Genomic DNA, 50,710 nt, shown 5'->3' on the forward strand with positions numbered 1-50,710 from the left:
AAATAACGCTTTCAATAATGAATAAGTTAAAAACATTGATCAAGAAGTATCTCCTAAAGTAAATGATTTATCAAAAAAACTAATAGGTATATATTAAACCCTGTATTCCTCCAACCATGCTCCCATGCATGGGAATTTCCATGCATCTTCTTCATTTAGAAGAATTTATCCATTACCAGGTCATATTCTAAAGTTTTCAAAAGGAAACTCTTATGAAAAGATTTCTATTACGTCACGACCCCAAACAATAGACGCTGCAAGGATTTCTTACTTTACCTGAGAAAATTAGAGCTCCAAAGAATTAATTAAAAAACAGTTTTTTCATGATCATGTAACGAACATAAAGGTAGATTAGTAAATGTAATTTCTTGCTTGCGGTGGAACCGTGACCAGTTTTATCACTGCAGCACATCCTGAAAATACTAGTCTCACTCATGACACTAATAGGCTCAGGTTAATCAGTGGGACATCTAATACAGCATTAGCCAAAGAGATTGCCACATATATGGGGATAACAAATGTCCCTCTGGTTTCAAAAAGATTTGCGGATGGTGAGCTCTATGTCCAAATCCAGCAATCAATTAGAGGATGCGATGTCTTTCTAATACAACCAACTTGTGCTCCTGTAAATGACAGTTTAATGGAGCTGATGATCATGGTTGATGCTTGCAAAAGAGCTTCTGCAAGACAAATTACAGCCGTAATACCATACTTTGGTTATGCCAGAGCAGACAGAAAAACCGCAGGAAGGGAGTCAATAACCGCAAAACTCACAGCAAATATTCTTGTCAAATCAGGCGTTGATAGAGTACTTGCGATGGATTTACATTCAGCTCAAATACAAGGTTATTTTGATATCCCCTGTGATCACATATATGGTTCACCAGTTTTAGTGGATTATTTATCAACTATGCAGCTTGAAGAAATCGTAGTCGTCTCTCCTGACGTAGGAGGCGTGGCCAGAGCAAGAGCTTTTGCAAAACAAATGAAAGATTCACCCCTCGCGATTATTGATAAAAGGCGCTCAGGTCATAATGTGGCTGAAAGCCTTACAGTTATTGGAGAAGTTTCTGGGAAAACAGCCATATTAATTGATGATATGATTGACACTGGTGGAACTATTTGTGCAGGAGCTGAATTATTAAGAAAAGAAGGTGCAAACAAAGTTATTGCATGTGCATCTCATGCTGTATTCTCTCCACCTGCTTATGACAGACTTTCAAAAAAGGATCTTTTTGAACAAGTTATTGTAACTAACAGTATTCCAGTCCCAAATAATCAACATTTCACACAATTAAAAGTTTTATCAGTTGCAAATATGCTTGGAGAAGCTATATGGAGAATTCACGAAGAAAGTTCTGTAAGTTCTATGTTTAGATAATTTACTAAATTACTTCAACATAAGTTCGACTACCTCCTTAGTATTCGATGATATATTTGCTTGATTTATTTTTATAATTGCTTTATACATCTCTTCCTTATTTTTATCTTTATAAGATTTCCATTTACTATAAACTTTGACTATTCTTGAAGCCGTTATTGGATTAATTTTATCTAATTCTATTAATTTCTCTGCCATAAACAAATAGCCTTTTCCATCTAAAGAATGAAATAATTCAATGTTTTTACTAAATCCTCCTAAAACAGCACGAATTGAATTAGGAGCCTTCCAATCAAATTTAGGATGAGAAAGTAAATTCTCAATAATATCAATTCCTTGTTTATTAGGCCTGGAGGCCTCATAAGAGAACCATGAGTCCAAAACCACCGGATTATCACTCCAAGCTTCATAAAATAAATTAGAAGCTTCCTTTGTTTCAGGGCAATCAAGTGACTTTAATGCATTAAGAGCTGCCCTTGAAATAGTCATTGAAGAATTAGCGATTGAGTCAACACAAATTCTTTTTACTTTCATATCCCCTGCAAGTGCTAAATAAGTCCATATTGTTCCTAATATTTTTCTCTCGCCTTTCCCCATGGGCCACACCTGGTTAATATTTACTAATACTTGTTCAGATAATATTCTTAAATCCTCAAGAATATTATTACCAATTGCGACTTCAAAGTTTACAGACTCTTTATAAATAGAAATAGGGTCTACTTTTTTAAACATAGATTCCAACTCAGAAAAGCCAGGTATTGTTAAAAGCTTTGCTAAGAAAAAAGGATCATTTATTCCTAAAGATTTGATTGACTGTTTAATAGCATTATAAAAACTATCTTCTAATGAATAATTTGTTGTATTTTCAATCCTAGATTTAATTATCTTACGCATCAAAAACTGACCAGAATCCCACCTTGTAAAATAATCATTATCATTTAAAAAAAGGAAAAGATAGTCATCTATTGATAAATCAGATTCCCAAAGAACTGGAGAAGAGAATCGTCTAAATATAGATAAAATAGGAGTTTTCTTCTCATCAGATAAAATATTAATTTGTAGATTCTTTTTATGTTTATCTAATACAAATAAATTATCCTTTGCAAAAGTCTTGCCTTCTTTTTCACTGCTATAACAAGAATAAAGAATTGGGATAACCATTTCAACATTATCATTAGCCATACCATGATCTATTACTTGTTCAAATGAAACATTTAAAATTGAATTATTTGAATCCCAAGATTGACTTATATAAACCTTTGGTGTCCCTGACTTGTAATACCAATTCTTAAATTTTTCAACATCAAAATTACAATTTTCTTCTTCAACATAAGCACCTTTTATTATTGAAGAAATGAAATCCTCTGTAGTAGCTGCACAACCATCGAAAGTATCAATATAATTTTTAAAACCTTTCATGAATTTTTCAGATCCAATTAAAAGTTCAATCATTCTTATTAACTCAGCACCTTTTTCATATATTGTCGTTGTATAAAAATTATCTATAGCAACATATTCTTTAGGCTTCACAGCATGTGATGTGGGTCCCTTATCTTCCGCAAACTGAAAGTTTCGAAGAAAGGAAACATCCTCGATTCTTTTTATACCAGAATTATGAAGATCAGAAGTAAAAGATTGGTCTCTGAATACTGTCAATCCCTCCTTTAAAGATAGCTGAAACCAATCTCGACATGTAATCCTATTACCAGTCCAATTATGAAAATACTCATGGGCAATTACACTTTCTATCCTCTCTAATTCATCATCGGTTGCAGTTTTTGAATCAGCCAATACCAATTTAGAATTAAAAATATTTAATCCCTTATTTTCCATTGCTCCCATATTAAAATGTCTTACGGCAACAATCTTATATTCATCTAAATCATACTCAAGGCCATATTTATCTTCATCCCATTTCATTGCTTTTTTTAGTGAGCTTATAGCGTGTTGTGTATATTTTTCATCTCCACGCTCAACATATATTTTAATAGAAATTAGTCTTCCAGTATTTGTTATATATTTATCAGATACTTTGTTTAAATCACCAGCCACTAAAGCAAATAAATAGCAAGGTTTAGGGAAAGGATCTTCCCAAATAATTTCATGTCTATTATTATTTAAATCATCAGAATATTTCATATTCCCATTTGACAATAATACAGGATAAGAGAGTTTATCGGCTTCTATCCTTACTGTATATTTGCTTAAAACATCAGGTCTATCAGGATGAAAACATATATTTCTAAAGCCTTCAGCTTCGCATTGGGTAGTAAGCATTCCAGAACTTAAATACAAGCCTTCTAATGAGGTATTATTGAAAGGATCAATTTTAGATTTTATTTTTAATTCAAATTCAGATAGTGGAGGATTATGAATAACCAAAAGATTATCCGAAAGAATATATTCTGCCCGAGCCAATTCATCATCATTAATTGATATAGATAATAATTTAATTTGATTACCTTGAAGAATAAGATTTGAAGTTTGTTTTGCCTTTGGTTTGATTATCATCGAAACTTGGACAAAAACATATTCCTTACAAATATTAAAGTCTAAATTTATAGTTGGTATTAAGAATGGATATTCAATATAATCTGATAATTTAATTGATTTTTGAGTTAACATTATTAAATAATTTTTTGAATATAAAAAATAAATTTAATTATTTTGATTTAATTTCTCTACAGCTTCTAGAAATTTTTCCTTATCCTCTTCAGGGACTTGATCCGGGCAAAGCTGTATAGCTCCTTCAATCACTTGCAAATAAGATCCTTGATAAATTTGTTCATTAGTCAACTTTTTATCACCTATCTCTTCTATAAGACCTCCATGTTTTTTAGAAACTAATAAAGCAAAGTTATTAGAAGCAATTGAAATTGACTTTGAAAATTGAACTTCTGCTTGCCTTGCAAGACAGAAATAACTAATGCCAATTTGCCTATATAAATTCATGTCTTCACGACTCGCAGGACTAAAATTAATATTATTTTTGTTAGAATTGTTATTAGTTGGATTAGACTCTGACTTTATGGAAGAATTACAACTTGATAAAAGTATTGAAGCAAAAAAAATAGATATAGCCAAGATCCTTTTTCTTGGTGAGTTTTTCATTTTTCTCAAGTGATTTTAATTCGTAAAGATCTTATGCAGCAAAGAATTAATCAAAAATTCTTCACTTGCAAATCAAAAACATAATATTGTATGAAGGTCTGTGCAAATAGATTTAATCAACTACTCAGTTGGGATTCTTAATCCTTAATTCATGATGGTTTTCAACTATCGTCAACTTATCTTTAAACCAACTATAAATAGTTCTTGATCTAAATTTGTCCTGATCTATCAAGCGTGTATGTTCTAATACATGCCAATTATCATAATTAGACTCAAAGATCAATTCATGCTCATCAACTTGTCTTATGTTTGATATCCCTGGAGAATTAGACAAATAAGAACTATCACGAATTAGTTGATGACCTTGAAGTCGGACTGTGATTTCACCTTCACTCTTATATGTGGGTTTTTTAATAAAAAAATCTTTTTTGTCTTCGCACCACCAGGTAAACCGATAGCTTTCAAATGTTGCATCGCTTTGTATTAATTTTTCAACATTAATGTACATTTCCAAATTAATAGCCTTCTCTTCGTCAAAAAAATATTGCCTCTTTGAATGCCATAATCCAATATTTCTGCCAAACCATCTTCTCAAACTACTATCAAAATCAATTCGAAGTCTATCAATACCTACTGATGAGTTTTTTGTTTTCCCGATACCAGATGAATAAGAAATAGCCATTTATCTGGGATGGAGAAATTAAAAAAGTATTCACTTAATTATTAGCTAATACCTAAAATGAGTCTCATTACCTTAAGGTATACGTAATTATTTAGATTGCTCGACACTGTGAATAGTGCCGAAGCTACCGATAGACGACAGTTAAAACTGTTGCTTGTGGCATCACGTCACCATCTCTCAACGGGAGATATTCGCTCGTTAATTGAATTTTTAGAAGGGGAAGATTGTGGTTTCAACGTAACTCTTGAATTGTCAGATCCAACTGAGAACCCTGAATTACTTGAGTTTTACAGATTAGTCGCTATTCCTGCACTAATAAAATTAGAGCCTACACCAAAACAAATTTTTGCTGGTAGTTCAATTTTTGAGCAACTTAAAACTTGGCTACCTAGATGGCAACACGAAGGAATAATTAAGGGGATCGGAGTAAGTCTCAGGCCTAAAACAATTGAATCAAATCAAACACAAAAAGAACTTTTACTTGAGGATGATCTTTTAGTTCTTCGGCAGGAGAACGAAACGCTCACTAACAAAATACATTCTCAAGAAAGTCTACTTAGAATGGTTGCTCATGAATTAAGAACACCATTAACCGCAGCAGGTTTAGCACTTCAAAGCCAAAAATTAGGGCAAATCAGCATGAATAAATTTCAAGAAGTCCTAAAAAGAAGGCTAGAAGAAATTGAATTGCTTTCGAAGGACTTATTGGAAGTTGGCAGTACTCGTTGGGAAACTTTGTTTAATCCTCAAAAAGTTGATCTTGCAAATATTTCTGCTGAAGCAATTCTTGAGCTTGAAAAACTTTGGCTTAATCGCAAGATAAAAATAAATACAGATATTCCCGCTGATCTACCCTCTGTTTTCGCAGATCAGAGGAGAATGATGCAGGTTTTATTGAACCTAATAGAAAATGCTTTGAAATTTTCTGAGGACGAAGGTGAAATTTTTATAACAATGCTTCACAGAACAAATCAATGGGTTGAGGTCATTGTTCGAGATAACGGACCTGGTATCCCCCCAGAAGAACAACAGAGAATATTTGTTGATCGAGTAAGACTTCCTCAGACTTCTCAAGAGACTATCGGCTTTGGCATTGGTCTTTCAGTTTGTAGAAGAATTGTTGAAGTGCATGGAGGAAAGATCTGGGTAGTTTCCAAACCAACTGAAGGTGCATGTTTCTATTTCACCGTTCCTGTATGGCGAGGACAAAAGAAGGATCAAGAAGCCTTGACGAGTGGCAAGGCGGGCCCGTAACTTTCATTTGTGATTGATTTACTTTCTAGTTTATTAGTCACTGCACTTGGCCCCATCGTCTAGAGGCCTAGGACACCTCCCTTTCACGGAGGCGACAGGGGTTCGAATCCCCTTGGGGCTATCAAATAAAATTTTTTGAATTTTCAAACCTTTTTTATTGGAAAATATCTTTAGAAAGGTAACGTTCTTATCTTTAAGGATTATTTAAAGGAAATGATCAATTTATAAATTAATTTTTTCATTACAAAATAGTTAGTATGAAAACTAATAATGGCTTACGAAAAAATTAAATCCCTTTAATCTCAGTCAAGAAAAACGATCTAAGAGCATTAACCACTTGTGACGATCTCAAAAGGTGAACTAATAAATTAGTAATATCAAGATAAAACAGCTAAAAAGTAACCTCTTCTTGGTAATCTCACGTTCTAATTTAAGTTTTTATGGCTTACTCAGAGACAAAGGTAGTTATTGGTGGTCTTGCACATATTCCTATCATCATTGGTTTTTTCTATCTAATACGCAGACAATATACATTTGGTGCAATGTTGCGAACTGGCAAGAATGCTTTAAGCGAGAAAGTCAAAGCTGCTGCTCCTGCTAAAGCTGCTGCTGCTCCTGCTAAAGCTGCTGCTCCTGCTAAAGCTGCTGCTCCTGCTAAAGCTGCTGCTCCTGCCAAGAAGCCCCATTCAGATGTACCAGTAAACACCTATAAACCTAAAGCACCTTTCACTGGAGTAGTAACTGAAAACTATTCAGCACTCAAAGAAGGAGCGATTGGGAAAGTTCAACACATAACTTTTGATTTATCTGGAGCTGATCCTGAATTCAAATATGTTGAGGGACAAAGTTGTGGAATACTTGCTGCGGGGGAAGATGCTAAAGGCAAACCACACAGACCAAGACTTTATTCAATAGCTAGTACGAGATATGGCGATAACTTTGCTGGAAATACTCTTTCCTTATGTGTTCGCCAACTGCAATATGAAAAAGATGGTGAAACAATAAATGGAGTTTGTTCTACTTATTTATGCAATCTCTCTCCAGGAGACAAAGTAAAAATTAGTGGACCAGTAGGCAAAGAAATGCTTCTTCCAGAAGAAGAAGATTCAAATATCATAATGCTTGCAACGGGTACTGGCATAGCTCCTATGAGAGCATATTTAAGAAGAATGTTTGAACCTACTGAAATTGAAAAGCATCAGTGGAATTTCAAAGGCAAAGCTTGGTTGTTTATGGGTGCACCTAAAACTTCAAACTTGCTTTACGATGATGACTTTGAGCATTACAAATCAAAATTCCCTGAGAATCTAAGATATACAAAAGCAATCAGTAGAGAACAGAAGAATACAAAAGGAGGAAGAATGTATATTCAGGACAGAGTTCTTGAACATGCAGAAGAAATATTCAATATGATTGAGAATCCCAAGACTCATATTTATTTGTGTGGATTAAAAGGAATGGAGCCCGGAATTGATGAGGCAATGACAACTGCAGCTGCTGCTAAAGGTTTAGATTGGTCTGAACTTAGACCAAAACTAAGAAAAGCAGGTAGATGGCATGCTGAGACATACTAGATAAAGAAAAAAGTCTGGAAAGCGATAATTATTCGTTACTTTTAGAATTTTTTTTATATATTTAATAAATAAAATTCAATTTTCTCTTTAAGCATTTCATCACTAAAAGGTTGAGGAATGTTTTAAAGCAATTTGGATTACATATTTATTATTTAATTGGCAAGGAAAGTATCAATGAGCATGCCAGTAACAAACCCATTGAGAATAGGTCTTCGCCAAGAGCGAGTAATACCTCCTCAATGTCTGGTTATTTTTGGGGCTTCAGGGGATTTAACACATCGAAAACTTGTTCCTGCCTTATTTGAACTCTTCAAACAAAGAAGATTACCAAGTGAATTTGCAGTTTTAGGCTGCGCAAGAAGACCGTGGACAGATGAAATATTTAAATCAAAAATGGAAGAGGCTCTCTCTTCTCAAATAAAAGAAAGTCCTAATGAATGGGAATTATTTGCTCAAAATCTTTTCTATGAACCTGTAGACCTTCAGCAACCAGAACATCTAGTAAAACTCGGGGAAAGGCTTGAAAAAATTGATAAATTAAAAGCTACTCATGGAAATCGAACTTTTTACCTTTCAGTTTCTCCCAAATTCTATGGAAGTGGATGTAGAGCTTTAGCTGCCGCAGGATTATTGAAAGATCACAAAAGAAGTCGGGTTGTTATCGAAAAACCTTTTGGAAGAGACTTTAATAGTGCGCAATCACTTAATTCTCTCGTTCAAAGCTGTGCGCAAGAAAGTCAGATATTTAGAATTGATCATTATTTAGGCAAAGAAACTGTTCAAAATATTCTAGTTCTTAGATTTGCAAACACCATTTTTGAACCTATTTGGAATAGGAATTACATATCTAGTGTTCAAATTACTAGTTCCGAAACAGTTGGAGTTGAAGATCGAGCTGGTTATTACGAATCTTCAGGAGCTCTAAGAGACATGGTTCAAAACCATCTAACTCAAATGCTTGCTCTTACAGCAATGGAACCCCCTGGACATTTTGATCCAGAAGCCATAAGAAATGAAAAGGCCAAAGTTCTTCAAGCAGCCAAACTTGCCAATGAAGAAAAACCTTGGGAATGTTGTGTTAGAGGCCAATATTCAAAGGGAGGTAGCAATGAAGAACCACTCCTTGGATATAGAGAAGAGCCAGGAGTTAATCCAAACAGCACAACTGAAACATATGTTGCTATGAAACTATTCATAGATAATTGGAGGTGGCAAGGAGTCCCTTTTTATGTAAGGACCGGTAAACGACTAGCAAAAAGGCTTAGCGAGGTAGTTCTAACTTTTAGAGAAGCCCCTGTTCATCTTTTTGATGCAGCAGGAGGTTGTCCTACTTCAAACCAATTAATTCTTAGGATTCAACCCAACGAAGGTGCCGAATTTAGTTTTGAAGTCAAATCGCCTGGTTCAGGTATGAGAAGTAGACCTGTAAATATGGAGTTTTCCTATGACGAATCCTTTGGCGAGCCTTCAGATGAAGGATATGTAAGACTTCTTGCTGATGCAATGCTAGGAGATCCCACTTTGTTTACTCGTAGTGATGAAGTAGAAGCTGCTTGGCGTTTATACACTCCTTTGCTTGAAATGATTGAAGATTCCCCTTGGGAATTACCTGTTTATCAATATGAATCAAGGACATGGGGCCCTACTGAATCAGATTTACTAATAGGTAAAGATCAACTTTTATGGAGAAGGCCCTGAAAAAATTGAAACTTAATTTTTTATTTAAACCTAATTAAATGTCTCCTCAGTTAACACTTCAAACACCTCTTCAGCTACCCCCAGCTGAAATACCAACTTATCTTGATCAACTCTGGGCTCATGAAGAAAGAGGAGATAAAGGAGCTAACACTTTTTGTTTAATAATCTGGCAACCAGCATGGATTGAACAGAAACTTGTCAAAAGTGGAAAACTATCTGGACCAATAGTTGGTAGTCAACGAGTTGATCTAATAGAAGCTGCAAGACAAATTATTTTAGATGGAGAGCTTCCTAACAGTACTTCTCCACTAGATTTTAGAGTTCAATCTTCAATCGAAAGCAAAGAATTCTTAAGAGATGTAGAGGACCTTAGAGGACAACACATTGATACCTCAATCAGCAATTTGCAGCCACGCAGATTAATAACAATTGCACCAACAATTGAAAAAGAAAATAATTTAGAAACTCTTGTAGCGGCATATTGCCCACTTCCCGAAGAAGGCGGAGGCAAATCGGCTTGCGGCGACGTTATTGTTTTAAGAGGGAATAAAACTGCAATTAATGATGGACTTGAGATAGTTGAGACACTTGTTCCAGATGAACTTCCATCCTGGTTGTGGTGGAATGGAAGAATTGACGAGGCTCCTGATTTCCTTAAGGCTCTAGCTCTGCCAAATAGAAGATTAATTATAGATACTGCATTAGGGGAGCCTGCAGACTGCTTAAGTTTGTTGCTTCAAAGGATCAAATCTGGACAAGCAGTAAACGATCTAAATTGGCTTCGGCTAAGAGGTTGGAGAGAAACATTAGCAATGGTATTTGATCCACTTCAAAGAAGAAATGTACTTAATAATTTAGAAAAAATTGATATTGATATTCAAGGCTCTCAATCAGTTCAAGGTCTTTTGTTAGCTGCATGGATAGCCGATCGTCTCAATTGGAAACTACGAAATTGTGTATCATCAAAAAAAGATCATATAAAAGTAAATTTTATCCGTCCTGATAAGGCCATAGTTGCAGTTAGCTTGACTTCTTTACCAATAGGTAAGCCAAGCATTAATCCAGGTCAAATTGTAGGTCTGAGACTCATTGCAAGAGATAACAATAAACAAAAAAATGATATATGTGTGATTCTTGCATCAGAATCTGGGGAATGCATGCGATTGGAAGCTGGTGGTATGGCAAGAATGGAACTCATAGAGCAAGTTGTTCCCATACAAAAAAGTTCTTTAGAAAATGATGTAGCTCGTTTACTATCTAGCAGCAGAGGTAATACAAGCCCACTACTTGCAAGTGCTACACCAATAGCCATTGAAATACTTAATTTAGTTAATCAATACGAATAGATTAGTAAATAAATGGCATGCGTAATTTCTGCTAGCTCTAGTAATAGTGGAAAAACACTTTTATGCCTCCTTTTGATTGCTTGGTTAAAAAGTATCAAAAAAACAGTTCAACCTTTTAAAGTTGGCCCAGATTATTTAGATCCTCAACAACTCAGTGCAGTATCAAACAAAGCTTGTAGAAATCTAGATTTAATTCTTTCTGGTGAGAAATGGGTGAAAGAAAGTTTTAATCACTTTGGAGGATTAACTGATTTTTCTATAGTTGAGGGGGTAATGGGATTATTTGATGGAATTGGAAGTAGCTCAAAAGGAAGTACAGCTGAATTAGCTAAAGTTCTAGGCCTGCCAATAGTCCTTATTGTTGATGCCAGGGGGAAAGCTGCGTCACTAGCAGCATTAATAAAAGGTTTCCAAGAACACGATAAGGAATTAAAAATTGAAGGAATTGTTTTAAATAATGTTCAAACCCCCAGACACGAAAAAATTTTATTGGAAGTCCTTTCTCAAATCAATGTAAAACCTTTAGGTTGCATTCCTAAATGTCAAGACTTATACCTTCCATCTAGGCATCTTGGCTTGGCTCCAATTCATGAGATTCAAAATTTAGATATAAAAGTTAAAAAGTGGGCATCCATAGCTAAAAATTATTTAGATGTTGAAAGTTTTAAAAAACTTTTATTACCTCATAAATCCCAAGATAAGATAATTAATTATTTACCAAAGAAAGATTCAGGATTAGTTCACCCAATTGCCATCGCTGAAGATGAGGCTTTCCATTTTAGATATCAAGAAACAAAAGAATTATTAGAAAAGAATGGGATGCCAACTATTAGATGGAAGCCTCTTGAAAACAAACAAATTCCCAACGAAGCAAAAGGATTAATAATTCCTGGTGGTTTTCCTGAGCAACATGCAGAACAATTAAGCAACTCAAAAATCAGCTTGAAGTCTATAAATATATTTGCAAAAAAATTTCCAATATATGCCGAATGTGGAGGAATGATGCTTTTAGGTAAAAGTATATTTGACTTAGAGGGGAAGGAACATTCAATGGCTGGAATATTACCTTTTAAGGCAAAAAAGGGAAACCTAAAAATCGGTTATCGAGAAGCAATAAGTAAAAATAAAAGTCCTGTTATTGATCCTGGTAATAAACTAATTGGGCATGAATTTCATCGTTGGGAAATAATTAATGAAAAACATAACTCAGAAATAAATCCCTTATGGGATATAAAGGGATGGAATATAGAATTAAAAAATGAAGGTTTTTGTAATCATTTAATTCATGCAAGCTGGATCCATCTTCATTGGGCAAGCTCTCCAGAGATTCTGAATAATTGGAAGAAAACAGTTATTAATTGTTCCAAAGAATCAGCTTAAGAAAAAGGTTTAAAACCTAATCGATTAATAATTTTTCTAAAATAGTTTGATACTTGTTGTTTTTTTTATCATCACCAACGATCCAAACTGCTTTACTTGCTCTGCTAACAGCCACATATACAAGACGTCTTCTAAATTCAAGATCTTTAGGCCAAAAGACATCAGAGGTAATGAAAACTTCGCCAAATGTACTTCCTTGACTCCTATGAATTGTAAGGACTGAAGCAGGACCTAATGAAGCGAATGAATCTCTAATAAAAAAGAAAAGTTTCCAGATCAAAGGACTATTTTTCTTCCCTTTCTCTCGCGCCTGTTTACTCAATTCATTCAAAGCAAAGTCTAAATCAATACGAGATTTAGATCCTATTTGAGGCATTAACCTCAAAGAAAATTCTTTTTGATCGCAAGTAACAACCTTAACTACCTGAGTTTCAACGATAGGCAAAGAATATTCAAAATCATTATGGATTCCTAAAGAAGCCAAGTCAAAACTATTAGGTATTACATCTTCTACAATCATCTCTCTATTTGAACTAATCAAAATATCTGGTTCTTCCCCAATCTCACTTTCATTCAATGAGGCATTTATCATTACAGCCTTACGACTAATTAAAACCTCTCCAGGCAAAACCTGATATTGATCAGCCATATCGCCATGAATAGCTCTTCTTGCATGAGGGACTAAATTATCAACAATTCGATTCGTGTAGCACAAAATTCTTGCTTGATCATAATCATCCTCTAAAGATGATTGCCTCAATGAAACCTTTGCCTTTTCGAGCCAATTTTTTCTATCTAATATTCCAACATTACCTTTTTTAGAATTAATAATTGGCAAAATTGGTGGCTGATGACAAGGGATTTCGCCATCTCTAATAATTTTTGCCAATTTCAAAACAGGTCCTTGATGACGAACAACTTCCTTGAGTTCAGTATTAACTGCTCGTTTCATCAAAAAAACTGAGCTAAAACTTTCTCCAACTGGGGGAAGTTGAGCAGGATCTCCAACAAAGACCAAACGTGTCGAATTGCATCTAGCACATTCAAGAGTGATTTCTAATAATGTGGCATCAATCATTGATGCTTCATCAATTAAAACAAGTCCTAAATTCTCCAAAGAGCTCTCGGTTTGATCTGTTCTTTCACATATTTCTATATCTGCTTGTCTTTTTAATTTAAGTCGAAGCAAACGGTGAATAGTAGAGGGAAACCATGTAGGTTGAATAGCTTCATTTCTTAAACCCTCTCTTAGTACACCGACAGCTTTATGAGTAGGTGCAACTACAGTCCAACACAAACCCAGGTCATCAACCTTTTTTAAAAATTTCATAGATAAATAGGTTTTTCCGCTGCCAGCAAAACCTTTCATTACAAAGGGTTTAAAGGAATATGGGGTCTTCAACCATTCACAAAATAATTCAAGAGATTTTTCTTGATCCTTAGTTAAAACAACTTTATCAGCATTTATTTTTATTTCTTTCACACAGAAAATAATCCAATCATTTGCAAAAGATGCAAAGGGGATCCAATAAATAAAATACCTGGCAAGGCAACACTGGGGCCCAGAAGACTTCCCACTAAAACCTCTATTTTTGTATGCCCCAAAGATTCTTTTAAAGTGGTTTCGGAGGATGATTCATTGAAATTAATTTTTGAAATCTGATTTACTTTTGCTGCAGTCAAGCCTGCCGATCTTCTTATTCCAGAAGCGTCATACATCACTATAAAAGCAATCGTTGACGCCAAAGCAAATAGAGGATCATCAAAACCGAGCTGAAGTCCAACGCCTGCAGCTGTTCCTGTTACTAAAGCCGAATGGCTTGAAGGCATACCTCCTGTTTCTATCAGCACAGATGGACGCCACCTTTGCTTGAAAATTAATTCAAATAATAATTTAGACAATTGAGCAAGACCACATGCAGCTAGACCCCATGCCAAGACTGCATTATCAAGAATAAAAACAAATTGATTTTCTAAAGCTGGATTAATATTCATCTATCTCTGTTTGTTATGTAATCAGCCAATGCAAGTAGAGGTTTTGATTTATCTGACCAAGGCTTAAGAGCATTTTTTGCTTGATCCACTAAAGAATCTGCTCTCTTTCTTGATTCATCAAGACCAAGTAATTTGGGATAAGTAGTCTTGTCTGCAATTAAATCTTTACCAGCTGTTTTACCCAATATTTCACTACTTGCTGTCACATCAAGAATGTCATCAATTATTTGAAATGCCAAACCAATACCTCTTGCATATACACGTAATGCTTCCAAAAGCTTCTCATCTGCTCCACCAATTAATGCTCCGCAAGTTACGCATGCTTTAAGCAAAGCTCCTGTTTTATGAAGATGAATATATTCTAAGGTTTCTAAATCTACTTCCTTACCCTCACAATCTAGATCAACTACTTGTCCACCAACTAGTCCAGGAGCACCTGCAACTAAAGAAAGTTCTCCGACCACTTTTAAAAGTCTTTCTGATGAAACACCCTTTGTTCGTATTGATACCATCTCAAAGGCTCTTGTCAAAAGCGCATCTCCAGCAAGTATGGCTACTGCATCCCCGTAGACTTTATGATTTGTAGGTCGCCCTCTACGAAGATCGTCATTATCCATTGAAGGTAGGTCATCATGGATAAGAGACATTGTATGAATCATTTCTAGAGCAACTGCAGTAGGGAGAGCTTTTTCAATCTCACCTCCAGCAAGTTCACAAGCAGCAAGACAAAGTATCGGCCTTAACCTTTTCCCCCCGGCCAAAAGGGAATAACGCATAGATTCTCTTAATTTTTCTGGCTTTTCAGGGCCTAGAGACGCATCTAGCGCATCTTCAACTTGAGTCCTAGATTTCTCTAGATACTCAGCGAAGTCAAAAGAAGCGATTGCTTCCTGCATGCAAAAAATCGATTCCTATCAATTCTCTCAGGACATTGTGATTCATGGAAGTAAATGACTAATAGTTAAAGGTAATCCACAATGTTTCTGCCACCTATCAACTGTATTTGCTAGAAGCATTGTTACTGTCATAGGCCCCACGCCGCCAGGGACTGGAGAATAAGCAGCTACTTTATTTTCAATTTCAAATATCTTTACATCTCCACAAAGTTTAGTTTTTTCACTTTTTTGCAAATTCTTTTTAACAGAAGGAAGTCTATGAATGCCTACATCAATAACTATGGAATTCTCTCTTATGTGTTCTTCCCCAATTAGATAGGGTTTACCAGCAGCTACAACAATTAAATCAGCTTCTCTAGTCAAAGAAGGTAAATCTTTAGTTCTTGAATGAGCAATCGTGACAGTCGCATTAGCAGCTTCAAGCATTAAAGCCATTGGCTTCCCCACAAGGATGCTTCTTCCAACTACTACTGCTCGTTTACCTTCAATTTCGATATGATTCCTTTTTAGAAGAGCCATTACTCCAGCAGGCGTACACGATCTAGGTCCTTTCTCTCCCTTTATTAATAGTCCAAGGTTCAAAGGGTGTAATCCATCAGCATCCTTATCAGGATTTATTCTGCTAAGCAAACAGGCTTCATTAAGATGAGACGGTAATGGAAGTTGCAACAAAATCCCATCAACTTTGTCTTCATCATTCAACCCTTTAATAATTTCTATTAGTTCCTCCAACGAAATATCTTCTTTTAAATGTTTAGCAAAACTCTTTACACCTATTCTTTGGCATGCTTTCTCCTTGTAATTCACATAAACTCCACTTGCAGGATCGTTACCGACCCTTATAACTGCAAGGCCTGGTGAACGTTTCGCAACTTCTAGTCCAGATTCGATAGTCTGTTGAAGTATAAGCTCAATTTCCTGAGCAAGTTTTTTTCCATCTAAAATGTTTGCCATAAATAAAACGAATACAATTTCAATTGATCAACCCATTAAACCTAGATTTGTGTTTAGGTGAAAAAGTCTGTGGCTAAGTTACCCAGTCCAAAAAAAATTTGGAGAATATGGTTAGGGAGTCAATCCCCCAGACGCCCAATACTTCGCTGGTCTTCCACTGACAAGTTAGGTCTACTAATGGTATGCCTATTAGTAGCAATAATTTCAAGTTATAAGTTACTTGCTGTTCCCGATCTCAAACCAGGAGATATCGCTCCATTCAATGAAATAGCTCCAAAAAATGCAAAAGTAATAGATACTCAAGCATTAAAAGAAAAAAGAAAAGGTTTAAACGAGAAATTTGTACAAGTTATCGATAAAAACCAATCTAATAGTTTAGAAAAATATGTTATTAGACAAATCGAAGAACTTCGATTACTGAAAGATCCTGATTTTGAGATAGGAATTAATAAATATAGCCTATCTAATTTAGAAAGAAACTGGCTAATTAAAGTTTCTGATGGAGAATGGAAAATATGGGAAGAAGAAATAAAAAAAGCTTCGATTAAAATGCTTTCTCAAGGAATTATTAATACACTCGCTTTTGAGCAACTAAATGAAGCTTCATCACAACAATTAATAGATCTAGGATCAAAAGATTCACCAAATAGATCATTAGGTGCAAAAATTTTATCAAACTCTTTTTATCAAAAAAGTAATTTAAAGGTTGATTCTTTAAAAACAAATCTATTGCTCGACAATTTAATTAATGAAGAAAATATAAATACAATAGATGTTAAAGAAGGTGGAACAATCACAAGAAAAGGAGAGATCATTAGTTCACAACAATTTGATGTTTTAGAACATTTCAACAAAGTTAGTAGAAGCCCTAGGCCATTAAAATGGTTAATAACATTCTCTGAATCTTTGGGATGCTGCGGATTGCTTCTTATGATTATGAGAAGAGAAAAGCCTAGACTTAAGGCAAGGCATGGACTACTTTCTTTAACTTTATTATTTGTAGTCCAACTAACAAAAAATTGGCTTGTTCCAATAGCCAGTCCATTGCAGTTAATATTACCACCTACGCTACTTCTTTCTCAAGGAATAGGTACGACAACATCATTAGCTTGGATGGCGTCAGCTAGTCTAATTTGGCCAACCTCTCTTAATGAACTAAGTGAAGTTAGACTAATAATTGCTTGTATAGCTGGTTCTTTTATTGCATTTTTAGGAAGAAGGATGCGAAGTCGTGCTCAAGTTCTTCAGATAGCTGTATTTATACCTTTTGGAGCTTTATTAGGACAATGGTTTATATTTAATCAAATAATTAAAGAAGAAAATATAGAATTTAACAACCTATCTTTTGATACTAATTCTCTCTTCAATGAGACACTTATCATTAGTGCAATGCTAATGATAACAATATTAATTATTCCTATATTAGAAAATACTTTTGGTTTACTCACAAGAGCAAGATTAATGGAACTCTCTGATCAAGAAAGACCGTTACTGCGGAGATTATCTAGAGAAGCACCAGGAACATTTGAACATACTCTAACAATTTTGAGTCTTGCTGAAGAAGGAGCAAGAGTAATTGGAGCTGATGTTGACTTAATAAGAACAGGGGCTCTATATCATGATGTTGGAAAACTACATGCACCCAACTGGTTTATTGAAAATCAGCGAGATGGTATTAACCCACATGAAGAAATCAAAAACCCTTATAAAAGTGCCGAAATACTTCAAGCCCATGTAGATGAAGGGTTAAAACTTGCAAGAAGATATCGACTTCCATCACCCATTGCTGATTTCATTCCAGAACATCAAGGTACGCTTAAAATGGGATATTTCCTTCACAAAGCTAGAGAAAGTGATCCTTCTGCCTCTGAAAAAAGTTTCAGATACAAAGGACCTATTCCTCACTCCAAAGAAACTGGCATTCTTATGCTTGCAGATGGTTGCGAAGCAGCATTGAGATCACTAGACGCATCCTCTTCTGATAGTGATGCATGCAAAACAGTTAGGAAAATAATTCAATCTCGTCAGCTAGATGGCCAATTAAAAGAAAGCAGTCTGACAAGGGCAGAAATAGAGATAATACTTAGAGCCTTTGTATCAGTGTGGAGAAGAATGCGGCATAGAAGATTAAAATATCCAAGCTTTAATCCAAGATAAAAAACTAAAAATATTATTGAAATGACAGTCTAATCAGAGTCTAATGCGTCTATGGCCTCTTCTACACCAGTAAAGCAAAGCAAATAAATTAAGCAAAGCAATTAATAATGATAAGCCGCTAATACCAAAATAATCTTTTACTCTTATTAATCTGATTATTCCATATGGCAGAGTACCTGAAAGAGTCATTGACAAAGCTACTATTGATAAAATCACTCCCCATCCTCTTTGAGCGAATAAACCTGCTGATGCAACTATCCCAGTTATTGCAGCTGGCCAAGCAAGACTAATAGCAAGGGTTATATTAGCAACTTGAAGAGGAGGACCTGATCCAACAACATAAGCAATAAAAGGAATTGCGATTGTATTTGAAATCAAACCAAACCATGTAAGCGTCCAGTATCCGCGCATTCCTGAACTCATTTATAAAAAAATATTGTCTTAAATAAAATCATAAGAGTAAGACTAATAATTTATTTTAAATAAGAGCAGTTTGCAAACAATTAGATGGATAACAAACTGTTCTCCATGTGCCGTTCCCTGCAAGCACTTGAACACCAATACCTCGATCTTTAATTGTGCATCTCAACCCTTGGCCATCGCACCATGAATTTGCGGCTCGAAGTGCAGCATCAATACTTTCATAAGGAGCGTCTAGGACATGATGAGGTGCACCATCAAGCCCAGTAAGTCGATAGATGGTTCTTCTTAAAGCCATTTATGTGCGCCTTTCAAATCGTCACAACATATATTAAACATTCTTTTAAACCTTAAGGCGATTTTTCTCAAAAAATTTACTGAAAACAAATCATCTATTCGAAGGAACTGTAAAAAATAAATTTTTTTATCAAACTCCTTTTCTTTCTATTTGCGCCAAGTCATGTTGTGGATGAATAGATTTTCTTCCCTTAGCAGCGACCAATCTATTAAGAGCATTAATGTAAGCTTGTGCAGCTGCAACTACAACATCAGTATCAGCGGAATGACCTGAAAAAAGATTTCCATCCCTTCTAATTCGAATAGTTACTTCTCCTAAAGCATCTATCCCTTCCGTAACTGACTTTACAGAGAATTCAATCAACTCATTTGGTTCTTCAGTAAGAGAGTCTAAAGCTCTTACTACTGCATCAACAGGCCCTGTACCAGTAGATACAGAAGTTTTTTCCTCTCCTTCTTCGCCAATTACAGTTACTGTAGCCGTGGGTTTTAAAGATGTACCACAACTTACTTGAACCAATTTCAGTTGAAATAGAGCTTCTGGGAGTTGAACTTGTTCACTAACAATTGCCTCTAAATCTCTATCTGTTATTTCTCTTTTTCTATCAGCTAAATCCTTAAATCTAGCGAAAGCATCATTAAGATCTTCTCTATTCAAATCATATCCAAGGTCCTCTAGCCTAGCCCGAACTGCACTTCTACCGCTCAATTTACCTAAAGAAATTTTGTTGTCAGTCAAACCAACTGTTTTTGCATCGATAATTTCATAAGTAAGCCTATTTTTTAATACCCCATCTTGATGGATTCCAGATTCATGAGCAAAAGCATTTGCCCCAACAATTGCTTTATTTGGCTGAACGACCATACCAGTTAAATTTGAAACCAATCGAGAAGACTTTGTTATCTCTTCCGTTCTAACTGCTGTTAAAGGTGTTGGGCATTCAGCTTCTCGTCCAAAGAAAGGATTAAAGTATGACCTTCTAACATGAAGAGCCATAATCAATTCTTCTAATGCAGCATTACCGGCTCTTTCCCCAATTCCGTTAATAGTGCATTCAAGTTGCCTAGCACCATTCTTTACAGCTTCAAGGAAATTTGCGACGGCAAGTCCTAAGTCGTTATGCCCATGCACTGAAATAACCGCTTCATTAATATTCGGAACATTTATATTGATACTTGATATCAGATCTCCAAATTCAGAAGGGGTGGTATAACCAACTGTATCTGGAATATTTATAGTATTAGCCCCTGAAGAGATAGCTAATTCGATTACTTCATACAAAAAGTCCAAATCACTTCTAGCTGCATCTTCGCAAGAGAATTCGACATCATCTACAAAACTTTTTGCATAGCTAACCATGTCTGGGACAATTTCAAGAACTTCTTTTCTAGATTTTCTTAATTTATGTTCAAGGTGAATATCACTTGTTGCAATGAAGGTATGGATCCTTTTTTTAGGGGCTGGAGCAATTGCATCCGCACAAGCCTTGATATCAGATTTAGAGGCCCTAGAAAGTCCACAAATAATTGGACCTTCCTCACCACCAACTTGCTCAGCAATTTTCTGAACTGCGGCAAAATCACCTGCACTGGCGAAAGGGAATCCTGCCTCAATCACATCTACGCCTAATCTTGCTAATTGTTGAGCTATGGCTAACTTTTCTTCTAAATTTAAGCTAGCACCAGGGGATTGTTCTCCATCCCTTAATGTGGTGTCGAAAATCAAAACTCGGCCCGGGTCTTTGGCCATAGAATAAATATATAAAAATAATTAGACCTTTTAAGATCTGAATTAATTAATTAAATTATAGTATAAATAATTCTATTTACTAGAAAAAATATTAAGTTTCTAACTATTTTGTTTGAATTTTATATATTCTACATTTTAACTATTAGAAATATAAGATTTAATATCTATTCCAAAATTTAAAACTTAAATAATAAATATATAAATTAATTATTTTTTAGTATCTATTTTTACTAGATTTATATGATAACTTAAGATTCATCTATTCTTATGCGGTTAAAGAGTATAAGTATCTAAGAATCAAATCCAACAATCTGGAAATTTCAATGGCTAAAGGCAATCTCGCCATAGTCCTGCATGCCCATCTACCTTTCGTGAGATCAGAAGAACCTGGCTCACTTGAGGAGGATTGGTTCTTTCAAGCTCTTGTAGAATGCTATCTTCCTCTTTTAAGAACATTAGAAGAAGCCTACAATTCAAAAGAACAATTTCCAAAAATCACAATAGGTCTCTCGCCTACTTTACTTTCCTTATTGGAAGATGAAGTTTTAAAAAATCGTTTCAAAGAATGGGTAAATATAAGGTTAGAAGTACTCGAATCATTAAACACAGATAATAAAAAAGCCGCTCTTCATCTAAAAAATCACTTTAAAGACCAATTAGCGAGCTGGAATAGCTGTCAGGGAGATTTAATTGGGAGATTTGAAAAATTACAGATCTCAGAAGTTATTGACATTCTTACTTGTGCAGCCACTCACGGATATCTTCCTCTTTTAAGAGAAAACCCTGAGGCTGTGCGGGGACAATTGAAAACTGCCGTGAGGGAGCATAAGCGACTTTTCAAAAATCCGCCATTGGGTATTTGGTTGCCTGAATGTGCCTATTACGAGGGTTTAGATGAATTAATGGCTGAAGCAGGCCTTAGATATGCTGTTCTTGATGGACATGGATTGTTGAATGCATATCCAAGGCCAAGATATGGTTTATATGCCCCTATTTGCACTAGTAAAGGTGTAGCTTTTTTTGGTAGAGATAGTGAATCAACGCTTCCAGTCTGGTCTGCTAGAGATGGATATCCAGGAAATCCAAACTACAGAGAATTCCATAGAGATTTAGGGTGGGATTTATCAATCGAAAACCTAAAAAAAATAGGAATTAATGAGAAAAGACCTCTAGGCATTAAATTATTTAAAATTTCATCTAAAAACACATCTTTAGAAAAGAAACAACAATATGACCCAATAGCAGCTCAAGCAATGGTTGAGAAAGATGCCGAGAATTATTTAAAGGATCGAAAAAGACAACTTATTAAACTAGAAAAATCCATGATCATAGAACCATTATTAATAGCTCCCTTTGATGCAGAACTTTTTGGTCATTGGTGGTTTGAAGGGCCGCAGTTTCTCTCGCAATTATTTATTAAATCAAAAAAAGAAGGTATTAATTTAATTACGCTAAAAGAATCTCTTCAAATAAACAATCAACTCCAATTATGCAATCCTTCTCCATCAAGCTGGGGGCAAGGTGGCTTTCATAATTATTGGTTGAATGATTCTAATGCTTGGATTGTTCATGAGTGGAGTAAAGCGGGAAGAGAGATGGTTAATATTTGTTCAAAAGGTATACAAAAAGAATCAAATATCAAAATCATTAAGCAAGCTGCAAGAGAACTTTTATTATGTCAATCCTCAGATTGGAGTTTCATTCTAAAAGCTGGTACTACGACTGGTCTCGCCCGAGAAAGAATAAATTTACATATTAAAAGATTTTGGATGTTAATTAATGCAATTAAAAATAATAAAATTATTGAGCCTAATTTTCTCAAAACCGTAGAAAGAGAAGATTGTATATTCCCATTAATTTCTCCAATTGATTGGAAAAAGAAAATCTAAATTTTATCTTTCTTTTTTATTATTAAGCCAAGCATTCCTAATCTGACTTTTAATGGAGCAATAGAAAATAGTCTGAGCATAACAATAAAAAGTCTTGGCAAAGGAAGTGTATTAGTTAGATATCCATACCAATCTTTTCTTGGTAATTTAAAAAAAGTATCAAAAAAAGATCTTAAAAGGGATTCATTAAAACTCATTAGTCTTTGAAGCCCAAACTGATAAAGACGATGTCTTTGAACTAATTCAGGAGTCCAGAGCGTCTGCCATCCTCTTCTGGCTATCAGAGAAGTAGGCATATGAGGATCTTTTTTTATAACTCTTGCAATCTCTTTTGCTAATGAAGGTGCTCGTCTTAAAAGGGATCCGACAAGATATCCCGAGGCAGGGTGAACCATACTAGCTGAACCACCAAAAGCCAAAAGAGGTTGATCTCTATAAGGCAATGGCAAATTCATAGGAAAGAGGCAATGTTCTTCATGGATTATTTCCTCAATTTGAATTCCTTTGCTCGAAAGTCGAGAATTTAATCTTGCTTTTAATAATTCAAATGAAACTGGAGGTGCACAAGCCAAGGATGTCTCTTCAACAAAATAACTTCCATCTCCCAAGTCCATGGCATAAAGAAAAGAAGGTGGCTCTTTTAATTGTTTTGGATTTAAATGGTCGGGTCTGAAATCCATTAAAACAAAACGATTCTTTTCAACTGGGGCAGAACTAAATTTTCCAACAACTCCATATGCCGCCTGCTTCGCAATTTCATTATGCTCAGGCCGTCTAATAAAAGGAGATTTATGACCACTCGCGTCAATTACTAGCCTGGCGAAATATTTTTTTCCAGACGAGCATATAACAACTGTTTCTTTTTCGCTAAAAGTTATATTCTCCACCGTTTCAACCTGCCACGAAAGTCCATTGCATCTTTCAAGAAGAGCTTCCTGAAAATTATTTAAATTTAAAAGTCCATAATCTAAATAATGATTTGTGCAAGTATTCCCCTGATTACTTAATCCATCTCCAAAAAAACTCACAGTATCATTCCATCTGTATTTTAATAATTCCTCCATATTTAAAGACTCAAGTTCAGAGGCCCAGATACCATATGTGTTAGGCCAAGGCTCTAAAGGAGACTTAGAAGCAATTGCCTGAACATCCAATCCTTGTCGAACCAACTCTGAAGTAATACATAGAGCAGCAGGTCCTGCCCCCATAACTAAAACATCAGCACAATTAAATGATTTCAATTTTTTGAAATTGAATCAGTATTTATTGATTGATTAATTGAGGATGATTCTTTTTCCTCATCATCGATAATTTGTTCAGGAGGGACTAAAACAACCTCCGATAATTTGTCTCCATCGTCTAACTTCTGAATTCTTACCCCTGTTGCCGCTCTTGATTGTTGTGATATTTTATCCGCGCTAGTTCTAACAATTACTCCTTTTTCGCTAACTAATAATAATTCAGCTCCTTTACCTAAAACTCTTAAACCCACAAGTTCATCACCAACTTTTCTGAATTTTATTGCTCTTAATCCCATGCCTGCTCTCTTTTGCAAGCGAAATTGTGTAACGGGCACTCTTTTACCTAGTCCACTTGCTGATGCAACAAGTACCCAAGGGCCTTCTAATACTGACGAATCATCCTCAGGTGACTGTTCTTCACTTTTATCAACATGATCAGCCAACTCAGTAGATAAAACATCCATACTTACAAGAGAATCGCCGTCCTTCAAATTCATTGATCTAACCCCTCTTGCTGTCCTACCTAAAGATCGTAATTCTGAATCATTTAATCTAAAATGGATCGTCATTCCATTTTTGGAACCAATCAAAACACTATCGTCTGATTCGGCTAAACGTACCCAGGTTAAAGCATCTCCATCCTCTAGACCTATTGCAATTAATCCGTTTGCTCTGATTTTGCTAAAAGCGGAAAGAGGTGTTCTTTTAATAAAACCACCCCTTGTAAGCATTAATAAATAGTTTTCATCATCAAAAGAACTCACAGAGAGCAATGAAGTAATTGCCTCTTCTCTTGGAATTGGAAGTAATTGAACAATAGGAGTCCCTTTAGCAGTCCTACTACATTGAGGGACTCTATAAGCGGGAATAGCGTATGCAACACCTCTATCGCTAAAGAGAAGAAGGCTGTCATGATCATTGCAACTAATAAATTTTTTCACCTCTTCCTCTCCTTGGCTTCGGGTTCCTGCTTTACCCCTTGTTCCTCGACTTGTTGCTTCAAATTCATTAACAGGCATCCTTTTTAAATATCCAGTCTCAGTTAGCAAAACCACTGATCTTTCATTCGCAATCAAATCGATATCCTCAAGGCCTCCTCCTAGATCAAGAATTTTGGTTCTTCTTGGAGAATTATATTTTTCTTTTAGTTCATTTAATTCTAGTTTTGTTATTTCAAAGACTCTCTCTTTTCTATTTAAAATATCTTTTAAATCTATTATTCTCTTCACTAAGTCCTCATGTTCAAGTCTTATTTTATCGGCCTCCAAAGCGGTAAGTCGTCTTAACTGCATCTGCAAAATGGCATCAGACTGAATATCAGTTAGGCCATGAAGTTCTTGTAATTTCTTTTTAGCAGTTGCAGAATCAGATGCTGACCTAATAAGATTAATTATTTCATCTAATTGATCTAAAGCCAATAGCAATCCTAATAATATATGATCTCTATTTTCTGCCTTCTTCAATAGGTATTTTGTTCTTTTTTCAATAGTTTCTACTCTAAAATCTAAAAACACCTGCAACATCTTTCTAAGTGACAATATAACCGGCTCACCATTAACTAATGAAAGCATGTTTGCACTAAAATTTGTCTGCAAAGGAGTGAGCTTAAATAAGTTATTTAGTACAACTTGAGGATATGAATCTCTTCTTAATTCAACAACAATTCTCATTCCATCTCTATCACTTTCATCTCTTATATCTGCAATGCCTTCAAGTTTCTTATCGTTGACCATATCAGCTATTCGTTCTATTAATGCTGCTTTATTTGTTTGATATGGAAGTTCAGTAATTATCACAGCATCTCTATCTGGCCTGCCTGGATTTTCAACAGTTTCTATTTCAGCAACTCCTCGCATTGTTATTGAACCTCTACCCGAAAGATATGTTTCCTTAATTCCGCTTCGACCAAGTATCTGACCACCCGTAGGAAAGTCAGGACCTTTAATTATATTCATAAGCTCTTTTTCTTCTAAGTCAGGATTGGAAATTAAAGCCATCAATCCATCAATCAATTCAACCAAGTTGTGAGGAGGTATGTTAGTTGCCATACCTACGGCTATTCCAGAAGAACCATTTAATAACAGTTGAGGAATTCTTGCCGGCAATACAGTCGGTTCCTGCTGAGATCCATCAAAGTTATCTGCAAAATCAACTGTTTCTGATTCAATATCTTCAAGCAAGCTATCAGTCGTTAAAGATTGCAATCTGGATTCGGTATATCTCATAGCCGCAGGTGGATCGTTATCAACAGATCCAAAATTCCCATGCCCATCAATAAGAGGCATTTGCATTGAAAAGTCCTGAGCCATCCTGACTAACGCGTCATAGACAGCAGTATCACCATGCGGATGATACTTTCCTAAAACCTCTCCAACGACACGCGCGCATTTCCTGTATGGCCTATCACTAGTTAGACCTAGTTCATACATAGCGTAGAGAATTCTTCGATGAACTGGCTTAAGTCCATCTCTTGAATCAGGTAAAGCCCTGCCAACAATCACACTCATCGCGTATTCCAAGTAGGAACGCGACATTTCGTTTCTTAAATCAGTCTGGATGATCCGTTCAACGGATTCCCCGGGACCAGTGCTATTAGGTCCCAATGGATCAGCCATGTATAAGTGTTTTACCAATTATATGAACATCTGAGCATTAAGAAACCTTTTAAAGAAAATAACCATATATCTGAAAGTAAATCACCTCTAATCAAATCACCAATAACAAAATCATGAAATAAATTTTCTGGCGAGCTTGCCTAAAACATCTACTCAAACAGAAAAAATAAGCAAAATCTTGATTATCTATTCCCAACATTTGCTCAATTTGGCACTTCAGTTGGTAGTTTGACGAGAACTTATATAATTTAGGTGTGAATTTTCAACTAGGACGCACCAAAACTGTTCGAAGAGCATACGGAATCGATGAAATCGCATTGGTCCCAGGTACCAGAACAGTTGATCCCGAAATAACAAAAACAAATTGGGAAATAGGAGGGATAGGAAGAGATATTCCAATCATTGCTAGTGCGATGGATGGAGTTGTTGATGTAAATATGGCAGTTTCCTTATCAAAGATTGGAGCTCTTGGTGTTTTAAATCTTGAGGGTGTTCAAACTAGATATGAAGATCCAGAGCCTGTTTTAAATAAAATCCGATCAACTGGAAAAGAGGAATTTGTTCCTTTAATGCAAGAAATTTATAAGCAACCGATCAAAGAAGAATTAATTTTAAAAAGAATTCAAGAAATAAAAGAAGGAGGTGGAATTGCGGCTGTAAGCGGAACACCATTAGCTGCAATTAAGTTTAGAGATTTAATTAAAAAGTCTGGCGCTGATCTATTTTTTCTTCAGGCAACTGTAGTTTCAACAGAACATTTAGGCAAAGAAGGTAGTCAAAATCTTGATCTTTACGATCTTTGTAAAAACATTGGAATACCTGTGGCAGTAGGGAATTGCGTTACTTATGAGGTTTCTTTGAAACTTATGAGAGCTGGCGCAGCAGCTGTAATGGTTGGAATCGGACCAGGTGCCGCATGTACCTCAAGGGGTGTACTGGGAGTTGGTATTCCTCAAGCGACTGCTATTGCTGATTGCTCATCAGCAAGAGATGACTTTCAAAAAGAAAGTGGGAAATATGTTCCAATCATTGCTGATGGTGGGATTATCACTGGTGGAGATATTTGCAAATGTATAGCTTGTGGTGCTGATTCAGTGATGATTGGTTCTCCAATTGCAAGATCACAAGAAGCTCCTGGAAAAGGTTTTCATTGGGGTATGGCAACTCCAAGTCCAGTTCTTCCTAGAGGGACAAGAATCAGAGTTGGAACTACCGGTAGTTTAAGAAGTATTCTTTGTGGCCCCGCAATTCTTGATGATGGAACCCACAATTTATTAGGAGCACTCAAAACCTCCATGGGAACTCTAGGAGCAACAAATATCAAGGAAATGCAAAAGGTTGAAATAGTTGTTGCACCTTCTTTGTTAACAGAAGGAAAGGTTTACCAAAAAGCACAACAACTTGGAATGGGTAAATAAAGATACTGAAAGATTTCAGAATTAAATACAAAGGTTAGAATTGAGTAGTGAGAGCCTTTGCTCTCACACTCCTCACACACAAAAACGCCCGACTTGTTCGGGTTTTTCTTATTCAAAAAAAACAAAACAATATTCAAACTTCATTTAAAAATGGCAGCAAAACTTTTTATAGGCAAAATACAATTGTTATGATCTAGTTCTTAAGACCTCTAAGGTATGTCCACTGCTTCTGCTGTAACTGATTCCTCCTTCGAACAAGAAGTCCTCCAGAGTGATGTTCCTGTTTTGGTTGATTTTTGGGCACCTTGGTGTGGACCTTGCCGAATGGTTGCCCCCATTGTTGAAGAAATCTCAAAAGATTTCGAAGGCAAAATAAAAGTCTTCAAACTAAACACTGACGAGAACCCCAATGTTGCTAGTCAGTATGGAATTAGAAGCATTCCAACTTTGATGATCTTTAAAGGTGGACAAAAAGTAGACACTGTTGTTGGGGCAGTACCAAAAGCAACTCTTTCTGGCACAATCTCCAAGCATCTTTAAAGACAAATTTTTAAATTAGTTTTAATTCCACTCAAATGATTCTTTAGGTAAATCTATTGGCAAAAATTGGATTAATAGATTATGGAATGGGTAATCTTTTTTCAGTTCAACAAGCATTTAAAAGGCTTAATCAACCTTTAGAAATAGTTTCAGATATTAAAAGACTAAACCTCTGTGATGCTTTAATTCTTCCTGGAGTAGGTGCTTTTGATCCTGCAATGAAAAATTTAAGAAATACTGACTTAATACCTTCAATAATCGATTGGGTTAATAATGGTAAACCTCTTCTTGGGATATGTTTAGGCTTACAGCTGTTATTCGAAAGCAGTGATGAAGGGATTTTAAATGGTTTAGGAGTTATAAAAGGGCACATACATAAATTACCTGAAGAACAAAATGAAAGAATTCCTCATATTGGTTGGTCACCTATTAACAAAATAAATGAGTGTCCTATTTTAGAAAATTTTACTGATAGTAATTGGATGTATTTCGTACATTCATACTCAGCATGCCCTTTAGAACAAAAAAACACTGTAGCTACTACAAAATTTGGTGAAACTGACTTTTCATCAATTGTCTGGCATAAAAATACTGGCGCCTGTCAATTTCATCCTGAAAAATCTGGTATAGCAGGGCAAAAACTTATTTTAAATTGGATTAATTGGTTGAGAAAAGGTAAATATTAGTTTGAAAGGAACAATAAAACTCTTATCTGGAAAAAGAATATTAAGTCCTTTAAATCAAAAGACAAGACCTACCACTTCAAAAGTAAGAGAGGCAATAATTAATATTCTAGGGAACAAACTTGAAGAAGCTAGTTGGCTAGATCTTTGTAGTGGAAGTGGATCAATGGCATGTGAAGTCCTTCAAAAAGGTGGAAAGCGTATACTTGCAATTGAGAAACAAAGAGCAACAGCTCATATATGCAAAAAAAACCTCCTAAATGTATTGAATACCCTTAATTATAACTCTCACATTGAAGTCATATGTAAAGAGGTGATCTCATTTCTAAGAAATGGGCCAAGCAATAAAAATATTGGATTTATTAAAAATTCTCCAACTTCTGAGCAAAGATTTGATTTTGTTTTTCTTGACCCTCCATACGATTCAGAAATATACGAAATTTCTCAAGAACTTTTATTGACAATGCAATGGATTAAAAAATCATCAACATTGATATGCGAATGCTCGTCAAAATCACTGCCAAGAATACATAATGGATGGGAGTTAAATAAAGAGAAATCTTATGGAAAAACCACTCTTCTTTTTCTTACTCCCAATCAGGCATTGAACTACTTCGACGATACTGATTCCATGCACTAACAAAAAGGCCTAATAATGTAATTGGAACTAGTCCAAGAACAATCCCACATAAAAGGGGCTCAATCATTTGCTCGAGTTTTTTAAAAGTTCTACTAACAATTCTTTCATGTCAAAGAGGTTTTAGTGAATACTCCGTCATCAAAAGCATTAATAGATCAAAACCAAAAGATTAGCTCTTGGAAAATATTCCTATTATTTATTGCTACTGCTGCATTACTAATCTTTCTTTGGACATTTGAAAATTTCAAGCAAGATCCTTTCATAATTCAAACTTTATCTCTTCAAGGTGAAACCTCAACTGGAAGCAAATTATTCAAAATCAATTGTGTAGGTTGTCATGGTATTTCCGCACAAGGATTAGTGGGACCTGATCTCCACGAAGCAACCCAAGAATTGAGTGATAAAAAAATCATTAATCAAGTTATTCGAGGCTTGACCCCTCCAATGCCAAGTTTTGATATTGAACCTCAATCAATGGCAGATCTATTGGCATATATGCACTCTCTTAATTAAAAGTGATTATTAAAAAGACTGTAAAAGTAATTCTTGTTGAACCCGCAGGAACAATAAATATTGGAAGCGTTGCAAGACTATGTGAAAACTTTAATGTTAATGAATTAAGACTAGTTTCTCCAAAGTGCGATTATTTAGCTCTAGAAGCAAAAAAAATGGCTGTAAAAGGATTAAAAAAATTAGAAGAAGCAAAAATATATAATGATCTAAATTCAGCACTTTCAGACTGCTCAAGAGTTATTGCTACTTGCGGAAGAAAAGAGCATGGAGAAATTCCTCTTAATTCAAATAAAGATGCACTTTACTGGGCAATTGAATCAGAAAGAGAAGAGACAATAGCTTTAGTTTTCGGAAGAGAAGATCGAGGTTTAACGAATGAAGAACTACTAAAAGCAAATAAAGTCATTAGTCTTAATACAAGCAAAAATTATCCATCACTAAATCTTTCACATGCAGTAGCTATTGTTCTTCATCAATTCAATCTATTAAATGAATTTGATTTGTTAAAACCCAATAAAATAATAAACTATCCTTCTAATCTAATTAAGTTAGAAGATTGTATTAATGATGCAGGTAGTCTATTTTTAGATATTGGTTTCTTGATGAAACATACTTATAAAGCAAAAATGGCAAAAATAAAAAAATTACTTCTAAGAGCCGAGGTGAATGATGATGAAGTTGCACTAATTAGAGGAATAATTAGCCAAGCCAGGTGGGCAATTAAAAATAAAAATCATTAATTAAAATAAATAGCTACAATAAATGGGAAGAATATATATTATCTTGTATATAAAGTGAAAAGTTATTTCAAAGTAATTACGAATATTTTTTTAACCAGCATTAGCTTATCGGTTTTACTTGGTAGCTTATTAAGAATTATTGGTCCCATTAATCATAACAATAAAACAACTAGAACAATTAATTTAGTAGGTAAATCGAGGAGATCTATTGAAAAAGAAATTAAAAATAAAAATTCTAATTTATTATCTTTTTATAATAATAAGTTAGACAAGTTTCAAAGCCTAGAAGAACTAATTAATAAATGGGAGAATCTAATAATTAAAAATCCAGATCTATATGTTAGTTGCTTTTTTATTTCATTAGATAATAAAGTTTATGCAGAGATAAAATCTGACATAAGACTTGCAGCAGCAAGTAGTATTAAAGTTCCAATTCTAATTGTTTTACTTACAATGTTAGATAGAGGTGAAATATTATGGAATGAAAAATTAATTCTTACAGAAGATACTATTGGTAGCGGTTCAGGCTGGATGGCTTTCCAAAAAATCGGGCAAGAATTTCCAGTTTTTGAGGTGGCTTCTGAAATGATTAGAGTTAGCGATAATACAGCAACTAATTTACTAATAAAGCGATTAGGTGGGATTGATAAAGTTAATCAAAAATTCAAAGAGATTGGATTAAAAAATACGAAAATTAATAATTTTCTTCCTGATCTAAGTGGCACAAATCTTACATCCACCAAAGATCTTTCTTTAGCAATGGCTCTTGTGGATGGTGGTTATCTACTTAAGACTGACTCCAGAGATATTTATAGAGAAATTATGCAAAAATCAAAAACAAACACTTTAATACCAACTGGCATCTTAAGAGGCCTTGAGAAAAAGACTCAAGACACTGACTATCATCTTTCATTAAGGGGGTATTTGGTTCTTAACAAAACTGGTGATATTGGAATCTCATATTCAGATACTGCATTAATCCAAACACCTTACAAATCAAAGGCATTTGCAAGTTTTATAGTTAAGGGTCCGTTTAACGATCCGAGATCACCTGAGTTGATAAGAAACTTATCGGCAGAGTTAGTACCTTTTTTACAGCAAGATCAAAAACCAACAAAAACAAATTAGATTTTTACTGACTAATTTAAAAAGATTGATTTTCATTATCATTTTTTTTTTTGAACTTTATCAATCTAAAGAGACCTGCTTGTGAAACAATCTTGTTACTGGTAATAAGAAAGTGAGTTCAACTAGAAAACGCAGAGTTTTTCCTTTCACTTCAGTGATTGGGCAGGAGGAAATGAAGCTGGCTCTTCTTCTAAATGTTATTGACCCCAGAATTGGCGGAGTGATGATAATGGGAGATAGAGGCACTGGTAAGTCCACTACCATACGTGCATTAGCTGATCTTTTGCCTGCTATTGAAGTCGTTGAGGGCGATCCCTATAACAGCTCTCTTGATGATCCAGATCTTCAAAGCAATGATGTAAGAGAGAGAATGGAACAAGGAAGTGATATTCAAAAAGCTGAGAAACAAGTGCCGATGGTAGATCTACCTTTAGGAGCTACTGAGGATAGACTTTGTGGAACTATTGATATTGAAAAAGCTCTAAGTGAGGGTGTTAGAGCTTTTGAACCAGGTCTTCTAGCTAAAGCCAATAGAGGCTTACTCTATGTAGATGAAGTTAACTTATTAGATGATCATCTTGTGGACGTTCTTCTAGATTCTGCTGCCTCAGGATGGAATACAGTTGAAAGAGAAGGAATTTCTGTTCGTCATCCAGCTAGATTTGTTCTTATTGGTTCAGGTAACCCTGAAGAAGGAGAATTAAGGCCGCAGTTACTTGATCGTTTTGGAATGAGTGTAGAGGTAAGAACGGTAAGAGAAGCCAAACTTCGTGTTCAAGTTGTTGATCAACGTACCTCTTTTGATAATAATCCTGACGCCTTTAGCGATTCGGTTCAAGGGAATCAGGAAGCCCTTCAACAGAAAGTTGTTGACGCTCAAAATTTACTTAATGAGGTCAGCATCGATGAGGATCTAAGACTAAGGATCTCTGCTGTTTGTGGAGAACTTGATGTTGATGGACTTAGGGGAGATATCGTTACTAATAGGGCCGCGAGAGCTCTTGCAGCATTTGAGGGAAGGAAAGAGGTCACTGAAGAAGATATCGCTCGTGTCGTCTCAACAGCTTTAAGACATAGACTTCGAAAAGATCCACTCGAGCAAGTAGATTCTGGAGATAGAGTAATAAAAGCTTTTTGCAAAGTATTTGAGAGAAATGAAAGTAATGACGTTTCAGAATTTGAACTTGCTTCAACAAATTAAGTGAGAATCATAGGAATAGATCCAGGGCTTGCAAGAGTGGGTTATGGAATTATTGATGACATAGAAGGAAAAAAAATAATGCTCGATTGCGGGATTATAGAAACTCAATCATCACAAAAAGAAGAAAGAAGGCTTTTAGAAATATCCAAAGACTTAAGTTCAATTATTAACAAATGGGATCCAAAATATGCAGCGGTAGAAAAATTTTTTTTCTACCGCTCAAGTACGACAATAAGTGTTGTTCAAGCTCGCGGAGTAATAATGATGACATTAGGAAAGCACAATCTTTCGATTCAAGAATTCCCACCAATGCAAATCAAACTTGCTGTGACTGGTTATGGTCATTCAGATAAAAATGAGGTATTAAAATCAGTTATGTACGATCTTAATATCGATTCCCCGCCCAAACCTGATGATGCTGCAGATGCTCTAGCGATTGCACTTACTGGAATATATCTTCAATAATTAAATATAACTTAAAAATATACTTTTCTATGTCAAAAAATAAAAAAAATGAATGAATCTCTTCTATCAGAAAAAGAAATAAAAAGAAGGAAATATAATTTAATACGTTATTCTAATTCATCTATAATACATAAGAAAATAAAATCCAATGTCAAACAAGCATTACAATTACTCTTAAAGAAAAATAATTATGAAGAAAAATATATAGGGATTTATTGGCCTTTAAAGGGTGAAGTTGATATAAGATTTATAAGAGAGATTAATAATCAAAAAGTTGCTTTACCTTCGAGTTCTAAAATTAAAGGTATAAATTATCATCCATGGTCAAAAAATCAATTAGAGCTTGACTCTAATAGAATTCCAGCACCAGTTGAAGAAAGTAATCTTAGTCCTAAAGATATTTCTATTTTATTGGTACCAGCTATAGCTATTGATGAAGAGGGATACAGATTAGGTTACGGCGGTGGATATTTTGATCGTCTTCGTCAAAAAGATTTGTGGTTTTCAATACCATCATTTGTTGTTATCAGTAATAATTGCATATCTAAAGAACCCTTGCCTCGAGACGAATGGGACTTGCCATTTAACGGATGGATTAGCGAAAAAGGTCTACATCAAATTGAAGCAACTAAATAATTAATTAGGGTTTAAGATAAAACAATTATTTGATCTGACGAGGTGACTCAAATCAAAGAAAAATCTTTCATCAATACATATGGAAGTGATTCATTAGATAGTCTTATAGAACGTCTACAATCAACTTCTGACCCAAAAAGGCGCTATGAATATATTTTATGGCTTGCTAAAAGTTTGCCAATTTTAACTGAAGATCTTCATCTAGAATCTACGAAAGTAAAAGGCTGCATCTCAGAAGTTTATGTTTTTGGAATACTGATCAATGGAAAAATCCAATGGAAAGGATATTCGGACGCACTCATAACAAAAGGATTACTAGCTTTTCTTGTTAAAGGTTTAAATGATTTAACACCTTTTGAAGTACTCTCAATAGATGAAAAATTCATTGAGATGACAGGACTAAGCAAAACCTTGACTCCATCAAGATCAAATGGATTTCTCAACATATTCCTAAAAATGAAAGCTCAAGCAAAAAACCTCTCACTGACAGGCTCTAGCAAAGATAAATAGAGTTTTCAAAAACTATCACATAATAAAAACATGAAAAAAATTGGTATTGGTTTACTTGGCCTAGGCACTGTTGGGAAGGGTGTTGCAAATATAATTAGCAACCCAAACGACAGACATCCATTAGTTGGAGAACTAGAACTGATTGCAATCGCAGTAAGAAATCTCCAAAAGAGAAGAGACATATCTTTCCCAGCTTCAATACTTACTACGAACGCAATTGAAATAATAAATAATCCCAATATTCAAATAGTTGTTGAAGTAATGGGTGGAATAGAGCCAGCAAAATCATTAATTATCCAAGCTATAAGATCTGGAAAATCTGTTGTCACTGCAAATAAAGCTGTAATTGCAAGACATGGTGAAGAAATAGCAAATGAAGCAAAAGCTGCTGGAGTTTATGTACTCATAGAAGCAGCAGTAGGAGGAGGAATCCCCATAATTGAGCCATTGAAGCAATCACTTGGTGGTAATCAAATAACTAAAGTTAGCGGAATAATTAATGGAACAACTAACTACATACTCTCAAGAATGGATAAAGAAGGAGCTAATTATTCTGATGTCTTAAAAGATGCTCAAGAACTTGGTTATGCAGAGAGTGATCCTGCTGCAGATGTGGAGGGATCTGACGCAGCTGATAAGATTGCCATTTTAAGTGGACTTGCATTTGGTGGAACTATTAATCGAGCTGATATTCCAACTAAAGGAATAAATAGCCTAGAAGCAATAGATGTCAATTACGCTAGAAAATTAGGATATGGGATTAAGCTTTTGGCAATTTCCGAGAAAGGCAAAGCTCAATCAGATATCCAAGCAAGCAAGCCTCTATCTATCTGGGTTGAACCCACATTGGTACCAGAGGATAATCCATTAGCAGGCGTAAATGGAGTAAACAATGCCATTCTTGTAGAAGGAAATCCAATTGGCCAAGTTATGTTTTTTGGACCAGGTGCAGGATCAGGTCCAACTGCATCAGCCGTAGTAGCAGACATACTTAACATTGCAGGGATTCAGTCAATGAGCGAAGAAAAAAGCCTAAATTTAGATCCTCTTCTATCCGCAAAAAGTTGGAGAAGTTGCCATGTGGCTGAAGAGAAAGAAATATCAAAAAAAAATTATATAAGACTAATTGCAGAAGACGCACCTGGAGTAATCGGACAAATTGGGACAATTTTTGGACAGAAAAAAATATCTATTGAATCAATCGTCCAATTTGATGCCATTAACAATGAAGCCGAAATAGTGGTTATTACTCATAAGATAAAACTAGGTAAGCTTAAAGAGGCTCTTTCAGATATTCAAAGCTTGCCGCAAGTAAAGAGAATTGGAGCAACTATGGGTTGCCTTTAGCTAACGAAGACTAGTCAAATCCAAATTAAGTTGCTAATTATATAAATATAACAAAAGAAATTTTGATTTAAATTTCTTTTCAAACTCACATCATGAAATCATCTAAAAGCATAATAGAAAATCCCAGAAAAGAAATATCGAAAAATATTAATCAAGGAGATTGCGTTTATTTAAAGAATCAAGAAAAACTATTTCAAGTATTAGGAATAGATAATTCTTATGAAAAGTGTTGGGTTAGAGAATGGCCACTCAATCCAAATGGATCTCCAGTTTTCGAGATATCAATTAAACAAATATACCAAAACTGCTAAATGGTTATCTAAGTAACAAAAAACTTTAGAAATCTATAAAAATGTTAAAAGTAGGGAATGTAAAAAATATTTTCAAGATATTAAGTATTTTTTTGATACTTTTGCAGTTGTCTTGCGTTCAAAATAAGAGAAGAGAAAATATTATTGTTGCAAGTGCAGGAAAAGTTGAGTCACTTGATCCTGCTCAGGCAAATACTCTTAGGACTTTACAAATATTAAGTGCGCTTGGGGATACTTTATACAAAATTAATAAACAAGGAAATCTATCGCCCAACTTAGCCAAAGATTTACCAAAAGTTAGCAAGAATGGTTTGCTAATAGATATTCCACTTAAAAAAAATATTTCTTTTCACGATGGAAGTATTTTCAATGCAGAAGCAATGAAGTTTAGCCTTAATCGCTTCATGAAGATAGGAACTTTAAATTACCTATTAAATGACAAAATAGAAGATATTGAAATAAAAGATGAATTTTTACTAAGGATAAAATTAAAAAAGCCATCGAGTTCTATTAAAAGTCTTTTAACTTCAGTTAATTTAACTCCAGTATCTCCTAGTTCATATTCAAACTTCAAAGATAAATTCAATAACAAAGGTTTTATTGGGACGGGTCCATATTTTTTAAAAAGTTTTAGTGCGACTCAACAAACAATCAAACCATTCAAAAACTATTGGGGTGAAAAACCACTAAATCAAGGTATAGATTTTATTAACTATAGTAATTCTAGTACACTTTTTGGTGCAATTAAAACAAAAGAAGTTGATGTTCTAATCTCAAATTCAATAGATGATATGCAGCGTGTCACATTAAATAGAATGGTGCAGAACGATAAACTTAGATCAGGCGAAGGTAAAGCAATAGAGATTGGATTTATTACATTTAAAAGCAACAAATCACCTTTAGGAAATCAAAGAGTTAGGGAAGCCTTATCATACACTCTTGATAGACAACTAATAAGTAAACAAGTAAGTTTTGGGACTAGAGAACCTTTAAGGTCAATAGTTCCGCCTCAACTATATAAAAAAGAATTTTCACCATGGCCTATATACAAACCTAACTTAGCAAGAACTTTATTGAAGAAAGAAGGTTACTGCGAAAAAGATATTCTTAGCATTCCATTGACATTTAGATCCAACGTACCTGCAGATAAATTACTTGCTCTTACATGGAAAGATCAAATAAAAAGAGATTTATCTGATTGTATAAAAATAAGTTTAAATGGCGTTGAATCAACAACAGTTTACAAGCAACTTTCCGAAGGTGCCTTTGAAGCAGTCATATTAGATTGGACTGGTTCATACCCTGATCCAGAAGCATACTTAACTCCTTTATTAAGTTGTACCAAAATAAATAATAATACTTGCCTTAAAGGAGAAGCTGTTTTCAGTGGTAGTTTTTGGGGGAATAATAAAGTCCAAGAACTGTTGAATAAAAGTGAAGAATTAGAGGGTGAGAATAGATTAAATACTTTAGTAAAAGTTGAAGAACTTGCAGCACAAGGAAGTTCCTACTTACCAGTTTGGCTAGTAAAGCCTAAAGCTTGGTCTTTAACAGATATAACTCAACCAGAATTTTCGAATAATGGATTAATTATTCTAAAAAACTTAAAAAGAAACTAATTTTGTCAACTAAAAAAGAACTTTTCAAATATATTTTTTCCAGATTAGCTCTTTTGCCAATTATGCTTTGGCTAATTTCAAGCTTAGTTTTTATATTGCTAAGAATTGCTCCAGGTGACCCTGTAGATGCAATTCTTGGCACTAGAGCTAATGAATTCGCACGCGAGAGTCTACGCATTAAGCTTGGATTAGATAAACCCTTAATTAGTCAATATCTTGAATATTTAAATAATTTAATTCATGGAAATTTAGGTATCTCACTTAACACACAAGAACCTGTAAAAGTAATTATTTCTAAAGCTCTTCCTGCTAGCATTGAATTAGCAATATTTGCAATATTAATAGCTTCATTAGTCGGATATTTAATCGGTTTTTTAGGCGTCATTAAACCTGAAGGAAAAATAGATTTTATTGGAAGAATTTTTGGTATTGGCACATATGCTCTTCCTCCTTTTTGGGCCGCAATGCTAATCCAAATCATTTTTGCTGTACTACTAGGTTGGTTACCCATAGGGGGAAGATACCCCCCAGGTATTAGTGTTCCTCACTCAGTTACTGGTTTTCTACTTTTAGATAGTATTTTAGACAAAAACCTTGAGATGATATTTAGTTCTTTTAAACATTTGATATTGCCCTCAGTCACTTTAGGAATGTTATTAAGCGGAATATTTAGTCGGTCCTTAAGATTAAATTTAGAGGAAGTTTTAAAAAAAAATTATATTGAAGCCGCAAAAAGTAGAGGTATAAGTGAATCTAGGATATTAATTAAACATGCCTTCCCAAATACACTACTCCCAATATTAACAATTACTGGTTTAACAGTTTCTTCTTTAATTGGTGGTGCACTTTTAATTGAAATAACATTTTCATGGCCAGGAATTGCACTTGGTCTGCAAGAGGCTATTAACCAAAGAGATTATCCTGTCGTGCAAGGTATAGTGGTGACCATATCAAGTCTAGTCGTAATGGTTAGCGTTGGAATAGATATAGCTATTGCATATATTGATCCAAGAGTCAGCTACTGAACTTTGATAAGTTCTTCAATTATAGACTTATCCAAAACATGAAATTTAAGCTCACCTTTAGTTAGATTAGTTTTAGAAGGAATTGCTTTTTTTTCTTCTAGTTTTTCTAAAAAACTTATTATCTCAATAGCCAATAAGCTCTGAACAGAAAGTGGATGATAGCCCACAATTGATTCTCCCAGATTAAATAAATCCTTACCTTCAGACTGATTCATCTGTCCTTCTACTCTAATAGGTGAAAAATGACTGGCTCCTTCAATTAAAAGAACTCTACTGAATGGGCTTGAACTAACAGAGAGCAATAATCCGAGTTGTTCACTAATAGATGGAGTAACCAAATCAAAAGTTCCTCCCGTTAGAAAAAGAGGGATATTTATTTGATTATCTAAATTTCTTTGCCACAAAAAGCTCCCAAAGCTATTCATACCAACAATAGCTGAAAGATTTTCTATTTTTTCTCTATCTGGCAAACTAATATCAACCAATTGACATTGTAAAAGTGAGGATAAATTAGTAAGAGAAAGATTATCAAGTACCTTCTGGCATCTACTTTCAAGTTGATCATCTATTTCCGCACCTGAAGCTAAAACAGCAGTTAGAGCTCCTAATGAATGGCCAATCAAAACGACATTTTCTGAAGAAATATCAATTTTGCCTATCTTTTTTGCGTGAAGAACACCATCTAAATCATTCATTCGGTCAGGGATAACATCCGCTCCTGGGAGAGGAAGCCTACCTTTTACCAAAGCTTCTAATGCTAATGAGTCACTACCTGGATGAGCAAGTACAACAACAGACCAACCATTATGACTAAGACTTCTTGCAAGCCAATTAAAATGTTTACCATCTCCTCCTAGTCCTGGCATTAACAAAACCCAATTTTTCCTAGATATTTCTCTAGAGGAGGGATTCCAAACCTCTAACTTTAAAGGCTCATTTCGATGAGAAACACTTAAAGAAATCAATTCATATTCTGTTTCCTTAATCTCAAAAGCTGAACGATCCCTTTCTTCTCTTGTACTAGATATCTCATTCATTGAAACCAAATCAGATATTAGTTGTTGTTGTTGTTTTAACTCATTCCTCCAATTATTAGCGACTTCAATCCAACCATCCAAATCAATATGAATCGCTTTGACTGAAAGTGAATTAAGAAGATCAAAAGTTGTCACCTCATCTTTTTCATTTAAAAGGTTTTCCAAAGTATCTAAAACACTATTACCAGAGCTGTCTTCATCCATAAGAATTAAATCACTAACTTCATCAAGTAATTTGCGACCAGACCAACTTCTCAAAATTTGTCTCGCCATACTTTTATCTCTTACTAAAGGGGTATTTAAAAACTTAGTTAACCCCTTTCTTTCCTTAAAGCCAAGTAAATTGAGCCAGCTGGCTAATTCTGAATTTGTTTGCTCCTCACTATTGCTCCAATCAATCAATTCTTTAATAGATATCGGAATAGACATTCCATCAAAATGAATTTCAAATCTTTCTGCTGCTCTAATTTTTGGATTTATATAGAAAGGGGCTAATAAGCTTCCAGCCAACCCAAGAACAACTAATTTTTTGATGAATGGAATTGGTATCAACTTCTAGAATTAGCAATTATTGGGAAAGATTCCCATTATCCCTAAGAGTAATCATAAAAGCTCGGTTATGGACAGCAATAGGAGCAGGAGGGGTATTGTATTTAAGTCCTGTAATTTTTAACGGCTTAGGGTTTACAGCCGAACAAATCGGAAGTGGCATAGCAAGCGCAGCATTTGCAGGGATAACAACAAGGTTAGGTACAGGCTATTTAATTGACAAAAAATATTGCTACAGACAAACAATTAAAGTTGCATGCTTAATAGCAATAATATCTGATTTTATTCTGTTTAATTGCCAAAATTATTTTACTTACCTTGCTGGTCAGTTTTTCTTAGGAGCTGCAGCTGGCATTTATTGGCCATCAGCAGAAATTGCAGTTCCATCGAACTGTAATAATCAAATCAACACAAGTGAAGGTTATTCCCTTGCAAGAAGTGCTGATGCAATTGGTGTCACTTTAGGAGTTTCACTTGGGACTATTGGAACATATTTTGAAATCGCAAGAATAATATATTTCGTAGATATTATTTGCATGTTATATATATTTAATATACTAATGAAAAAACTAAAAATTTTAAAAAACAATGAACAATTAATGACTAAAATAAATAGAGAAACTGATCATAAAAAATCAAAAAAAAATATTAACATAAAGTGGATTTTCGAATTATTTCCTTTGTTATCATTAACTCTATTTGTAACAGGAGTAATGAGTCTGTTGCAGAGTATCTTACCATTAGATCTAGCAAATGGTGGAATAATAAGACCACCTTTATTAGAGCAAAGAGTTGCATCATTAATCACATTCAAACTTATTCTAATTGCAATTTTACAATGGCCAGTTGGTTATATTTTAAGGAATAAGAATTCAACTTTAAAATTTAAAAGTTGCTTAATCTCATTACTTATAGGATTTATTTTATTATCTCTTTCTAATTTCTTACTCAACGGATATTTATTAGTAATTATAGCTTTTATTCCTCTAACGATTGCTCTATGCATATTTCTTCCCTCAGCCTCAGATGCGATTATAAAGTCTTCTCCAGACAAATATCAAGGTTCAGCTATAGCTTTATATTCTCAATGCTTTGGAATCAGTGCTCTAACAATTCCATGGATGGCTGGAAGATTAATTGATAATCATGAAACAGCCTTTCAATTATGGTTAATAATCAGTCTTATGTGTATATTATTAATCCCTATATGTAAAAGGATTAAATAAATAGTATCTAATCCTTTAAAATCTTTTAAATATATTCACTCCCTATTTATTTCCTCGATTCTTAATTCCCTTAAATATAAAAAGAGAGGAGCAGAAAAAGCAAATGCAATAATGAATGTACTTAATATAACTACCCATAAATTTTTCATTTCTAATCTTTTAGATTCAGAAATTATCCAAACGAATACAGCTGTTGAACCTATAAAAAGATCTCTAGATAAAGACTGAGAAGCTGGATTATTATTAGCCATCTCTATAAACAATTGAATATCAAAAGAAGGTCCATAGATCTTTACAAATTCAATATTTGAAAGTGTAGGTAAAATGGCACCTAGTATAGCTAATACCAAATAGACCCATTTCAACCATTTAATCTGCTTTATCATAATAAATTTTTATTTAATACATGGTAATATATCAGAACTATTAGAAGATTTTTCAGATTTATGAATAAAAAAGATTATAGATTTACCAATTATTTTAACTAACTATATTAGGCATAACATCGTTAGTTAGTAATGCAAAATAACGCACCTAAAGAAATATATAGCTTACCTAAGCTTAAGTTAGCTGTAATTGGTCATATAGAATGGGTAACTTTCTTAAAAGTTGACCAGCTTCCATTGGCAGGACAAATTTCTCATGCAAAAGATTACTATGAAGAAGCAGCCGGTGGAGCAGCAGTAGCAGCTGTTCAAATGGCAAGATTAATAAATGGACCAGTTGACTTGATCACAGCATTAGGTAAAGACAATTACGGTAAAAAATGCTATGAAAGATTAACTAAGCTTGGTTTAAATTTAAAAGTAGCTTGGCGTGAAAAACCTACTAGAAAAGGCATTAGTTTGATTAGTAAAGATGGAGAGAGAGCTATTACAGTTATTGGGGAAAGATTGCAACCCATTGCATCAGATGATCTCCCTTGGAGTCATATGAAAAATTACGATGGTATTTTCGTAACTGCTACGGATGAAGAAGGAATAAGATTTGCAAGAAAAGCTAATTTTCTTGCCGCTACTCCACGAACAGGTGAAAATACTTTAAGAAATTCAAAAGTTAAAATCAATGCATTAATTGGAAGTGGTCTTGATCCTGGCGAAAAAATAAATTACGAAGAGTTTGCACCCAAACCAGAGATATATATATCAACAGAAGGAAAATCAGGTGGAACAATTTATCCTGATAAACATAAATATAATTCAATTCAACCTAGTTCAAAGGAAATAGACACCTATGGATGTGGAGACTGCTTTGCAGGAGCAGTTACTACTGCCCTTTCAGCAAAACTAAATTTAGATCAAGCAATTAAAATAGGGGCTTATTGCGGAGCTGAATGCTCAACACATTACGGTCCTTATTAAGATGAAAAACAAATCACCTCAAAGATTATCAATTAAAAAAAACGACTCGATTTCAAATAATTTTATACTCCTATTATTTTCAATAATAGCTCTTTTTTTTGAGTCAATAATAATCATCCTTAGCTTATTTAAAAAAGGTATTTTTAAAAAAGAAATACTTTCAAAAAAAACAAATCTAGGATTCGATTTGATAATTAAAAGAAAGTGAAAAGCAATGCTTAAAAAAATAATTTCTTATGATGTATCTCCTGGCTTTATTTCTCATAAGTTGCTTTAATTGTGATAGATAATAATTATCCATAGTGAGATTAATCCCAATATTTCTAATCACAATATTTTTATACCTCTACATAAAATTTAAAAGAAGAAAAGGTTTTTCTAATCGAAAGAATCTAATGGAGAGATTTAAGCAAAGATTCAAAAATATAAATGTTCGAAGAAAAAGAATATCTGAGGAATTTACGAACTCACTTTTACTTGATCCTTCCAAGAATATCCCCTTAGGAACATGGTATTCAGAGGATGAACTAAGAGAAAAAGCAGATATTCATCGAACTAGGCTAAGCAAATTTGGCAAATCAAAAATAAATGGAGAAATGTTATTCGTGGGTCCAAAAGGGGGAATATACAAAATAAGTGATGATGGCAAAAAAAAATATGTATAAATCTTAAAGATTAAAATTAAATTATATCTCATTATTGCTAAAATATATATGAAAAATGTCTTTAACTAAAGTTGAATATTTACCTAACAGTTTCATTTGGAGAGTTAGAACTCTCTAACATAACATTTTGGAGTCTAGTAAGTATTACTTTATTATTTGTCATTTCATTTATTTTATCAACAATCCCCCTTACTAAAAACATACAGAACTCAAAGAATATTTCTTCAAAAAATAAATTTTAAGCAACATTTCGGTATTCAGAAAAATCTCTATTTGCCCAATGTCCTCTCTTCGTAGGAAGAGAAGCTAATGATATTTTTTTGTTATCTTCTTTGATAGGTATAAAATTACTATCATCTGATTTTTGATTTGAACTTATATTAGTAGATACTCTAGAAATCTTTTCACGATATTTACGAGCAAGGTTTTCAATTGAAAAACCTTCTGCATCTAAACGACGAGGCCAAAATTTCTTCACAATACTTTTAATTTCTTCTTTAAAGAAAACCAAAAAAAACAAAATTGCAAGAAGTTACTATTTTTTTATAACAATTCTTTGTATAATTTTACTAATTCTAAGCAGCTGGCATAGCAGGTTTGTATGAATCTTTTTCGCCTACGCATTCAAGACTCTCTCTAGTTGAAACACCTGTTGTTGGGTTAACTCCATCAGCAATTTTACAAAGATTTCTTTGATCTTCACTGTCCAAAATTGCAAAAGTAAAATCAGCTCCATCAATTTTAGCTCCCGCAAAACTGCTCCCAGAAGCAATCATATTTATCAAAACAGCATTTCTAAGATCAGTTTTCTGAAAATTAACTCTATCTGAAAGAGTATCAGTAAGATCGATTCCATTTAGATTAGAACCTTTAAGATCAGACAAAGTTAATGTTGTTCCATGAAGATCAACATTGCTGAAGTCAGCATCCCTAGCTACTGCACCAGCTATAGAAGATAGATGTAAGTCTTCACCATGAAAATCAAATCCAGTTATGTCAGAACGTACATAACTGGGCACTTCATCACCTTCTCCTTTAGTTGCTACATTTGCTCCTGCAAAAACTGGGTTCACACCAAATAATATGATTAATAAACTCAAAGCTGATTTGATTATTTTTGAGATAAGTCGATCAAAATTCATGAGTAAAGATGAATGTCCATCTGAATAATCTAATTATCTCTCTTATTTAAGAAATATATGAGCATTGATAAGACAATTTAATGTATTAGGAATTATCAGAAGATTTCACAAAAGAGGTCTTCCAGAGATAAATTCATGCATTTCTGGGTTCATCCAATACATTCCAACAAACAGCATTACAAAAAGATTAAAAAAGAGTAATGCTCCTCCAAATAAAAAGGTTTGGTCAGTTGAAGAATTATCTTTGGTTGCTTCTTGTACTAAAGCTTGAAAATTCTGATTCATTGTTTGAAATACATCAAATCTAAATTACTAGAAAACAAGGATTAACGAGGCTCTAACAGTTAAATCAATAGGATCTTTCTATTTACTTAAGATTTTAAAAAAATCTTGATTAATTGCAAATCCCATAAATAGATCAATTCTCCTTAAAAACATTGAAAGTTTAATATCCGATCAAAGTATTAATATTCTCTCAAAGACTCATTCACTCATGCCATTTATTCAAATCAACACGTCCTCGAAAAGTTTAGTGGACAATGATGATTTACTCCAACAAGATATTTCAAAAATGGTTGCTGATCTTACTGGGAAGCCTGAAAATTATGTAATGACTATGCTCCAAAAAGATAGGCTGATGACATTTGCCGGCTCCGATGAACCTTGTTGTTTTATCAAGTTTAAATCAATTGGCTCACTAACCCCCTCCTCGATGAGCAAGGCTTTGTGTGAGTTAATTTCATCTAAAACAAATATAAAAACGAATAGGATTTATATTGAATTTATAGATGTAAAAGCCTCAAATTGGGGATTCAATAGTTCGACATTTGGATAGTGAATTGATTCTTTTTAGAAATATTGCAGAAAAATATTTTCATTAAATAAATTAACTATTTATTTAATGAAAAGAGTTCACAACCCCTTTCATCGTATAGTTTCTCTAAAGAAGGTTGAAAGGTTATTTTTAATCTGTATTTTGCCCATAATCCATATATAAACTCTATAAATTTTTCCAAAAAAGGCAATTTTGTTGGAGCATAAATCCAAGCCAAGCCAAGCCAATCAATTTATAAGCCTCTTGAAAAACCTTAATATCCTTAATTAATGAGCCATCACTTTTAAAAGCGTGGATTCTCTCCATAGCTTGTTTGTAAGTAATTCCGTATTAAGAATCTAGGAGAAAGTCCGAACTATTGATATCAATAAAATTTAAATATCCCTTATTATTTCTTGATTGCAAGAAATCAACCTCCCTTTTACAAAAGGGGCATTCTCCATCAAAAAAAATAGTTAGTTTGACTGTATTCATAAGAAAATTCAAAAACTCACAAGTATCTTTAAATTAAGAAGGAAATACTATCTTCGTTGTTCAATGTAAATAAAGACTTGATAGCTTGAGAATAAAGAGGGATCTTAATGATATCTAACTGATAAAACTAATGGGTGCCCTATTTATTTTCATATTAATCTCTGTAGCTGTTGTTTCCGCATTACTTTTCTTCAACAAAGGAGAGAAAGCTCAAGAGATAAAAAGTATCCTTAAAGATATATTTGAGAATTTTATAGAACTCTTCTCAAATCTAAAAAAACTTTTTCTGATAGTTAAAGAAATAATTCAAACAAAATTAGATCAAGATCCAACTCAACTTAAAGATGAATCAACCGAGTCGAAACCCGAAGTAACGACTGAGCCTGAAGTAACGACTGAGCCTGAAATAACGACTGAGCCTGAAGTAACGACTGAGCCTGAAGTAACGACTGAGCCTGAAGTAACGACTGAGCCTGAAATAACGACTGAGCCTGAAGTAACGACTGAGCCTGAAGTAACGACTGAGCCTGAAGTAACGACTGAGACTGAGGTAACGACTGAGCCTGAAGTAACGACTGAGCCTGAGGTAACGACTGAGCCTGAAGTAACGACTGAGCCTGATATCAACCCAACTAGCGAATTAGAAACTCCTTCTCAGGATTCATTTAATGACGACAATACTGATATAAAAAGGGAATAAATTTTAATTAGAAATTTTTCCAATAAAAAAGCCTCATCAAATTTGATGAGGCTTTTTTATTGGAAATTAGAGCTTAAATCTACTAACTCTCAGTTGTTGCTAGAGAAGCTACTGATCCAACAACACGACGGAAATCAAAGCCCATTGCTCTAAGAGCATGCCAGATATGACCTTGAATAAAGAAAAATCCAAAGTAATAGTGAACATTTGACAAAGCTGCTCTAGTTGTATGGCCTAAAAATGCAGTGCTATCAGATACATCTCCTGTATCAACCCAATAAGGGGAAATACCAAATTTCAAAGCCAAAGGCTCTCCATACCAATCAATAGGATAAACAGTTGTATTTTGCGCACACCAGAATGCAGCAACAATTGCCATCCAACCAATACCTGCAAGAGACCAAGAAAGAACTGCCTCAGCAGAAAGCAATCCTTTTCCTTTGAATTCAGTGTATTCGCCAAGCTGTTTTGTAGCGATGTGCCATGCACCACCACTTATTTGAACGAAAGCTAAGAAGGCATGTCCGCTCATAACATCTTCAAGACTATCAATGGTTAGGAAGTCAAACTGATGTCCCCAAACCATTCCAAAGTCTCCATATCCAGGGAAGATTGTTCTGATTTCTCCTATAGCTGGATCATAGATACCATGCCATCTAGCCCATTCGACGAACCAAATATTTGCCACCCCAAAGAAAATTAAATGGTGTCCAAGAATGAAGGTCAAATTATCTGGGTTGTCCCATTCAAGTTTGAACTTCTTTGTGGTTGGTATTGGACCATCTTGCAAGTCCGGATCAAATAAAAGTGAATGAGCTAATCCAGCTGTTCCATATACAGCTGAAAAAATCAAGTGAAAAATAGCAATTGTGGCTACCCCTGCACCTGTCCAGACACCAGCTTCATCAAAGCCAATTCCAAGAGAGGCTAGATGAGCTAAAAATATGGAACTCTGATGTCCCATTGGTATTTCTGGGTTGTAGCGAGCAAGCTCCCAAAGGGTGCTTCCACCTGCTGCAAAGCAAATGAGGCCAGTATGGCCGATATGTGACCCTATGAATCGACCTGCGCGATTGGTCACCACAGAATTGCCAACCCACCACCCGTAAGTGACGTCTGGGTTTCCGTAGGTCTGCATAATTAAGGAATTAAAGTCGAAATTTTGGATACATTACACTTATTGGAATTGTTTTTACCAGAATAGTTAGAGGTCTTTATAGGTATCTCTCATTTTTTACCAAAAAAAGCCTTTTTACTTATAAAAAGACAAAAAAATACCCCCCCAAAGGGAGGGATATTTTAGTTTTTTAATGTACTTATCTTGGTGCTCTTCCATTGAAACCTGCGCCTTCAACCCTGACTGTTGCACCTTCGTTATTACCAATAGCTTCTGAAACTTTCTTAAAGTCGAATCCCAAAGCACGTAAAGCATGCCAGAAATGACCTTGCAAGAAGAAAAATCCAAAATAATAATGAACATTAACTAAAGCAGCTCTAGTTGTATGACCAAAGAAAGCTGTTATGTCAGTGCTATCAGCTGTATCAATCCAGTATGGAGCTACAGAGAATTGTAATTTCAATGGCTCTCCAAACCACTCAATGGGATAAACAGTTGTATTTGTAGCAGCCCAAAAAGCAGCAACAATTGCCATCCAACCAATTCCAGCTAATGACCAAGAAAGTACGGCTTCAGCAGAGAGCAATTCAGCTCCCTTATACTTACTCCATTCGCCAAGTCTCTTGTTCTCCCATTGAGTTGAACCTGCAACCATATGAATAGTTGCACCAGTCAATTCGGCAAAAGCAAGAAAAGCATGACCGCCCATAACATCTTCAAGACTATCAATTGCAATGAAATCAAATTGTCGATTCCAAATCATAGTCAAATCAAGATTGTAATTAACTTGCCTTACCGCACCAATGGCTGGGTCGTAGATCCCATGGATTCTTGCCCATTCAACAAAGGCTATGCAAGCCATTCCAAAGAAGAATAAATGGTGCCCAAGGATAAAAGTTTGATTATCTGGATTATTCCATTCCAATTTAAACTTTCTAGCTCTTGGAACTTCGCTATCTGCAACATCAGCCTCAAAATAAACTGCATGCAATAAAGCACCACCTCCATAAACCATTGATAAAACCAGATGAACAATGGCAACAGCTGCGACACCAACACCTGTCCAGACACCAGCTTCATCAAAGCCAAGGCCAAAGGCGGCAAGATGTCCCAGGAATAAGGAGCTTTGATGCCCCATAGGGATCTCTGGGTTGTAGCGAGCAAGTTCCCAAAGGGTACTTCCTCCAGCCGCGAATGCGATCAAGCCTGTATGCCCAATATGGGAGGCTATGAATCTACCGGAACGACTGGTGACCACAGAATTACCAGCCCACCACTCGTAAGTAACGTCTGGATTTCCATAGCTCTGCATAATTTCTAAGCGAATCAGGGAAATATGGGTGCAGATTACACTCTGTTCAATTGATATGTGCAGAATAGTTAAAGGTCGTTATGTTTGAAATTCTTTTTTGCAGATATAAAAGAGAAGTTAAGTCTTATTTGGTTTATTAAATCAATGATTGAAGAGAATTTCATTGAAGCAATCGATAAAAATTTTAAAGCAAATGATTAGAGACAAAAAAAGAGAGGGTTAAATTCCCTCTCTCTAAAAAATTCAAATTTTCAAGGAATCAATAAAGCTGTGCAGGGAGAGGTTCTTTAAGAACTTTCTTAAAGTCAAATCCCATAGCCCTCAAAGCATGCCATAAATGACCTTGGAGAAAGAAGAATCCAAAGTAATAATGAACATTTGACAAAGCAGCTCTAGTTGTATGACCAAAGAAAGCTGGACCTCCTGAGAGATCAACACTATCAATCCAATAAGGAGCGATACCAAACTTCAAGATCAAAGCTTCTCCATACCAAGCTTCAGGGTAAACAGTTGTATTCTGGGCACACCAGAATGCAGCTACAACAGCCATCCAACCAATTCCTGCTAGAGAGAAAGAAAGAATTGCTTCTGCTGAGAGAAGACCAGCTCCTTTGAATTTGGTGTATTCACCAACTTGCTTAGTGGCGATATGGAAGGCTCCACCGGTGATTTCGATGAAAGCTAAGAAAGCATGACCACCTAAGACATCCTCAAGGCTATCAATGGCTAAGAAGTCAAACTGATGATTCCAAATGTTAGTCAAGTTAAGGTTGTACTCGACCTGTCGAACAGCTCCTATTGCAGGGTCATAAATTCCATGAATTCTGGCCCATTCAACGAACCAAATACATGCAACACCAAAGAAAAGTAAATGGT

50 protein-coding genes, 1 tRNA gene and 1 pseudogene are annotated in these 50,710 nt (G+C 34.7%); 29 read left to right on the forward strand and 23 right to left on the reverse strand.

Annotation, left to right across the window (positions count from 1 at the left end):
- Positions 1–385 precede the first annotated feature (385 nt).
- Positions 386–1,381 (forward strand): ribose-phosphate pyrophosphokinase, encoded by a 996-nt coding sequence (locus DNJ73_RS06150; protein ID WP_158466842.1) that lies wholly within the window; start codon positions 386–388, stop codon positions 1,379–1,381.
- 9 nt (positions 1,382–1,390) lie between these two features.
- Here the strand turns inward: DNJ73_RS06150 and pepN are convergent, their stop codons facing one another.
- The 3 genes from pepN to DNJ73_RS06165 form a co-directional block, all read right to left on the reverse strand.
- Positions 1,391–4,006: an aminopeptidase N gene (pepN, locus tag DNJ73_RS06155; RefSeq protein WP_158466843.1), complete on the reverse strand. Its 2,616-nt coding sequence runs from the start codon at positions 4,004–4,006 to the stop codon at positions 1,391–1,393.
- A 33-nt stretch (positions 4,007–4,039) separates the two neighbouring features.
- Entirely contained in the window at positions 4,040–4,492 is a 453-nt protein-coding gene (locus DNJ73_RS06160) for a Villin headpiece domain-containing protein (protein WP_158466844.1), read from the reverse strand.
- Positions 4,493–4,616: 124 nt separating this feature from the next.
- On the reverse strand, positions 4,617–5,174 hold the full coding sequence (locus tag DNJ73_RS06165; RefSeq protein ID WP_158466845.1) for a hypothetical protein: 558 nt from the start codon (positions 5,172–5,174) through the stop codon (positions 4,617–4,619).
- Between the two features lie 108 nt (positions 5,175–5,282).
- Between DNJ73_RS06165 and DNJ73_RS06170 the strand changes: the two genes are divergently transcribed.
- The 6 genes from DNJ73_RS06170 to DNJ73_RS06195 all read left to right on the forward strand — a co-directional run bounded on the left by DNJ73_RS06170 (position 5,283) and on the right by DNJ73_RS06195 (position 12,426).
- Positions 5,283–6,428: a histidine kinase gene (locus tag DNJ73_RS06170; protein WP_158466846.1), complete on the forward strand. Its 1,146-nt coding sequence runs from the start codon at positions 5,283–5,285 to the stop codon at positions 6,426–6,428.
- A 48-nt stretch (positions 6,429–6,476) separates the two neighbouring features.
- Positions 6,477–6,549: transfer RNA gene (locus DNJ73_RS06175), tRNA-Glu, on the forward strand.
- Between the two features lie 319 nt (positions 6,550–6,868).
- Positions 6,869–8,002: an FAD-binding oxidoreductase gene (locus tag DNJ73_RS06180; protein WP_158466847.1), complete on the forward strand. Its 1,134-nt coding sequence runs from the start codon at positions 6,869–6,871 to the stop codon at positions 8,000–8,002.
- A gap of 174 nt (positions 8,003–8,176) precedes the next feature.
- Entirely contained in the window at positions 8,177–9,700 is a 1,524-nt protein-coding gene (gene zwf / locus DNJ73_RS06185) for a glucose-6-phosphate dehydrogenase (protein ID WP_158466848.1), read from the forward strand.
- A 38-nt stretch (positions 9,701–9,738) separates the two neighbouring features.
- The gene (locus DNJ73_RS06190; protein ID WP_158466849.1) at positions 9,739–11,046 is read left to right on the forward strand and encodes a glucose-6-phosphate dehydrogenase assembly protein OpcA; all 1,308 of its coding nucleotides are present in this window, start codon (positions 9,739–9,741) and stop codon (positions 11,044–11,046) included.
- A gap of 12 nt (positions 11,047–11,058) precedes the next feature.
- Positions 11,059–12,426 (forward strand): cobyrinate a,c-diamide synthase, encoded by a 1,368-nt coding sequence (locus DNJ73_RS06195; RefSeq protein ID WP_158466850.1) that lies wholly within the window; start codon positions 11,059–11,061, stop codon positions 12,424–12,426.
- Positions 12,427–12,442: 16 nt separating this feature from the next.
- On the opposite strand, the gene DNJ73_RS06200 is transcribed toward DNJ73_RS06195, so the two are convergent.
- From DNJ73_RS06200 to folD, 4 genes are read right to left on the reverse strand one after another with little or no spacing between them, the layout of a single operon-like run.
- Positions 12,443–13,909, reverse strand: a complete 1,467-nt coding sequence (locus tag DNJ73_RS06200) for an ATP-dependent RecD-like DNA helicase (RefSeq protein WP_158466851.1) — start codon at positions 13,907–13,909, stop codon at positions 12,443–12,445.
- Entirely contained in the window at positions 13,906–14,421 is a 516-nt protein-coding gene (locus tag DNJ73_RS06205; protein WP_158466852.1) for a divergent PAP2 family protein, read from the reverse strand. Before DNJ73_RS06205 ends, DNJ73_RS06200 begins: the two co-directional genes overlap by 4 nt.
- A complete protein-coding gene (gene crtE / locus DNJ73_RS06210; RefSeq protein ID WP_158466853.1) occupies positions 14,418–15,317 on the reverse strand; it encodes a geranylgeranyl diphosphate synthase CrtE in 900 nt (299 codons plus the stop codon). Before crtE ends, DNJ73_RS06205 begins: the two co-directional genes overlap by 4 nt.
- A 42-nt stretch (positions 15,318–15,359) precedes the next feature.
- Positions 15,360–16,271: a bifunctional methylenetetrahydrofolate dehydrogenase/methenyltetrahydrofolate cyclohydrolase FolD gene (gene folD, locus DNJ73_RS06215; protein ID WP_158466854.1), complete on the reverse strand. Its 912-nt coding sequence runs from the start codon at positions 16,269–16,271 to the stop codon at positions 15,360–15,362.
- 69 nt (positions 16,272–16,340) lie between these two features.
- Here folD and DNJ73_RS06220 point away from each other — a divergent pair, with 69 nt between their 5' ends.
- Positions 16,341–18,428: an HDIG domain-containing metalloprotein gene (locus DNJ73_RS06220; RefSeq protein ID WP_158466855.1), complete on the forward strand. Its 2,088-nt coding sequence runs from the start codon at positions 16,341–16,343 to the stop codon at positions 18,426–18,428.
- 33 nt (positions 18,429–18,461) lie between these two features.
- Here DNJ73_RS06220 and DNJ73_RS06225 read toward each other — a convergent pair whose 3' ends face one another.
- The 3 genes from DNJ73_RS06225 to DNJ73_RS06235 all read right to left on the reverse strand — a co-directional run bounded on the left by DNJ73_RS06225 (position 18,462) and on the right by DNJ73_RS06235 (position 20,895).
- Positions 18,462–18,851: a hypothetical protein gene (locus DNJ73_RS06225; RefSeq protein ID WP_187152609.1), complete on the reverse strand. Its 390-nt coding sequence runs from the start codon at positions 18,849–18,851 to the stop codon at positions 18,462–18,464.
- A gap of 55 nt (positions 18,852–18,906) precedes the next feature.
- Positions 18,907–19,146: a hypothetical protein gene (locus DNJ73_RS06230; protein WP_158466857.1), complete on the reverse strand. Its 240-nt coding sequence runs from the start codon at positions 19,144–19,146 to the stop codon at positions 18,907–18,909.
- Positions 19,147–19,275: 129 nt separating this feature from the next.
- Entirely contained in the window at positions 19,276–20,895 is a 1,620-nt protein-coding gene (locus tag DNJ73_RS06235; protein WP_158466858.1) for a 2-isopropylmalate synthase, read from the reverse strand.
- A gap of 323 nt (positions 20,896–21,218) precedes the next feature.
- Between DNJ73_RS06235 and DNJ73_RS06240 the strand changes: the two genes are divergently transcribed.
- Complete coding sequence (locus DNJ73_RS06240; protein WP_158466859.1) at positions 21,219–22,784, forward strand: glycoside hydrolase family 57 protein; 1,566 nt, start codon at positions 21,219–21,221, stop codon at positions 22,782–22,784.
- Here DNJ73_RS06240 and crtL read toward each other — a convergent pair.
- Both crtL and gyrA read right to left on the reverse strand, forming a co-directional pair.
- Complete coding sequence (crtL, locus tag DNJ73_RS06245; RefSeq protein WP_158466860.1) at positions 22,781–24,025, reverse strand: lycopene beta cyclase; 1,245 nt, start codon at positions 24,023–24,025, stop codon at positions 22,781–22,783. The two genes, DNJ73_RS06240 and crtL, sit on opposite strands and share 4 nt — an antisense overlap.
- The gene (gene gyrA / locus DNJ73_RS06250; RefSeq protein WP_158466861.1) at positions 24,022–26,640 is read right to left on the reverse strand and encodes a DNA gyrase subunit A; all 2,619 of its coding nucleotides are present in this window, start codon (positions 26,638–26,640) and stop codon (positions 24,022–24,024) included. Before gyrA ends, crtL begins: the two co-directional genes overlap by 4 nt.
- Before the next feature lie 254 nt (positions 26,641–26,894).
- Between gyrA and DNJ73_RS06255 the strand changes: the two genes are divergently transcribed.
- From DNJ73_RS06255 to DNJ73_RS06270, 4 genes are all read left to right on the forward strand, one after another.
- A complete protein-coding gene (locus tag DNJ73_RS06255; protein ID WP_158466862.1) occupies positions 26,895–28,058 on the forward strand; it encodes a GuaB3 family IMP dehydrogenase-related protein in 1,164 nt (387 codons plus the stop codon).
- A gap of 216 nt (positions 28,059–28,274) precedes the next feature.
- Positions 28,275–28,598 (forward strand): thioredoxin, encoded by a 324-nt coding sequence (gene trxA / locus DNJ73_RS06260; protein WP_038653576.1) that lies wholly within the window; start codon positions 28,275–28,277, stop codon positions 28,596–28,598.
- Positions 28,599–28,654: 56 nt separating this feature from the next.
- Positions 28,655–29,284, forward strand: coding sequence for an imidazole glycerol phosphate synthase subunit HisH (gene hisH / locus DNJ73_RS06265; protein WP_158466863.1), 630 nt, complete (start codon positions 28,655–28,657; stop codon positions 29,282–29,284).
- A 1-nt stretch (position 29,285) separates the two neighbouring features.
- Entirely contained in the window at positions 29,286–29,921 is a 636-nt protein-coding gene (locus DNJ73_RS06270; RefSeq protein ID WP_257473385.1) for an RsmD family RNA methyltransferase, read from the forward strand.
- Here the strand turns inward: DNJ73_RS06270 and petG are convergent.
- Positions 29,869–29,988: a cytochrome b6-f complex subunit V gene (gene petG / locus DNJ73_RS06275; RefSeq protein ID WP_011294783.1), complete on the reverse strand. Its 120-nt coding sequence runs from the start codon at positions 29,986–29,988 to the stop codon at positions 29,869–29,871. The genes DNJ73_RS06270 and petG overlap by 53 nt on opposite strands.
- A gap of 56 nt (positions 29,989–30,044) precedes the next feature.
- Between petG and DNJ73_RS06280 the strand changes: the two genes are divergently transcribed.
- The 11 genes from DNJ73_RS06280 (at position 30,045) to DNJ73_RS06330 (ending at position 39,416) form a co-directional block, all read left to right on the forward strand.
- The gene (locus DNJ73_RS06280) at positions 30,045–30,434 is read left to right on the forward strand and encodes a c-type cytochrome (RefSeq protein ID WP_158466864.1); all 390 of its coding nucleotides are present in this window, start codon (positions 30,045–30,047) and stop codon (positions 30,432–30,434) included.
- Positions 30,435–30,436: 2 nt separating this feature from the next.
- Entirely contained in the window at positions 30,437–31,174 is a 738-nt protein-coding gene (locus DNJ73_RS06285) for an RNA methyltransferase (RefSeq protein ID WP_158466865.1), read from the forward strand.
- 54 nt (positions 31,175–31,228) lie between these two features.
- Positions 31,229–32,302 carry a serine hydrolase gene (locus tag DNJ73_RS06290; RefSeq protein WP_158466866.1) on the forward strand — a complete coding sequence of 358 codons (1,074 nt, stop codon included), beginning with the start codon at positions 31,229–31,231 and terminating at the stop codon, positions 32,300–32,302.
- A gap of 112 nt (positions 32,303–32,414) precedes the next feature.
- A complete protein-coding gene (bchI, locus tag DNJ73_RS06295; protein WP_158466867.1) occupies positions 32,415–33,503 on the forward strand; it encodes a magnesium chelatase ATPase subunit I in 1,089 nt (362 codons plus the stop codon).
- Positions 33,504–33,968, forward strand: a complete 465-nt coding sequence (gene ruvC, locus DNJ73_RS06300) for a crossover junction endodeoxyribonuclease RuvC (protein ID WP_158466868.1) — start codon at positions 33,504–33,506, stop codon at positions 33,966–33,968.
- 48 nt (positions 33,969–34,016) lie between these two features.
- Positions 34,017–34,604 carry a 5-formyltetrahydrofolate cyclo-ligase gene (locus DNJ73_RS06305; RefSeq protein ID WP_257473386.1) on the forward strand — a complete coding sequence of 196 codons (588 nt, stop codon included), beginning with the start codon at positions 34,017–34,019 and terminating at the stop codon, positions 34,602–34,604.
- A 42-nt stretch (positions 34,605–34,646) separates the two neighbouring features.
- On the forward strand, positions 34,647–35,114 hold the full coding sequence (locus DNJ73_RS06310; protein ID WP_158466870.1) for a SufE family protein: 468 nt from the start codon (positions 34,647–34,649) through the stop codon (positions 35,112–35,114).
- 30 nt (positions 35,115–35,144) lie between these two features.
- Complete coding sequence (locus DNJ73_RS06315) at positions 35,145–36,461, forward strand: homoserine dehydrogenase (protein WP_158466871.1); 1,317 nt, start codon at positions 35,145–35,147, stop codon at positions 36,459–36,461.
- Positions 36,462–36,553: 92 nt separating this feature from the next.
- Positions 36,554–36,772 carry a hypothetical protein gene (locus tag DNJ73_RS06320; protein WP_158466872.1) on the forward strand — a complete coding sequence of 73 codons (219 nt, stop codon included), beginning with the start codon at positions 36,554–36,556 and terminating at the stop codon, positions 36,770–36,772.
- A gap of 41 nt (positions 36,773–36,813) precedes the next feature.
- Positions 36,814–38,391 carry an ABC transporter substrate-binding protein gene (locus DNJ73_RS06325; protein WP_158466873.1) on the forward strand — a complete coding sequence of 526 codons (1,578 nt, stop codon included), beginning with the start codon at positions 36,814–36,816 and terminating at the stop codon, positions 38,389–38,391.
- 2 nt (positions 38,392–38,393) lie between these two features.
- Complete coding sequence (locus DNJ73_RS06330) at positions 38,394–39,416, forward strand: ABC transporter permease (RefSeq protein WP_158466874.1); 1,023 nt, start codon at positions 38,394–38,396, stop codon at positions 39,414–39,416.
- On the opposite strand, the gene DNJ73_RS06335 is transcribed toward DNJ73_RS06330, so the two are convergent.
- Complete coding sequence (locus tag DNJ73_RS06335; RefSeq protein ID WP_158466875.1) at positions 39,410–41,005, reverse strand: alpha/beta hydrolase; 1,596 nt, start codon at positions 41,003–41,005, stop codon at positions 39,410–39,412. The two genes, DNJ73_RS06330 and DNJ73_RS06335, sit on opposite strands and share 7 nt — an antisense overlap.
- Between DNJ73_RS06335 and DNJ73_RS06340 the strand changes: the two genes are divergently transcribed.
- The gene (locus DNJ73_RS06340) at positions 40,990–42,228 is read left to right on the forward strand and encodes an MFS transporter (protein ID WP_158466876.1); all 1,239 of its coding nucleotides are present in this window, start codon (positions 40,990–40,992) and stop codon (positions 42,226–42,228) included. The genes DNJ73_RS06335 and DNJ73_RS06340 overlap by 16 nt on opposite strands.
- Positions 42,229–42,263: 35 nt before the next feature.
- Here the strand turns inward: DNJ73_RS06340 and DNJ73_RS06345 are convergent, their stop codons facing one another.
- Entirely contained in the window at positions 42,264–42,614 is a 351-nt protein-coding gene (locus tag DNJ73_RS06345) for a DUF2834 domain-containing protein (protein WP_158466877.1), read from the reverse strand.
- Between the two features lie 132 nt (positions 42,615–42,746).
- Between DNJ73_RS06345 and DNJ73_RS06350 the strand changes: the two genes are divergently transcribed.
- Together DNJ73_RS06350 and DNJ73_RS06360 are read left to right on the forward strand one after the other, a co-directional pair.
- The gene (locus DNJ73_RS06350) at positions 42,747–43,589 is read left to right on the forward strand and encodes a PfkB family carbohydrate kinase (protein ID WP_158466878.1); all 843 of its coding nucleotides are present in this window, start codon (positions 42,747–42,749) and stop codon (positions 43,587–43,589) included.
- Between the two features lie 395 nt (positions 43,590–43,984).
- On the forward strand, positions 43,985–44,254 hold the full coding sequence (locus DNJ73_RS06360) for a hypothetical protein (protein WP_257473387.1): 270 nt from the start codon (positions 43,985–43,987) through the stop codon (positions 44,252–44,254).
- Between the two features lie 238 nt (positions 44,255–44,492).
- Here DNJ73_RS06360 and DNJ73_RS06365 read toward each other — a convergent pair whose 3' ends face one another.
- From DNJ73_RS06365 to DNJ73_RS06375, 3 genes are all read right to left on the reverse strand, one after another.
- Positions 44,493–44,732 (reverse strand): hypothetical protein, encoded by a 240-nt coding sequence (locus DNJ73_RS06365; protein ID WP_158466881.1) that lies wholly within the window; start codon positions 44,730–44,732, stop codon positions 44,493–44,495.
- Between the two features lie 97 nt (positions 44,733–44,829).
- Positions 44,830–45,396 carry a pentapeptide repeat-containing protein gene (locus DNJ73_RS06370; RefSeq protein ID WP_158466882.1) on the reverse strand — a complete coding sequence of 189 codons (567 nt, stop codon included), beginning with the start codon at positions 45,394–45,396 and terminating at the stop codon, positions 44,830–44,832.
- A 105-nt stretch (positions 45,397–45,501) separates the two neighbouring features.
- Positions 45,502–45,681, reverse strand: a complete 180-nt coding sequence (locus tag DNJ73_RS06375; protein ID WP_158466883.1) for a hypothetical protein — start codon at positions 45,679–45,681, stop codon at positions 45,502–45,504.
- A gap of 208 nt (positions 45,682–45,889) precedes the next feature.
- On the opposite strand from DNJ73_RS06375, the gene DNJ73_RS06380 reads away from it, so the two are divergent.
- Positions 45,890–46,231: a phenylpyruvate tautomerase MIF-related protein gene (locus DNJ73_RS06380; protein ID WP_158466884.1), complete on the forward strand. Its 342-nt coding sequence runs from the start codon at positions 45,890–45,892 to the stop codon at positions 46,229–46,231.
- A gap of 165 nt (positions 46,232–46,396) precedes the next feature.
- On the opposite strand, the gene DNJ73_RS10210 is transcribed toward DNJ73_RS06380, so the two are convergent.
- Both DNJ73_RS10210 and DNJ73_RS10215 read right to left on the reverse strand, forming a co-directional pair.
- Positions 46,397–46,537 carry a hypothetical protein gene (locus tag DNJ73_RS10210; RefSeq protein ID WP_257473388.1) on the reverse strand — a complete coding sequence of 47 codons (141 nt, stop codon included), beginning with the start codon at positions 46,535–46,537 and terminating at the stop codon, positions 46,397–46,399.
- A gap of 24 nt (positions 46,538–46,561) precedes the next feature.
- The gene (locus tag DNJ73_RS10215; RefSeq protein WP_257473389.1) at positions 46,562–46,705 is read right to left on the reverse strand and encodes a DUF393 domain-containing protein; all 144 of its coding nucleotides are present in this window, start codon (positions 46,703–46,705) and stop codon (positions 46,562–46,564) included.
- 130 nt (positions 46,706–46,835) lie between these two features.
- Here DNJ73_RS10215 and DNJ73_RS06390 point away from each other — a divergent pair, with 130 nt between their 5' ends.
- Positions 46,836–47,405, forward strand: a complete 570-nt coding sequence (locus DNJ73_RS06390) for a hypothetical protein (RefSeq protein WP_158466885.1) — start codon at positions 46,836–46,838, stop codon at positions 47,403–47,405.
- Between the two features lie 82 nt (positions 47,406–47,487).
- On the opposite strand, the gene DNJ73_RS06395 is transcribed toward DNJ73_RS06390, so the two are convergent.
- The 3 genes and pseudogenes from DNJ73_RS06395 to DNJ73_RS06405 all read right to left on the reverse strand — a co-directional run.
- On the reverse strand, positions 47,488–48,543 hold the full coding sequence (locus DNJ73_RS06395; protein WP_158466886.1) for a chlorophyll a/b binding light-harvesting protein: 1,056 nt from the start codon (positions 48,541–48,543) through the stop codon (positions 47,488–47,490).
- Positions 48,544–48,721: 178 nt separating this feature from the next.
- On the reverse strand, positions 48,722–49,834 hold the full coding sequence (locus DNJ73_RS06400) for a chlorophyll a/b binding light-harvesting protein (RefSeq protein WP_158466887.1): 1,113 nt from the start codon (positions 49,832–49,834) through the stop codon (positions 48,722–48,724).
- 259 nt (positions 49,835–50,093) lie between these two features.
- Positions 50,094–50,710, reverse strand: a pseudogene (locus DNJ73_RS06405) (chlorophyll a/b binding light-harvesting protein); the annotation flags it as partial.

It is taken from the genome of Prochlorococcus marinus XMU1408 (genome assembly GCF_003208055.1).
GTDB classification, from domain to species: domain Bacteria; phylum Cyanobacteriota; class Cyanobacteriia; order PCC-6307; family Cyanobiaceae; genus Prochlorococcus_B; species Prochlorococcus_B marinus_A.

What these genes read in the sequence shown, in the direction of transcription:
- pepN (WP_158466843.1), bottom strand. Translation starts at nt 4,006, where the DNA reads ATGTTAACTCAAAAATCAATTAAATTATCAGATTATATTGAATATCCA.
- DNJ73_RS06160 (WP_158466844.1), bottom strand. Translation starts at nt 4,492, where the DNA reads ATGAAAAACTCACCAAGAAAAAGGATCTTGGCTATATCTATTTTTTTT.
- DNJ73_RS06165 (WP_158466845.1), bottom strand. Translation starts at nt 5,174, where the DNA reads ATGGCTATTTCTTATTCATCTGGTATCGGGAAAACAAAAAACTCATCA.
- DNJ73_RS06180 (WP_158466847.1), top strand. Translation starts at nt 6,869, where the DNA reads ATGGCTTACTCAGAGACAAAGGTAGTTATTGGTGGTCTTGCACATATT.
- zwf (WP_158466848.1), top strand. Translation starts at nt 8,177, where the DNA reads ATGAGCATGCCAGTAACAAACCCATTGAGAATAGGTCTTCGCCAAGAG.
- DNJ73_RS06190 (WP_158466849.1), top strand. Translation starts at nt 9,739, where the DNA reads ATGTCTCCTCAGTTAACACTTCAAACACCTCTTCAGCTACCCCCAGCT.
- DNJ73_RS06195 (WP_158466850.1), top strand. Translation starts at nt 11,059, where the DNA reads ATGGCATGCGTAATTTCTGCTAGCTCTAGTAATAGTGGAAAAACACTT.
- DNJ73_RS06205 (WP_158466852.1), bottom strand. Translation starts at nt 14,421, where the DNA reads ATGAATATTAATCCAGCTTTAGAAAATCAATTTGTTTTTATTCTTGAT.
- crtE (WP_158466853.1), bottom strand. Translation starts at nt 15,317, where the DNA reads ATGCAGGAAGCAATCGCTTCTTTTGACTTCGCTGAGTATCTAGAGAAA.
- folD (WP_158466854.1), bottom strand. Translation starts at nt 16,271, where the DNA reads ATGGCAAACATTTTAGATGGAAAAAAACTTGCTCAGGAAATTGAGCTT.
- DNJ73_RS06225 (WP_187152609.1), bottom strand. Translation starts at nt 18,851, where the DNA reads ATGAGTTCAGGAATGCGCGGATACTGGACGCTTACATGGTTTGGTTTG.
- DNJ73_RS06230 (WP_158466857.1), bottom strand. Translation starts at nt 19,146, where the DNA reads ATGGCTTTAAGAAGAACCATCTATCGACTTACTGGGCTTGATGGTGCA.
- DNJ73_RS06235 (WP_158466858.1), bottom strand. Translation starts at nt 20,895, where the DNA reads ATGGCCAAAGACCCGGGCCGAGTTTTGATTTTCGACACCACATTAAGG.
- DNJ73_RS06240 (WP_158466859.1), top strand. Translation starts at nt 21,219, where the DNA reads ATGGCTAAAGGCAATCTCGCCATAGTCCTGCATGCCCATCTACCTTTC.
- gyrA (WP_158466861.1), bottom strand. Translation starts at nt 26,640, where the DNA reads ATGGCTGATCCATTGGGACCTAATAGCACTGGTCCCGGGGAATCCGTT.
- trxA (WP_038653576.1), top strand. Translation starts at nt 28,275, where the DNA reads ATGTCCACTGCTTCTGCTGTAACTGATTCCTCCTTCGAACAAGAAGTC.
- petG (WP_011294783.1), bottom strand. Translation starts at nt 29,988, where the DNA reads ATGATTGAGCCCCTTTTATGTGGGATTGTTCTTGGACTAGTTCCAATT.
- DNJ73_RS06305 (WP_257473386.1), top strand. Translation starts at nt 34,017, where the DNA reads ATGAATGAATCTCTTCTATCAGAAAAAGAAATAAAAAGAAGGAAATAT.
- DNJ73_RS06315 (WP_158466871.1), top strand. Translation starts at nt 35,145, where the DNA reads ATGAAAAAAATTGGTATTGGTTTACTTGGCCTAGGCACTGTTGGGAAG.
- DNJ73_RS06320 (WP_158466872.1), top strand. Translation starts at nt 36,554, where the DNA reads ATGAAATCATCTAAAAGCATAATAGAAAATCCCAGAAAAGAAATATCG.
- DNJ73_RS06325 (WP_158466873.1), top strand. Translation starts at nt 36,814, where the DNA reads ATGTTAAAAGTAGGGAATGTAAAAAATATTTTCAAGATATTAAGTATT.
- DNJ73_RS06340 (WP_158466876.1), top strand. Translation starts at nt 40,990, where the DNA reads ATGGAATTGGTATCAACTTCTAGAATTAGCAATTATTGGGAAAGATTC.
- DNJ73_RS06345 (WP_158466877.1), bottom strand. Translation starts at nt 42,614, where the DNA reads ATGATAAAGCAGATTAAATGGTTGAAATGGGTCTATTTGGTATTAGCT.
- DNJ73_RS06350 (WP_158466878.1), top strand. Translation starts at nt 42,747, where the DNA reads ATGCAAAATAACGCACCTAAAGAAATATATAGCTTACCTAAGCTTAAG.
- DNJ73_RS06360 (WP_257473387.1), top strand. Translation starts at nt 43,985, where the DNA reads ATGGAGAGATTTAAGCAAAGATTCAAAAATATAAATGTTCGAAGAAAA.
- DNJ73_RS06370 (WP_158466882.1), bottom strand. Translation starts at nt 45,396, where the DNA reads ATGAATTTTGATCGACTTATCTCAAAAATAATCAAATCAGCTTTGAGT.
- DNJ73_RS06375 (WP_158466883.1), bottom strand. Translation starts at nt 45,681, where the DNA reads ATGAATCAGAATTTTCAAGCTTTAGTACAAGAAGCAACCAAAGATAAT.
- DNJ73_RS06380 (WP_158466884.1), top strand. Translation starts at nt 45,890, where the DNA reads ATGCCATTTATTCAAATCAACACGTCCTCGAAAAGTTTAGTGGACAAT.
- DNJ73_RS10210 (WP_257473388.1), bottom strand. Translation starts at nt 46,537, where the DNA reads ATGGAGAGAATCCACGCTTTTAAAAGTGATGGCTCATTAATTAAGGAT.
- DNJ73_RS10215 (WP_257473389.1), bottom strand. Translation starts at nt 46,705, where the DNA reads ATGAATACAGTCAAACTAACTATTTTTTTTGATGGAGAATGCCCCTTT.
- DNJ73_RS06390 (WP_158466885.1), top strand. Translation starts at nt 46,836, where the DNA reads ATGGGTGCCCTATTTATTTTCATATTAATCTCTGTAGCTGTTGTTTCC.
- DNJ73_RS06395 (WP_158466886.1), bottom strand. Translation starts at nt 48,543, where the DNA reads ATGCAGACCTACGGAAACCCAGACGTCACTTACGGGTGGTGGGTTGGC.
- DNJ73_RS06400 (WP_158466887.1), bottom strand. Translation starts at nt 49,834, where the DNA reads ATGCAGAGCTATGGAAATCCAGACGTTACTTACGAGTGGTGGGCTGGT.